The following is a 46157-nucleotide window of genomic DNA, read 5'->3' as shown; positions in this document are numbered from 1 at the left end:
CGGGCGGTCCCGGCAATGATCTTTATGCCGCAGCGGGTCATGCACAATAAGTTCAACAGCTAATTGGTACACAGCCTTTTTTGTGCCTGTGGCTGCGCGCTGATGTTTCGCCAGCGAGGTTAAGCGCACTGGGTTGGGTTCATCAGCCGTTATCGCTGCCGCCCATAGCTGTATTTATTCGTATTCGCTGAATTTTTTATTACCAGTTCGTTACCGTAATGCCGTTATAGCAGGCACCGCACGAAGCGGGGGCGGTGGGATCATTCCGCCACCAATCTGGTCAGACCTGAGCGGTGAAAACAGAGCGTTGAACTGGTAAAAAAGATTGCTTACCGATTGTTACGACTGAACCCCTTTGCAAACACAGAGCGAGTGTCTGACTGCGGTTCAAAAAGCCGCCTTTTACGCCCTTAGTGAGAAACTTAACTATCAGTTTTAACTCAGGATAATTTGTTAAATGGTTTTCTTATGCGAACGACTTAGTTAAAGTGTCAAAATGTTTCAGGAGTGTTAAAGATGATACGGTTTCGTTTCATTGATCCGCCACAGTGACATTTTAATATCCGAACAGACTCGAAACTAAACGTGCTGCGGTGATCAAGGAGGAACACATGCGTGCTCAATCACTACTCGTACTGATGCTGATGACAATGCCGGTTGATGCCGCGTTGTATCGCTGGGTAGATGAAAATGGCAAGGTCCACTATTCCGACAAAAAGCCATCTAAAAAACAAAAGTCAGATCAGTTGGAGATGCGCCGCAGTGGCTTGGTGTTGAAAGACGGCAAGCGCAGCCCAGCGGCCGATAACGCCGTTACCACTCTAACGGTGGAACCATCGGAGAAGCGGAAAGAGTTTCAAGTCATCAAAACCCGCACCATCCCGCAGCCTGAAGATAAATTGGATGCGGCAGCACTGGCGGCCAAAAAAGCCAAAGAGTTACGATTAGCAGCAGATAAAGCCGAAGCAGAAGCCAAACTGCACGCGGACGCCAAAGCGAAGGCGGAAGCCGAAGCGCAAGCCATTGTTGCCGCCAAAGCGAAAGCCGAAGCCGAGGCAAAAGCAAAGGCCGAAGCGGAAGCGCAGGCCATTGCTGCCGCGAAAGCAGAGCAGGAAGCTCAAGCCTTAGCGGCGCAACAAGCCAAAGAACAAGAGCAAGCACGGTTATTGGCGGCGCAAGCGCAGGCGGCGAAAGAGTTAGCCGCCAAACAGCAGGCAGAAAAAGAGCAAGCCGAACAACAGCGAGCGGCGCAGGAACAAGCAGAGAAAGAGGCGCAAGCGCAGCGTTTGGCGGCAGTAAAGGCCGAAGCGGAACGCAAAGCAACCGAGGAATTAAAACAGGCACGGGTAGAGATGTTAGAGCTGCTGCGTCGTGCCCAAGAGGCGGAAGCCAAGGCATTAGAAGCGGCGCGGATCGCCACGGAAAAACTGGCGCAAGCGGAACGGGAACGGGAACTGGCCGTGCAAGCGGGCAAGAAACTGGCTCCACCACCGGTACGTGAGCTGAAGCCGCAACCTGAGCCTCAGCCGCAACAGCCTGTTGCCGTTGCCAATAAAGTGGTACCGGCTGCCGCCAAGCCAGTGCTGCAACCGGCCGCGAAACCGGCGGTAAGCAAACCGAAGGCACCGTCGTTTGTGGCCAAATCCAAGCCCAAACCGAAGCCAGAGAAAAAGATTAAAATGGTGGCAAAGAAGCTTAATAAACAAGCGCCTGAGCCCGATGATGGTCTGAACTGTAAGGTGGCATCGAACAACGCCAAAACATCACTGCAAAAGATGATTTCGGTGAACAACAAGAACTTTAAAAAAGGCTATTTGCCCAAGGCCAACTACACCAGCTTGAATCAAGCGTTGCATGAAATTGGCTGGCGCATTTCCGAGTCGGAATGTAAGCGTTCTCGGGATCAAGTGCGGGCGTTCTATCGCTGCATGGCCGATGACGTAAGCCACTTGTCTGAATGCGGTAAACAGCATAATTACGGCACCCTATAACGGCAATAAAAGCAGATAAAAGAAGGGCCAATAACGCAAGTTATTGGCCCTTTTTGTGGCAAAAATCTGGGGTCGCACCCGCTTGGGTTGAACGATTCGCTGGCTGTTCACTGGCCAGTTGGGCGTGTTGCATTGCTGGGGGCATCTAGGTTCTTAGCGCCTTTGAGTTTGCTCTTTGAATGCGATAAGGGGCGCACTCATGCGTGAACTAAGGCATGAACTTAGCTGTTAGTAGCCCGCCGCGTGACCATCTTTACGACTTTCAGATGCACCACGGTAAACCTGATTGGCCGCATCCCACTCAATCGCTTGATAGCCGCCGTAAGCGCCAAGGGATTCTTGCAGGGTGTGACCCTTCAACATCAGATCTCGCTTGGTTTGGTAAGGAAAGCCCGACTCTAAGCTCACCACGCCACCGCGGTTCATCACTTGGCCGGTGGGCTGGCTTGAACCGGTGTGCAAAATGCGCGGCGCATCACCGGCTTCTTGCAAATTCATGCCAAAGTCGATGAGGTTAATGATGATCTGGGCATGAGCCTGAGGCTGTGTTGCCCCGCCCATCACCCCAAACGACAACCACGGTTTGCCGTTTTTGGTGGCAAACGCAGGGATGATGGTATGAAACGGCCGCTTGCCCGGAGCGTAGCTGTTGGCTTGCCCTGGGGTTAGGCTAAACAGCTGGCCACGATCCTGCAGCACAAAGCCCAGCCCCGGCGGGGTCATGCCCGATCCCATGCCGCGGTAGTTGCTTTGGATCAGCGACACCATATTGCCAGCGGCGTCGGCGGTGGTCAGGTAGATGGTGTCGCCGTGAAGCAGGGCCGGGTTGCCTGCTGCCACCGCTGGCGCTGCCGTGGCACCAATGAGCTTGCGGCGCTTATCGGCGTAGTTGGCGGAGATCAGTTCGGTAACTGGAACGTCGGCAAAATCGGGATCGGCATAAAACTTGGCGCGATCGGCAAAGGCCAGCTTTTTGGCTTCAACAAAGGCATGCACGTAGTCGGCACTGGTGCGCCCCATCGCGGCTAAATCGTAGCCTTCCAGCATCTTCAGGATCTGCAGCGCGGCGATCCCTTGTCCCGGTGGTGGCAGCTCCCACACATCTATGCCGCGATAGTTAATGCTGACCGGGGTGATCCATTCACTGCGGTGCGCGGCTAAATCATGGTAGCTTAAGTAGCCGCCTTGCTCCTGCATGTACTTATCGATGCGTTGGGCAATTTCGCCCCGATAAAAGCCATCGCGGCCCTCTTTTGCCAGCAGTTTATAGCTGTAGGCTAAACCGGGGTTGCGAAATACCTCGCCCGCCTTCGGCATGTTGCCATCGGCCATAAAGGTTTCTTTAAAGCCTGGGTATTGGCCGATGCGCGCCACGCTTTTATCCAGATAAAAGGCGATAAGATCGGACACCACAAAGCCATTTTCAGCGTAATCGATGGCCGGCGCTAAGATCTTATCCATCGGCAGTTGGCCAAATTTTTGATGCAGTTCAAACCAGCCATCAACGGCTCCGGGCACGCTCACGGGCAGCGGCCCATAAGGTGGGATGTATTCAAGCCCCAGTCGCTCGAAATCCGCCAAGGTCAAACTTTTGGGGCTACGCCCCGAGGCATTTAACCCGTGCAGCTGCTGAGTGTTGGCATCCCAGACAATGGCAAACAGATCGCCGCCGATGCCGCAACCGGTTGGCTCTACCAGCCCTAAGGTGGCGTTGGCGGCAATGGCGGCATCAACCGCACTGCCACCGGCTTTGAGGATATCCAGTGCAACTTGGGTGGCTAAGGGTTGGCTGGTGGCGGCCATGCCGTGCTGAGCATACACCGGTGAACGCGAGGCAAACGGTGCGCCGGTTACCCGATCGAAGGCGTAACTGCTGCAGCTGAAGGTGCCAAGCAGCATGGCGAGGGCAAGACGATTTGGTTGCATAATTTCAATCCATTGAAGTAGCGATTAACCGACTCTAATCAAAGCGGCCGCAAACACAAAGAACTTCGACGAAAGAGGAGGCGTGCTGCGAAGCGTTTTTGTTGGGCTCTGCTTATGATGGAAACGAAAACGCCCTACTGGCAGCTTTATGGCGGCCGCTCCAAGTGGCGGTACATCGCGCCAGCCCATTAAGGTGGTTTGCGTTTTTGATGGCCGTCGCGGTCAGTACAGCTGCAGTAGGGCAGTGATCAGCATCGCCCACAAACAAAGGCAAGATAAGAAGTAAGCGCCAAAGCGCCAGATAACCACATTAACGGTTAAGTGTATTGCCGCTTGTAACGTGCGAAACAGCACAAAGCCCCACGCCAATAGCCACTGCGATTCATCCACCAGCTGTTGCTGCATCAGCAACAAGCACAGGGCGTAAAATAGGATCGGTAACTCAGACAGGTTGTTCAGTTGATGGGCGGGGGCATTGACGTCGGCGGGGATCAGTTGGTTGGTGTCGCTGGGGCTTTTCATCTGTTCGGCGCTGATGCGATTGGCTTGCATGTAGCGGATGCGGCGAATAAACATCACCAGCCATACCATCAAGGTCAGCAGCATCAACCCCAGCATTGGCGGCATTAATGAATAATCTGCGCTCATAATGGCTCCCTGTTAATAGCAAAGCGGCAAAGCACTAGGGGGCTCTGCCGCTGCTGGTCAGTTAACTGTCGGCGGCGATCTCTTTGGCCGGACGGGCAAAGTAAGCCTTGGTGAGCTTAAACACCACGGGGCTGAGCAGGATCAGCGCAATCAAGTTCGGAATGGCCATCATTGCGTTTAGGGTATCCGCCAGCAACCAAACAAAATCCAGCGATGCCACGGCGCCAACCGGTACTGCTAGAGTAAACAGCACTCGGAATGGGGTAACGGCACGATCGCCCACCAAGTACTGCACGCAACGTTCGCAGTAGAAACTCCAGCCCAAAATGGTGGTAAAGGCGAACACCGCCAAGGCGATGGCAACAATGTAGTTGCCCATTGGGATGGCAGTAGCGAAGGCGCTGGTGGTGAGATCCGAGCCGGTATCGCCGCTGGTCCATACGCCGGTTAGGATAATCGCTAAGCCGGTAATGGAACAAACAATCAGGGTGTCGATAAAGGTGCCCAGCATCGCAATCAAACCTTGGCGCACCGGATTGTTGGTTTGCGCCGAAGCGTGGGCAATGGGGGCGGAGCCTAAGCCTGCTTCGTTGGAAAAGACACCACGGGCGACACCAAAGCGGATGGCCGCCCAAACGGCGGCACCGGCGAAGCCACCTTGCGCAGCAACGGGGTTAAAGGCGCTTTCGATCACCAGGGCAATTGCTGCGGGGATCTCGCTGAAGTTTGCGGCCAGTACCGCTAAACCGGCGGTGATGTAAAACAGCGCCATCATTGGGACTAATTTACCGGCAACGGCAGCGATGCGCTTTACCCCACCAAGCAATACCGCGCCCACCATAACCATCAACACCAGCCCGGTGATGAGTGGATCAACCCCAAAATTGGTGTTTAAGGCTTGGGCAACAGAGTTGGATTGAGTGCCGTTACCAATGCCAAAACCGGCAATGGAGCCAAACAGCGCAAAGGCGGTTGCCAACCAAGCCCATTTGGCGGAGAGGCCATTTTTGATGTAGTACATTGGCCCCCCAGCAAATTCGCCGTTGGGGCGGGTTTCACGAAACTTTACGGCCAGCACCGCTTCGGCGTATTTGGTGGCCATGCCGACCAGTGCGGTACACCACATCCAAAACAGCGCCCCGGGGCCACCCATCGCAATGGCGGTGGCCACACCGGCGATGTTTCCGGTACCAATGGTGGCGGAGAGTGAGGTCATTAAGGCGTTAAAGGCGCTGATGTCGCCATCGCCTTTACTGTCGCGGCCTTTCCATAACAGCGAAAATCCCAATCCGAGTTTACGAATTGGGATCACTCGCAGCCCAAGGGTAAGGTAAAGACCAACGCCTAAGATCAGCGCCAGCATTGGCACGCCCCAGACTACGCCATTGATCGTCCCAACCCATTCGGTAAGCATCTCCATGCCGCAACTCCTGTTGTTGTTTTAGTAATGGTGATCTTTATCACACAAAAAACATCAGAGAAAGGGCAGAAACAGACTGCTAACCAAATGCTTAGCTTAAATCTGCGTGGATTTTTGCTGTTCAGCGGGGGAACAGGCAACCAGCATGTCGGCAAATTCACTGGCGGCGGGGCCCAGTTTTTCCGGCTCTGGGATCACCAGTGAGATTGGCACCACCGCGCCGCCAACGCTGGCTTGGGTTAATTCAATCAGTTCACCGGCATCAATGGCTGGTTGGGCAAGGTGATCGGGGATCCAGCAAAAGCCAACGCCACGGCGCAAAATTGCCATCGCTTCGTGAAAGTTAGAGAAGGTCCAGCGCTGCTCGGATTTTAACCAGCCCACCAGATCTTTATTGGCATCGGCGCCGGTATCGCGGATCACGATTTGCAGTTGTTGCGCCAGCAGGTTCTCGTCAATCTGCGTCTCTTGACTGAGGGGGTGATTTGGGGCGCACACCAGCAGCAACCGCACGATCCCCAACGGGATCCCACGGTAGCCTTTGGGTACGCGGCCGGTGATCACCAGATCGAATTGTCGGTTTTCGATGGCGGCGGTGCTGCCGCTAATGACGTTATCAATGAGCACCACGCGGCTGCCGCGACTCTTCGGGTAAAAATGGGAAAGGGCTTGGTATAAGGCTTCTGTGGGGTAGAGGATCTCACGGGAGACGTTGATCTCGGGCTCCCAGCCTTGTTCTAAGTTGTCTGCTAATGTTTCGAGCTGCTCGATGCCTTGGGTTAAAGCGCGAGAACGGCGCAGTAGCACTTCACCCTGTTTGGTTAATTGCGCTTTGCGTCCTTTCACTTCGAGCAGTTGCACCCCAAGCAGCTGTTGCAACTTGGCAACGGCATGATTCAACGACGACTGGCTTTTATTTAATGCGGCTGCTGCTTGGGAATAACCACCATGATCTACTACCGCTTGCAGGATCCGCCACTGCTCTATGGTTGTATTTGGTCGGTACATGTGGGGCAACCTTCGTTCGAATATATAGAAAGATATGGCCGTAATTATGGGCTTTTTGTTCTAACTGGTTCAATTAAAATGGCCGCATCTCTTCACAGAATTGGAACGCCGCCATGAAAACCTTACTTGTCGTTAACTCAAGTCCAAACCAACATAGCAGTACAACTCGTGAGTTGGCACAACATTACACCGATAGTTGGTTGGCACAGCACCCAACCGGGCAGGTTGTGCAACGTGATTTAGTGGAAACGCCACTGCAGCCGCTGGACAGCGATACCATTGCGGCGTTCTATACCACTGAGGATCAGCGCGATGAAGCGGCCAAGCAACGCATTGCGTTATCGGATCAATTGGTGGCGGAATTGGCTGCCGCCGATGACGTGGTGATTGCCGCACCGATGCATAACTTCTCGGTGCCGGGCTCGCTGAAACTGTGGATTGATTTGATCTGCCGTGTTGGGGTGACTTTCCGTTATGGCGAAGCGGGACCGATCGGGTTACTGCAAGGCAAGAAAGCCACGCTGATCACCTCCCGCGGTGGTCGTTACAGTGCCGGCAGCTATGGCGCGGCGTTAAACCATCAAGACACCATGTTAACGACCGTGTTGGGCTTTGTTGGCATTACCGAGGTCAATCACGTGACCGCAGAAGGGATGTCAGGCGAGAACACCGCTAAGGACGAGGCTAAGCTGCAGCTGTCCGCTCTGTTCAGCTAAGCCAGCGTTTAGGGTGTGCTTGAATCGGTTTTGGTTTTGGGATGCTAAGAGGGTTTGGTGTGCAAAACGCCAGCGCAAATGCGCTGGCGTTTTTGATGGGCTAGCGGCAATCGCCGTTTAGATTGAGGCAGAGTTACCGCCAAACCACTCTTTGGCTAGTTCTATGCGTTGCTCAACGCTGAAGCTTTGTTCGCCTAAGGCTTCGATCTTTTGTAACCGTGGCAGTAAGCCTTGGTTATTGGCGATCTGAATGGCCAGCCCGGGGCGGGCGTTGAGTTCGAGCAGCAACGGCCCCTGTTCGCTGTCGAGCACCATATCGGTGCCCAAATAACCCAGGCCAGACATTTCGTAACAGCCGGAAGCCAAGTGCAGCAGCCGCTCCCAATGCGGCACCTGCATCTGCAGCAGATCTTTGTCGGTATCGGGGTGGCGCTGCACGGGTAAGTCGTGTTGTACCGCTCGGATCGCCTGGCCGGTGGCGATGTCTACGCCCACACCCACGGCACCTTGGTGCAGATTGGCTTTGCCGTCCGATGCGGCAGTTGAGAGTCGCAACATGCCCATTACCGGAAACCCCTTAAAGATGATTAAGCGAATGTCGGGCACGCCTTCAAAGGAGTAGCCTTCAAACACCGGATCAAACTTAATCAGCGCTTCAATCACCGCCACGTCGTTTTTGCCGCCTAATGAGAACAGCCCGGCGAGAATGTTCGAGCAGTGCCGCGCCATCTCGCTGTGGCTGACTTCCTCGCCGGAGGGCTTAAAGTAGCGGCCATTGTCGACTTTGGTGATCACCAAAATTCCTTTGCCGCCACTGCCTTGGGCTGGTTTGATGCAAAAGCCGGATTGGCCTCGAACTCGCGCATTCACCTCGGCCACTTCGTGCTGCTCTTTGATGACCGAGATCAGATCTGGGGTATCGATTTTGGCGGTCAGCGCCAGCTGCTTGGTGATCAGCTTATCGTCTACCTGCTTATAGAGCTTGCGCGGGTTGTAGCGACCGATGTAATCGATGTTGCGCTGATTCATCCCCATGATGCCGCGTTGGCGCAGGGTAAAGGGGTTACAAAAGATCATCAGTCGTCTCGCGCCAGTGGCGCGAAACGGCGCAGTTCCAATAAACGGTAACCGGTGTATTGGCCCATCCATAGGATCAACGCCAAGATCACCAGATGCACCCCAAGGAAGTTGTATGCCCAGTGGCGCACCAGTTCGTTGTCCATCGCGAGGTAGGTGATCACCGCCACCAGCAGTGAGCCGCCGCCTTGCACCAACACTTCATGGGCGCCTTCCTCTTCCCACAATATCGACATCCGTTCAATGGTCCACGCCAAGATAATCATGGGGAAGAAGGTGATGGTTAAGCCTTCGGTTAAGCCTAGGTTGAACGCCAGCAAGGTAAATCCGGCGATGATCCCCAGCACGACAATCACCACCGCCGAGATGCGCGATATCAACAGCAGATTGAGGTTAGACAGGTAGGAACGGATCACTAAGCCACAGGCCACAATCAGCAAAAAGCCCAGTAACCCCGTCAACAGTTTGGTTTGGATAAACGCCAAGGCGATCAGCACCGGCATAAAGGTGCCAGAGGTTTTTAAGCCGATGATCACTCGTAAAAACACCACCACTAAGACGCCAATGGGGACAAGGAACAGGCCACGCAGCAGCGATTGTTCTTCCAGTGGCAGGTTGTACAGCGACAGGCCGTTGTCGCTCATCATGTCGATGGCGGTCGCAAGGGCTGGGCGAGTCTCTTCGATCATCGAAAAGCTGACTTTAGAGTTGTGGCCACCGCGCAGATCCAACACCGATTGACCGTAGCGTTGCCACAGCAGCAGGTTATCTGGCCGACCTTCCGCGCCGGTGCGCGGATCAAACAGCACCCAGTGTTGCTGATCCATCACTTCAACCATTGGCATCAGTTGCTGGCGACGGCGACCATCCTCTAACGATAATGCCATCACTTTTACTGCCGGCACGCCTTTGGTGTTGAGCAGGCGCACCATCAGATCGGCGTTGCTGTATTGGCCTTGCAACAGGCTGAGGTTTTGCTGGCTGGTGCCGGTGGCGATCAGCTGGGCCAGTTGGCGCGCAAACGAGATATTGCTGGCGCTTTTGCTGTGGGCTTCGTTGATCAGGGCATTGGCCGCCGGTTGCAGGTGGCTGTCCCAGGTGACATCGGCCACCGTTAACTGTTCGCGGCCATTAAGCGGTTGCTCGCCATTACTGGCTAAGTTGGCGGTGTAAAACAGCTCTTGCTGGCCACTGACTTGCCGCCGTGTCCAGATGGCACGGCGCTGTTGTTGTTGCTCCACCATGGATAAGCCGTAGCCATTAGAGGCGGCAGACTCCGACATTAAGGTGAAGTTAGGATCCTGTGGCAGAGCCAACGAAGCCTCAACGGCACCGCCGGCGTCAAAGCTTATGCGCGCTTCTACGGTCCACACGGTGGTGGCGGTGGCGGGCAGTAACGGGATCCCGTCGGCAACGTTGCGGTAGCCGGTATAACCCAGCCCGCTCAGTAGCAGTAATAAAATCAGCAAGTAAAACGGTTTGCGAGACACCTAATGGTCCTTATTGGCTTTGCACGTATTGTTTTGACACATCGACAACGGCAATGTCTTTGAAGAACTTTCGTCCCAGCAGCAAGGGGTATTCCATGTGGCTGCGGTTCGTCAGGTTTACTTCGGTCTCGCCGTTGTAAGTTCCTATCTGCAAACGCACTTTTATCACCGGACGGCGCTCGGTTTGATTTGCCGAGGCTTTTTTAATGGCAACAAAATGGTCCACCTTTGCTTCAAACTGAGTCGGGCTGGCCTCTTTGTTTGGCAATTCAAACTGCACCCAATCTTCGCCGTTGCGTTCAAACAGCACCGGCTTGAGGATCCCCATTGAGGTGCTGGCGGCACCAGTGTCAACCCGGGCATCAAACTGGCGATTGAAATCCGGCGCGGTCACTTTTTCGGCGGCACCAAAAACCATTTTGTCGGTGCTGCTGTTGATCACCACCGGTTCGCAAGTGGGGATCGATTCGGGTTGCGCCGGTTGCAGCTTCGCTAACTGGGCAGCCAACGCCGTTACTTGCTGCCGCAACTGTTGCTGTTGCTGTGCTTGTTGCTTGGCTTGCTGCGCCTGTTGTTGCTGTAACTGGCTGCTTAGTGCGTTGCTGTGAGTGTTCAGGGCAGCAGCAAGTTCGGTGGCGCTGAGTCCCGGTGCTGGGCTGGTGCTAACGCAGCCAGATAACATCAGGCTGGCGACCAAGGCGATCAAAAAACGGCGCATTGGTTTACTCCTCAGATACGGGCTTTTCAGCAAGGATAACGGCTCGTTTGGGCGCGGGGTGACCTTCAACGGTTTTGCTTGGATCATTGGGATCTAAGTAATCCGCCAGTGATTCGTTGGTCATCCAATCAGTGCGCCGTTGTTCATCAACGCTGGTGACGTCTTCGTCCACCAAGCGCACATTGATGAAACCACACTTACGCAACCACAGCATTAACGCCGCACTGGATGGCAGGTACCAAACGTTGTTCATCTTGCCGTAACGCTCGGCAGGGACCAACACCTGATTTTCATCGCCATCGATAACCAAAGTTTCTAATACTAACTCGCCGCCTGCTTTCAACTGGTCCCATAACTGGAACAGGTGATCGATGGGGCTGCGGCGGTGATACAGCACCCCCATGGAGAACACCGTATCGAAGGCGTGCAGTGGCGGCAGCTGCTGGATCCCAAGGGGCAGCAAGTGGATATCTTGTTGATCGCCACTGAGTTTACGCACCGCTTCAAATTGGGCCAAGAAGAGATCCGAAGGATCCACGCCAATCACTAATTCGGCGCCATCCCCGAGCATGCGCCACATGTGGTAGCCGCTGCCACAGCCCACATCCAGTACCGTGCGGTGCTTGAGTGGGCTGATGTGATCTTTTAAGCGTTCCCATTTCCAATCGCTGCGCCACTCGGTGTCGATGTGGATCCCATACAGATGGAATGGCCCTTTGCGCCACGGGTGCAAGATTTTCAGCAAGTTGTGCAGTTTTTTCTGCTCGCCTTCGCTGATCTCATCGCTGCCGCCAAAGGCCACTTGGCTGCTGATGTTGATCAATTGTGGCTGTCGGTTAGGCAGTTTATCCAGCACCTTTTGCCACTTGGGGAACTTGCCGTTTTTGTGGAATTTGTTCCACTGGGCCAGTTGGGATGGGGCGGTTTCAAGCCAGTGATTTAGCCGAGTACCGGCAATGCGTTTGTAGAAGTTACTGAAATCCATTATTTCACCGCGATCATTGAGGCGAAGCGGTAGCACTGGTACCACACTTCCGATTCGTCAAAACCGGCGGCACGAAAGCGCGCTTGGTGATCGGCCAAGGTGTCCGGCTTCATTACATTTTCTAGGGCATTACGCTTTTGGCTGATCTCCAGTTCGGAGTAGCCATTGCCACGCTTAAAGTCCAGATACAGGTCGTCCAGTAATTGGTGCATCCGTGGCTGGTCATAATTCAGTTTCTCTGACACCACCAACAAGCCACCGGGCTTCATGCCAGCGTAAATCTTATTGATTAACGCGCTGCGATCCTCGGGGGCCAAAAACTGCATGGTGAAGTTCAGCACCACCATCGAGGCGTCTTCAATCTCAACCTGACGGATATCGGCGCAGTGCAGTGCCACGGGCACCGCAGAGACAAACGCCTGCAGGTGTTCGCCTGCTCGGCGGATCATCGCCTCAGAGTTGTCGATGGCAACTATCTTTACAGAGTCTTGGTTGATGCCACGGCGCATCGCCACCGTGGCGGCGCCAAGGGAGCAGCCTAAGTCATAGACGTTACTGTTTGGCTGCACAAAACGGCGCGCCAATTGCGATAGCGTTGCGAGGATCTCACCATAGCCAGGGATGGAGCGGGAGATCATATCGGGGAAAACCGCAGCCACTTTGTCATCGAAGCGAAAATCGCTGATCTGCTGTGGTTGCGAAAAAATTTGGTCTTGCTTTGAGCTCATGACGGGTTCCTGCAGAGTAGGGCGCCGATTTTAGCGTTACGGCTACGACACGGGCAAGCACGAGCGGCCGTGATCACATTAGCTGGGCTAATTTTGTGCCGGATTTGTCGAATTGAGCCAAATTTTAGCTAACCAAAAGGGAGTTAAGCAGAAATGATCCGGCTTATGGGGTGGGGATTGATGTGGCTGGCGGCAACAGGGCAGAGCGTGGCGGCGACCGAAGGCGCCCATGCGCTGCCAAGGTACGGCGGTTGGCTGCTGGCGGCGCTGTTGGTTGGTGTGTGTGTGGTTTTGTGGCTGGCGTTACGGCGCAGCAAACAGAAGCGGCGGCAGTTACTGCGGATGATGGATAACGATCTGCGCCTTGATGCCATTACCGAATTACCCACCCGTGCCCCCTTTGATGACCGCCTTACGCTGGCGGTCAATCGTCATCAACGGCAGCAATCGCAGTTTGCGCTGCTGCACATTCGGATTGAACCCAGCAGCTTGTTTGAGCAAGACAGCGCCGACGATCTGTTGCAGCAACTGTGTGGCACTTGGCTGCAGTCGTTACGCCGCTCCGACACCTTGGCGCGTTGGGATCTCAACGAGTTTGTGGTGCTCTTAGAAAGCTTGGAACAAGTGGATGGGGCAACGGCGGTGGCACGCAACTTAATCAACCAAGGCGAAGAGTGCGCCAGCAAGCGGGCGGCAGCAACGGAACTGAACCTGCATATCGGCATTGCGATATTTCCCAATCACGGCGCTGACGGCATCAGTTTGCTGCAGGCGGCGACGGAATCCGGCTATAAAGCAGCCGAAAAGGGCAGCAGCGGTTATCAAGTGGCTTAAATTCGCGGCCAAAACGGTTGATTTGCCAGCAAAGACGTAACGGAATGATCTCTGTTACTTCTGCTTACTGTGCTTTTTCTCTATACTGCGCCATTGCCAAATTTTACTGTGGGGCTGACCTTTCGGCCTCACTTGATAACGCTTTTGAAATACAGGAACGACGATGCGCAGCCATTATTGTGGAAACGTCACAGCGGCCCAAGACGGCCAAGAAGTAACTTTAGTGGGTTGGGTAAACCGCGCTCGTAACATGGGTGGCGTGGTTTTCTTGGATCTGCGTGACCGTGAAGGGATCGTACAGGTAGTTTACGATCCCGATTTACCGGAAGCCTTTGCGACCGCGTCGAGCTTGCGTAGCGAGTTCTGTGTTCAGGTAAAAGGGTTGGTTCGTCTGCGCCCAGATAGCCAGATCAACAACAACATGAGCACCGGTGAAATCGAGATCTTGGGTAAAGAGTTGACCATCATCAACCGTGCCGAGCCTCTGCCAATCGATTTCAACACCGACGTATCTGAAGAGCAGCGTCTGAAGTACCGCTACTTGGATCTGCGTCGCCCAGAGATGACCGAGAAGCTGAAATTCCGCGCCAAGGTAACCTCTGAAGTGCGTCGTTTCTTGGATGACGCGGGCTTTATGGATGTGGAAACCCCAATCCTGACCGCGGCAACGCCTGAAGGCGCGCGCGATTACTTGGTGCCGAGCCGTACTCACAAAGGCCAGTTCTTTGCTTTGCCACAATCGCCACAGCTGTTTAAGCAGTTGCTGATGATGTCTGGCATGGATAAGTACTATCAGATCGTTAAGTGCTTCCGTGATGAAGACTTACGTGCCGATCGTCAGCCAGAATTTACTCAGATTGATATTGAAACCTCGTTCATGTCTGCTGAGCAGGTGATGGCGGAAACCGAAACCATGATCCGCACTCTGTTTAAGAAGATGCTGAACGTGGATCTGCCGCAATTCCCGCACATGACCTACGCCGAAGCGATGCGTCGCTTTGGCTCTGATAAGCCAGATCTGCGTAACCCGCTGGAACTGGTAGATGTTGCTGATTTGCTGAAAGACGTTGAATTCAAAGTATTCTCAGCGCCAGCGAACGATCCAGAAGGCCGTGTTGCGACCTTGCGTGTACCAGGCGGCGCTAAGCTGTCTCGTAAACAGATCGACGAATACACCAAATACGTTGGCATCTACGGTGCTAAAGGTTTGGCGTGGATGAAGATCAACGAAGCGGGCAAGGGCATCGAAGGCGTACAATCGCCAATCGCTAAGTTCCTGTCTGACGACATCGTTAACGCGTTGATTGAGCGTAACGGCGCTGAAGCGGGCGACATCATCTTGTTTGGTGCAGACTCCGACAAAGTAGTGACCGATGCCATGGGCGCGCTGCGTTTGAAGGCCGGTGAAGACTTTGAACTGCTGTCTGGCGATTGGGCCCCACTGTGGGTGGTTGACTTCCCGATGTTTGAAAAAGCAGACGGTCGTTACTACGCCTTGCACCATCCGTTTACCGCCCCAACCAACATGACGCCAGCTGAGCTGGAAGCCAACCCAGATACCGCACTGTCTGATGCCTACGATATGGTATTGAACGGCTGTGAGCTCGGTGGTGGTTCGGTACGTATCCACCAAGCGGATATGCAGGCAGCGGCGTTCCGCGTGCTGGGCATTTCCGATGAAGAAGCACAAGAGAAGTTTGGCTTCTTGTTGGACGCATTGAAGTACGGCACCCCACCTCACGCGGGTTTGGCGTTTGGCTTGGATCGTCTGATCATGCTGATGCTGGGTGCAGACTCTATCCGTGAAGTGATGGCGTTCCCGAAAACCACCACTGCGGCGTGTCCGTTAACCAACGCTCCGGGCACCGCGAACGCCGAGCAACTGGTTGAGCTGGGCATTCAGCACATTCCACAGCAAGACAAAGACGCCTAAGCGTTTCTTGTTGGGAGTTCTCCCACGCTGAAGAAAACCCAGCCACCGGCTGGGTTTTTTTATTCGTTTTTGGGTAGATTAGCGCCATCACGTCTTTCTTTTATTTAGTCATTACAGGCAGATCTTTAGCAACATGAGCATCATTTTAGGCATCGATCCTGGCTCGCGAATTACCGGTTACGGCGTCATTCAATTTGATGGGCGCAAGCCGGTTTACCTTGGCAGCGGCTGCATCCGCTTACCGGATGAAGAACTGCCGCAGCGGTTAAAGGTGGTTTACGACGGAGTGAGCGAACTGATTAAGCAGTTTCAGCCAACCGAGTTTGCCATCGAACGGGTATTTATGGGGCGCAACGCCGATTCGGCTTTAAAGCTGGGGCAAGCCCGTGGCGTAGCCATTGTGGCGGCGATGAATCAAAGCCTGCCAGTGGCGGAATACTCGCCCACGCAAATTAAGCAAGCCACGGTGGGCAGCGGCGGGGCGAAAAAGGAACAGGTGCAACACATGGTGGCCGCCATGTTGAAACTGCCGGGCATTCCGCAAGCGGATGCGGCGGATGCGCTGGCGATTGCGATCACCCACGCCAACATGCAACGCGGCTTGGTGGCGCTGGCGGGCAAGTCCACTGCTCGGGTGGGTGGCCGCTACCGTTAAGGGCCGAATCAGCCGTTTTCGGCGGTTAAGGTTCGTTTTTGTTGATACATCTTGCGATCGGCTCGTTCAAGCAGCGCATCAATATTGTGCTGCGCTGCTGGCGCTATCGCCGTGGTACCAGCGCAAAATTGCAGTGGGTAGGGCAGCGTGCGGCTTTGATTAAATTGCCGCACCGTTGCGTATAAGCGGTTAAGCGCCCGCCGCGATTCAGCTTCTGTGGTGTTGGCGGTTAAAATAACAAATTCATCGCCGCCCAATCGAGCCACCACATCGCTGCTGCGACAATGCTGCTGTAATAACGAGGCAAATGCTCGTAGGGCATTATCGCCTTCACAGTGGCCAAATTTATCGTTGATCTCTTTGAATTGGTTTAAATCGATAAACGTTAGTGTGCAGGGTTGCTGGGCACGACAAGATAAGCTCAACACCTGCTGCGCCAACCCTAAAAAACCACGTCGATTGGGCAACTGGGTAAGCTCGTCCATGGTTGCCATTTGCATCACGATCAACTCTTGCTGCACACAACTGGCCAAGTCTTGCAGGATCTGCTGCTGTTTGGCACCAAAGCGACGCGGCTTGTGATCAATCACGCAGAGGGTGCCAAGCAAGGTGCCGTCGGGGTAGGCGATGGGGCAGCCAGCGTAAAAGATCACATGGGGCTCGCCGTTCACCAGTGGATTATCAGCAAAGCGCGGATCTCGGCTGGCATCGTTAATAATGAACAGTTTGTCGTGCAAAATAGAGTGGCCACAAAACGAAAAATCACGATGAGTTTCATTGGCCTCTAAACCCACCTTAGATTTAAACCACTGCCGGTTTGCGTCCACCAGCGAGATCAAGGCGATTGGCATGTTAAACACCTGATGCGCTAAGCGGGTATAGCGATCGAACCGAGCTTCGGCGGGGGTATCTAGGATCCCAAGGGATTGCAGATTGGCCAAGCGAACCAACTCATTGCTTGGTAGAAGTGGCTTTTGCATAGTGAGCATCCTTACTCGATATCCATTTCTAGTGGATAACTATAGACAATTTAACAAGTTAATCTTAATTACTGCGACGTAGCTGACAACCGAGCACGGGTGGCTACCGCGGCGATTGTGGGCTGAGGTGCCGTTTGCTCCCATGTCTGTGGGGTAAAGGGTGACGGCAACCGGAAAAACCGTTAGTATCGCAACCACTGTAAATATGAACAGTGGTTGGCAACGCCACTGCGCTGGGCAAGTGATTAGGAGAGGCAACCCGTGATTGGACGTTTACGAGGACAATTGGTTGAGAAAACCGCACCAGAGGTGGTGATTGAGTGCGCTGGTGTTGGCTACGAAGTACAGATGCCAATGACCTGTTTCTACAACCTGCCAGAGGTCGGCGCCGAAATTACCGTGGTGATCCACTTTGTGGTGCGTGAAGACGCGCAGCTGCTGTATGGCTTTAACAGCAAAGAGGAGCGTGCGCTGTTCCGCGAACTGATTAAGACCAACGGGGTTGGCCCGAAGATGGCACTGGCGATCATGTCGGGCATGTCAGCGGAACAGTTTGTGGATGCGGTGCAGGCGGAAAACGTGGTTGGCTTAACTAAGATCCCTGGTGTTGGCAAGAAAACCGCCGAGCGTTTGGTGGTTGAGATGCGCGATCGCTTGAAAAACTTCAGTGCACCGCTGTTGACCCCATACGCCGATCGCCTTGCAGGCAACGCCCAAGACAACCCGTTCACGACCCAACCGGATCCAGAAGAAGACGCCATCGCAGCCTTGGTTGCGCTGGGTTACAAAGCGGCGGCAGCCACCAAAGTGGTGGCCAAGGTAGCCGCACCGGGGTTAAGCTCGGAACAGATTATTAAAGACGCGCTTAAAGCGATGCTGTAAGCGTTGGCGTCTCTAGCAAGGCAGACAGATGATTGAAGCAGATCGCCTGGTGGCGGCACCGGTAGAAAGCCGGGAAGAGGAAGTGATCGACCGTGCCATGCGGCCGAAAATGCTGGGGGATTATACCGGCCAAGCGGAAGCGAAAGGGCAGTTGGATATCTTTATCCAAGCGGCACGCTTACGGGGTGAAGCCTTGGATCATCTGTTGATCTTTGGCCCGCCGGGGCTGGGTAAAACCACCCTTGCAAACATTGTGGCAAACGAGATGGGGGTTAGCATTAAATCCACCTCGGGGCCGGTGCTGGAAAAAGCCGGCGATTTGGCGGCTATGCTGACCAACCTAGAAGCCCACGATGTGCTGTTTATTGATGAGATCCATCGTCTTAGCCCCGTGGTTGAGGAGATCCTCTATTCGGCGATGGAAGATTACCAGCTTGATATCATGATTGGCGAAGGCCCAGCCGCTCGGTCGATTAAGCTGGATCTGCCGCCGTTTACTCTGGTGGGCGCCACCACCCGTGCCGGCGCATTAACCGCGCCATTACGGGCGCGTTTTGGCATTCCGCTGCGGTTAGAGTTTTACAACGTTAAGGATCTCACCACCATTGTTGGCCGCAGTGCCGAACAGCTGAATTTGGATATTGATGCAAACGGCGCGATTGAAATCGCCCGTCGCAGCCGTGGCACCCCGCGGATCGCCAATCGATTGTTACGCCGTGTGCGTGATTTCGCCGAAGTAAAATACGACGGTCGCATTACCGAAGAGGTGGCCGCTGGCGCTTTGAATCTACTTGATGTGGATAAAGAGGGCTTTGATTATCTTGACCGCAAGTTGCTGACCACCATTATCGATAAGTTTAACGGTGGCCCTGTCGGGTTAGAAAACTTAGCCGCCGCGATTGGTGAAGAGCGTGAAACCATCGAAGATGTGCTGGAGCCATTTTTGATCCAGCAAGGTTTTTTGCAGCGTACGCCCCGTGGCCGTATCGTGTCTGATCGCACCTATCTGCACTTTGGCTTAACCAAACCAGAATAAGGTGTAACTTGTCAGCCAAATTAACGGTCTGCTTATGCAGGCCGTTGTGCTATTTAGCGCACGAAATACGCGAATTAAGAACAAGCCTAAGGAGTAAGACTGAGCATGGCGATCAACAATCGAGTGTGGCGCGGGTTAAAAGAGCTGAGCCTATGGGCGTTGGTGCTTTTGCTTGGGCTGTGGCTTGGCGGCTGGGCCCGAGGGTTAATGATGTCAGCCCCGCTGGCGGGAGTGCCCGCCGTGACCTTGCCGCAATTGGCGCAACCCGATCATAATCCAACACCGCTGTTGCAGTCGCAAACCCAACTGCTGTATCTGTTCGCGCCTTGGTGCCACATCTGTAAAGTTACTTTCCCGCAGTTGCAATCGTGGCAGCAGCAAGGCTTTCGGGTAACTCCGGTTGCTTTGGATTATCAAAGCATTGGCGAGATCAGCGAATTTGTTGGGCAGTTTGAGCCCGCGCCAACGGGGGTGTTAGTGGGGGATCGGGTATTGCAGCAACAGTTGGGGTTGGTGGCGTTTCCCACCTACTTAATTGTCGATGGCAGTGGCACGGTGTTGTCTAAGCGGGTGGGGTATATGCCGGAATGGGCGTTGTCACTTTATCTGCGTTACTACGGGGTCTAAAGGCTGCAACAAAGCGATGTTGCAGCGCGGGTGGCTCATTCCTATGGGAAGGCGTGTTATTTAGTTAGCGGTCGATAAGCAACGATATTCACAACCCCTTTGCCTTTAAATTTGGTCATTTCAAAGTCGCTATTTAAGGTGGCGATGATGTCCGGCAGCTTTGTTTCCCCGTAAGAGCGAGGATCGAAGTCGGGCTTGAGCCGTTTTACAAAACTGCCGGCGGCGGCGATGTTGGCCCAGCCTTCGTCGTCTTGGTATTTTTTCCAAGCTTGCTTAAGCAATGGGATCAGCTCGGCCGTTTCACTGATGTTTTGCGTTTCTGGGGTGCTAGGGGCGCGGTTGGCATCAAACTTCGCTTTGGGTTTGGTCTCTTCTTGGGCGAGGTTTTCGGTAAAGATGAAATCATCACAGGCGTTTCGAAACGAGATTGGGGTTTTCTTTTCCCCTACCCCAAACACAAAGATCTCCGATTCGCGCAGTCGTGACGCCAGTTTGGTGAAATCGCTGTCGCTTGAAACCAACGCAAACGCATCGAACTTGTCAGAATACAACAGATCCATGGCATCGATGATCATCGAGGCATCGGTGGAGTTTTTACCGGTGGTGTAGGCAAATTGCTGGATCGGTTGGATCGCCAGCTCGTTCAAACTCTGCTTCCAGTTTTTTAAGTATTCAGATGACCAGTCACCGTAGGCGCGTTTGATCACCACATGCCCGTGGGCTGATATCTCATCAATAATGGCTTTCACTTTTGAATATTGGGCATTATCAGCATCGATAAGAACCGCAATTTTCTTATGATCATCTAAATCTTTCATGCAATACCTTTGAGGAGCGCTGCCGTAAATTTATTACCGTAGTTGTTCAGGCCACACTGCCGTATTTACGCTGCTACTTCAATGCGTTTGCGCGGTTGTTACGCTTGATGTGTTGTTATTCGTACCCCACTAACGTGGATGACGGCCGCGACCATGCTCGGGAACGGTGCGATATCAAGGGTCGATTGATTTAATCGCCGGTTAGCGGGAAATCCGTTGCCCCAGTGGCGCTGATTTTCGGTAAGCTATAGCCCTATATTGTGATCCGCAGCTAAGGCCCCAATGCAATCGGTTTTGATCCTTGTTGACGTACAAAACGTCTATTACACCACGCGCCAAGCCTTTGGTTGCCACTTTGATTACAACCAATTTTGGGCGCAGGCCACCGCCAATCGGCAAGTGGTGAATGCGTTTGCCTATGCCACCGACGGTGGCGATGAAAAACAGCGCCAGTTTCAAAACATTTTGCGTGGCATCGGCTTTGAGGTGAAATTAAAACCTTACATCCGCCGTGCCGATGGCAGTGCCAAGGGCGACTGGGATGTGGGCATCACCATTGACGCGCTGGAATACGGCCGTGATGTGGATGTGGTTATCTTGCTGTCTGGCGACGGTGATTTTGCCATCTTGGCACACCACTTACGGGATAAATATGGGGTGGAAGTGGAGGTGTATGGGGTGGCGGAATTAACAGCCAAGGCGCTCGTGGACTCGGCCAACCGTTACGTGGCGGTGGATGACCCCTTATTACTGCGGCGCTGATGCAACAATGCGGCAATTTAATTGCAAAAAAGGAGCCAATCGGCTCCTTTTTTATTACCCATTAACTCACTTGGCGAACGGGGGCGATGTAATCTCGCCACGCCTGTTGATACATCAGGCTTGATTGCTGCCTCAGTTTGCTGATCCTAGCGTTATCAAACTCCGTTAACGGACTGCTGCTGCGTTCAATGTGTTGGATCTGCTGGTAGATGTCATGTTCTGGGCCATTTTTAATGGCGGCGATTTCGGTTAAGTGGATCTGCACTTCGGCCAGGTGGCCAGAGTAGGGCAGTCGCACCACTAAGTTCATGTCGCGGTAACCGTTGGCTTTCGGGGTTGCGAAGCGATTCTTTACCCGAATGACCTCAACTTCTTTGCTGATTTGTCGGTAAGCGCGAACCACTCCGTCAATGTCGTCGGCCACTAAAGAGCTGCGGGCCAAATCGGTTAAGCGGCTCACATCGCCACCTAAATCAGCCGTGAGTTTCGCTTGCGCGCGTTGTTCCGATTTTACCGCTGGGATCAACGCTTGGGTAGCAGACAAATAGGCGCTTTTTTGGGTTAGCATCGCCAATTCAGTTTGGGCTTGCTGCGCTTGTTGATGCAATTGGTCGAAGTCGGCCAGCGCTTGCTTTGGCTGGTAGGTTTGGTAAGAGCTGATGGACTCAAGCACGTTGCCTTGGTGGAAGCGGCGCTGCTCGGCAACGCTGTCGTCGCCTCGTGCTTGTTGTTCAAATTGGGATTGAGAGGCCAGTGGTGCGGAGGTTTGCCCCACCATTAACAGCATCGCTAATGCTGTCTTTAAATACTTTCTCATTTCGACTCCTTTGCCGAACACTAGAGTAAAAATAATGGGGTTCGGCTTAGGGCCTTTCAAGGGCGATAAGTGTAAAGCTTTGTCAGCAGAGTGGCATCGCGCACAAATTGCACGGAATGGGGGCGTGAAACCGGCATTAACCCCTGAAATGGCTCTGGTTGACTAGGCTTAGCAGTGACAGTCTGGCTAACACGAGGGAGCGTAAAGTGGCCGAAAATATACTGATCGTTGAAGACCAACCGGAAGTGGTTAAAGTTCTGCGTTATCTGCTGAATAGGATCCCTGAACTGTCGGCTAAGTTTTGTCTTAACATGCAGCAAGCAAATCAATGTGCCGATACCTTATTGGGGCAGTACAAAGCGTTGCTGGTGGAATACAAATCACTGGATAACCCACAGCAGCTGCTTAATAGTGGCTTGCCAACCATTGTGTTTTTAGAGCAAGACTTGCCAGAAGTGCGTAAGCAGTTGCTCAGTGATGGTGCGGTGGATGTGATCGTAAAAGAGGGCTTACAGTCCTATCAATTTGCGCTGTCGTTGATGCTGCGCTTGCTGAATAACCCCAGCCACAGAGTCTTAGTCGTGGACGATTCCGCCACCATTCGGCGGATGATGTGCAACTTGCTGTTGCGGCATCGCTACCAAATTTGCGAAGCCGAAGATGGCGAGCAGGCACTGGCGCAAGTGGGCGAATACCCCGACATCAGCTTAGTGATCACCGATTATCAGATGCCGAACATGGATGGCATTACGTTGGTGCAGCAATTGCGTAAGCAGTTTGATGAAGATCAGTTGTGCGTGATTGGCTTATCCAGCGCCAATGATCCTTATTTGTCATCCAATTTCATCAAAAATGGCGCCAACGACTTTTTGCACAAGCCGTTTGTGAATGACGAGTTTTACTGCCGCATTCACCAAAGCATTGAGCGCATCGAGCGAGTGAACTTGATCCGAGATATGGCCGAGAAAGACGTGCTTACTGGGTTGTATAACCGCCGCTACTTTTTTGATCACGGCAATGACATATACCAAGAGGCCAAAGCCAAGCAGCATCCGCTGTCGGTGGCGGTGGTGGATGTGGATTTCTTTAAAAAGGTTAACGACACCTACGGCCACAATGTAGGTGATGAGGTGTTACAGGCGCTGGCCAACACGTTAAAGGCGGGTTTAGATCGATTCTTGTTGGCCAGAACGGGCGGGGAAGAGTTCTTTATTGTGATGGAAGGAATGGATGCGGCTCAAGCGGAGCTGTTGGTTGATACCATTCGCCACAACATGGCTTTGGCGCCGGTTAATACCAGCGCCGGTGACATCAGAGTGACCTTTAGCGCTGGGGTAACCGATGTGATGCAGGACAACCTTACGCAAGCGTTGGCGGTGGCGGATCAACTGTTGTACGACGCCAAAGAGTTAGGCCGTAATCAGGTGGTGCGCTCTGGCTGCTTCGACATGAGCTGAGCGCTGTTGGTGTCAGCATCGTAGCTGCTGGTGTGGATCGGAGTTCGATTAAACAGCTCCATATTGACATGAATATCACCACCTCCATTTGAGGTGGTGTTTTTGTGGCTGTGGTTGTGGCTGTGGCTGCGAGCTGGGGCAGACACGACCGCTCTGTCGGACGGTTGATTGAATTGATAGGTGTCGATGATCTGCTGCAACTGAATGGAGCGATCGGTCATCTTTTCGCTTAACACCAAGGTACTGTCGGTTTGCTCCACCAGATCGTCGCCAATCTCAGTGATGGTGTGCAGGCGCTGGTTGATGTCGTTCACCACCGCATTTTGTTGGCCCGCAGCAGTGGCGATCTCGGTGTTGGATTGGGAGATCCGGCTGATGTCGCTGCTGACGGTTTCTAAGCTCGTTGCTGCAGTTTGCGCCTGTTCGGCACAGAAGGTTGCAAATTTTTTGCTGTCACTGATGGCCAAGGTGGCTTCGTTGGATTCGCTTTGGAAGCGATCCACAATGCTGTGGATCTGTTCAACCGAATTTTGGGTGCGCGAAGCCAGCGAGCGCACTTCGTCGGCCACCACCGCAAAACCGCGGCCTTGCTCACCGGCTCGCGCGGCTTCAATCGCCGCATTGAGCGCCAGCAGATTGGTTTTATCCGCAATTTCGCGGATCACATTCAAAATCTTATTAATTTCGGTGCTTTGTTCCGCCAGTTGGTTGACCACGCTGTTGGTTTGATTTACCCGCAATTCCAACTCGTTGATGTTGTTGCTTACTTCCCGCAGTTCGTTGCGGCCTTCTTGCAAACGTTGATCGGTGGCGACCATGTTGTCGGCGGTGTTGTTGGCGGTTTCAGCGATCTCGTTGATGCTGGCGGCCAGCTCGGTGGTTGCGCTGGCGATGCTTTGGGTTTGGGCGTTCTGCTGGTGAATTTTGCCGCGGTTGTAGTTGATGTTCTCTTTCAAGGTAACGGCTTTGTCATCAATGGTGGCGGCGGTGCCTGCAAGGCCATTAAGCAATTCTAAGCTTTGCTGTTGCAGTTTGCGGGTGTTGGCGGCTAATTCGCCTAATTCATCCTGTTGTTCAAGGGGCAATTGCTGGGTTAAATCGCGCTTAGCCAGCTTGCGGATAAACCAGTTAAGGCTTTTTATCTTATTCACAATTAAGTGGTTAGAGATGTAAATGCCTGCGGGAATGGCCAACAAGAACACCAAGCCTAAGGTGATGGCCGAAATCAACACCGATTGTTTGGCATTATTCGAGATGGTATTCACCTTCGCCATATTGCCTCGTTGCAGCTCATCCAATGTGGCGACCACCCCTTCGCTCAGTGCTTTGGCCATGGGGGCGGTCACCTGATCGATGGTGCCAATATCAAAACCGTTGGTCATGGCACTGCGGTACTGTTCGCTGATCTTATTGTGTTGCTCTAAAAATGTGGACAGCTGGCTGGCGATCAAGGGGTGAGACTGGGCTACCTGTTGCTGCAGTTGGGTCATCTGTAGCCGCACTTTCTGTTCGTATTCGGCCACCACCCCCAGTTGCGCTTGGGCGCTGGCGATGTCGGTGCTGTGGATCAACAGCGCATTCCAGGCCCCAACCTGATTGGTGATGTTGCCGTTGATGCTGATCAGCTGATCTCGATAGGAGACTTCGCTATTGAGAAAATCTTGATAGGTCTGCACCAGTGTCGATTGCCGCTGCAAGGCGGTAACGGCACCAACCAGCATTAAAAACAGGATGCTTAATGTGGCCAGTACCTGTTTTTTGGTGATGGATAAATTGTTCAACCATGTCATGACGTGACCATCCTTGGTGACTGCACAGAAAAGAGCTGTGCAGTAAACATAGTTAAGGCATGAGTCAGTAGGGTAAAAGCACGAGGAAAAACAAAAAGGAGGCCGTAGCCTCCTTTGATGAGTCGATGACTGGGCGCAGAGAGCCGCGCCGGATCCGGTTAACGGAACATTAATTCAGCTACGTGGTGGTATTGCTCGGCAAAATGCACCTCAATCCCCGCTTTAACGTAATCCGGCAGCTCTTCGAAATCGTTGCGGTTGGCTTCCGGCAAGATCACCGCGTTGATTTTCTGCCGTTTGGCGGCGATGATCTTTTCACGAATGCCGCCCACAGGCATCACTTGGCCACTGAGGCTCAGCTCGCCAGTCATCGCCATTCCCGCCCTTGGGGCTTTATCCAGCGCTAAAGACAACAGTGCGGTGGCCATGGTTACCCCAGCACTTGGGCCATCTTTTGGGGTTGCGCCATCGGGCACATGCAGGTGGATAAAGGCTTTATCGTAGAAGCTAGGATCGGCGCCAAACTGAGCCAAACACCCACTGATGTAGTTGTGGGCAATGCCAGCGGACTCTTTCATTACGTCGCCCAACTGGCCAGACAGCTTTAAGGTTCGGCTTTGGTTGTGCACCACGCGGGCTTCCACGGGCAAGGTGGCGCCGCCCATGGAGGTCCACGCCAAACCGGTGACGATCCCTTTACCGGCCAACACCTCTTCGTTTTTAAAGCGTGGCATCCCCAGCATTGGTTCAATGTCTTTGATGCCGATGCTCAGCTTCTCGGTTTCGGTTTCCAGCAGTTTCACCACCGATTTACGCACCAGTTTGGCCAGCTGTTTTTCAAGTGCACGCACCCCAGCTTCACGGGCGTAACCTTCAATCACAACGCGCAGGGCTGGTTCGCTGATCCTCAGTTGCGAACGCTTCAAACCGGCTTTTTTCAGCTGGCGTGGCCACAGGTGATGTTTGGCAATGGCGAGTTTTTCTTCTGCCAGATAGCCAGACAGATGGATCACGTCCATCCGGTCCAGCAGCGGCCCTGGAATGCTGTCGAGGGTGTTGGCGGTACACACAAACAGGGCTTTGGACAGATCCAGGCGCAGATCCAAGTAGTGATCAAGAAACTCGACGTTTTGCTCGGGATCGAGGGTTTCCAGCAGCGCCGAGGCGGGATCGCCTTGGTAGCTTTTGCCCATTTTGTCGATCTCATCGAGCATGATCACTGGGTTCATCACCTCGGATTCTTTCAGGGATTGCACCAGCTTGCCTGGCATGGCACCGATGTAAGTGCGGCGATGGCCTTTGATCTCGGCTTCATCACGCATGCCGCCAACACTGAAACGATAAAACGGACGACCTAAACAGGCGGCAATGGATTTACCAATCGAGGTTTTACCGACCCCAGGTGGCCCCACCAGCAAAATGATGGAACCGCCGATCTCGCCTTTATAAGATCCCACCGCCAGAAATTCCAGAATGCGTTCTTTGACATCGTCTAAGCCGTTGTGGTGCTTATCCAATACCTTGCGCGCCTTGGCGAGCTCGATGCTGTCTTGGCTGAATACGCCCCAAGGTACGTGGCTCAGCCAATCAAGGTAGCTGCGAGTTACCGCGTACTCTGGCGAACCGGTTTCCAGCACCGCCAGTTTTTGGATCTCTTCATCAAACCGCTTTTGTACTGCGTCCGGCAGGATTTTGCCTTCAATGCGTTGACGAAACTCGTCGACGTCGGCGGTTTTATCGTCTTTGGATACGCCCAGTTCCCGCTGGATAACTTTCAGCTGTTCCCGCAGGAAAAATTCGCGCTCGCGCTTCTCCAGCTTTTTATTCACTTCACGGGAGATCTCAGAGTGCACCTTGGCCGCATCCAGCTCTTTTTTCAGCAGCGCCAACACTTTCTGCATGCGGGGCAGCAGGCTGACGGTGTCGAGCACATCTTGCAGCTCGGCAGTGGAGGCGGTGGTGATGGCGGCGCCAAAATCGGTCAGTGGTGACGGTTCGCTTGGGCCAAAACGTTCAAGGTATTGCTTTAACTCTTCGGAGTAGAGCGGATTGAGCGGGATCAGCTCTTTCAGCGCCTTGATGATGGCGATGGCGTAGGCTTTGATCTCTTTGCTTTCGAGATGCTCCTCAATCGGGTAGCTGATCTCGGCTAAATAAGGCTGCTCTTTGGTTATCCAGCGCAGCACATGGGCGCGATCGACCCCTTCGGCCACAAATTGAAATTGACCATCTTCGGTGGGATCAATCTGGTGCACCCGCACCACACAACCGGTTTGGGCGAGCTGTTCGAGATCCAAATCACCGTTTGCGGCATTGGGCTGGCTGGTGTGGAACAGCACCATCAATTTGTGCTCACTGTCTTCCACCGCTTTTAAGGTGGATTCCCACTCGCCACCTTTCACCGCAATGGGCATCACTTGGGCTGGAAAAAATGGGCGATTTTGCAGTGGCATCACCGGCAGCACGTCTGGCTTGGTGGTTGCGGGCACCAGCTCGGTGCCGTTGTCGTCATCTGGTTGCGCTTCGTTGCCATTGGCATCGAGCGAAATATTCCAGTTGGCGTTGAATTCGTTGATGGTGTGGTTGCTCATGAATACGGCCGATGCAGAAAAATAACTGCAGTTGATATGGGGGCAAGGACATTAAAACCAAGGGCAAAGGTTGGAAAATTTGAGTTGCTTCGCCAATTTCAGTTAAAGGCGGTATTAGGTAAGGGGTTGCGCTGATCAGGCATCGCATTTTGATGGCTATTGATTCACTGCCGATTCGTAATAACCCTAGCTGCAATAGGGGCTACAGCCCGAACTGGTCGAACGTCATAGGCAAACTGTGCGTTCGCTCACGAATGTCTTGGAACAGACTGAGGGGATCGCTTTTTACTGGGTATCCTTGCCGCCATTGTCTGCAGGATGTGGACCCGCTCCGAGCAACATTAACTCTTTTTCCCACCGGGAGCAGTGGGCACAGTGGTTGGAATTATGATCAAACTAACTCTCGACGAACAAGTGTTGCACGCGCCTGCGGGTGTGCGGTTGTTGGACTGGGCACGCGAGCAGGGCGCTAACATCCCTTCATTGTGTGGCGCCAATAACACTGACAACAAAACCCCATGCGATCTGTGCGTGGTGGAGATTGATGGCGAGATTGTTCGCAGCTGCGAATACCAGATCAGCGACTCTGTGACAGTGGTGAGCCATTCCGAGGCGTTAACCCAGCGCCGCCAACAGGCACTGACCAATATCCTGTCGGATCACCATGCAGACTGTGAAGCCCCCTGTAAGACCGCGTGTCCTGCGGCGGTGGACATTCAATCTTATCTGTTTCACATCGCCCAAGGCGATGAGATCAAAGCCAACGAAATTGTGAAACAAAGCCTGCCGATGCCGTTGTCGGTTGGGCGAGTGTGTCCCGCATTTTGTGAAAGCGAATGCCGCCGCAACTTGGTGGATGAATCCTTGGCCATTCGCCAATTAAAGCGCCACGCTGCCGATATTGATTTAAACGGCGAGCAACCCCATCTGGCTGAGATTAAGCCCAGCAATGGCAAACGCATCGCCATTATTGGCGCGGGCCCTGCGGGCTTGTCTGCAGGCTACTTCTTAAGCCACGAAGGCTGTGACGTTGATGTGTTTGAAGCGATGCCAGAGGCCGGTGGTTGGTTGCGCTATGGCATCCCAGAATACCGCCTACCAAAAGCCACCCTCGCAAAAGAAGTGGAGCTGATGTGCCGTGCGGGCATGAAGGTGCACACCAATAAGGCGCTGGGGCGCGACATCGACTTGGCGCAGCTGCAGCAGCAATACGATGGTGTGTGTTTGGCCATTGGCGCGCAGCAAGCGGTAAACATGGAATATCAAGGTTCAGATCTTGATGGGGTGTTGCTTGGGGTGGATTACCTCAAAGCGTTCTCTGCGGGTGAAGCGGTGCAGGTTGGTAAAAAGGTTGCCGTGGTTGGCGGCGGCAATACCGCCATCGATTGCGCCCGTACCGCGCTGCGCCAAGGGGCTGACGTAACCATTATCTACCGCCGTACCAAGGCAGACATGCCGGCCGAGGATTACGAAATCCACGAAGCGGAAGTCGAAGGGATCGACTTCCTGTTTATGTCGGTGCCAGTAGAGAACGTTGCCGATGCACAAGGCCGCGTGCATAAAGTCAAAGTGGAAGCCCTGCAGCTGGGCGAACCCGACGCGTCGGGGCGTCGTCGTCCTGAGCCAACAGGAGAGTTCAGCTGGCACGAGTTTGATACGGTGATCCCTGCGGTCAGCCAAAAGCCAGACACCAGCGCCTTGGGGGACAGCATCGCCTTAACCCGCTGGAACACCGCGGATGCGTCTGACAGCACCTTCCACAGTGGCAGTAATATCTTTTCGATTGGCGATTTCCGTTTAGGGCCAGCAACCGCGGTAGAAGCGATTGGCGAAGGCCGCCGCTGCGCCGAGGTGATGCTGAGGTTTGTTCAGCAGGGCGAACTGGCTGTTGCCGAACCAGAATTTAATTCTCGTAAAGCCGAGCGTTTAAAAGACGTAGAGCAGCGCTATTACGGCGAGATCCCGTTTGCGGCTCGTTTAAAGATGCCCGAGCTGAACGTACAGGCGCGTACTAGCACCTTTGGTGAAGTGGAAACCGGTTTTGATCGAGACCAAGCGATTGCCGAAGCCGCCCGCTGTTTGGCCTGTGGCTGTCAAAAAAGCCAAAGCTGTGATCTGCGGGATTACGCCACCGAGTACCGCATCAGCGACGACGATTTAGCCAAGGATCACTACAGCAAATACGCGGTGGATGACTCCTCGCCCTTTATCCGCTTTGACGCCAACCGCTGCATTGGCTGTGGCCAGTGCGTGCAGGCCTGTAAAGACGAAGGGGTGCACAATGTGCTGGATCTGACCGCCAGCGGCGATCGCTGTAAAGTGAAGATCGGCAACGGCGAGCTGTTGTCGGCATCGGATTGCGTGCAGTGTGGTGCCTGTGTACAGGCTTGTCCGGTGGGCGCCATTACCGAAAAGAACGTGCATCAGCATGGCGCGGCAGACAACTACAAAAAAGTGAACACCATCTGCACCTACTGTGGTGTGGGCTGTGGCATCACCATGCATGTGGATGAAGCCAAAAACCAAGTGGTGAAAGTGAGCGGCATTGAAGGCTCTCCGGTGAACGAAGGCATGCTGTGCGTGAAAGGCCGTTTTGGGTTTGATTTTGTTAACTCCGAGCAGCGTTTAACCCAACCGTTGATCCGCAGCAACGGCGTGCTGCAACCCGCCTCGTGGGACGATGCCATTAGCCTGATCGCCAAGAAATTTACCGAGATCATGCGCCAGCGTGGCAACCACACCTTGGCCGGTTTGTCGTCAGCCAAAACCACCAACGAAGATAACTTCCTGTTCCAGAAGTTTGTTCGTACCGTGTTTGGCAACAACAACGTCGATCACTGCGCCCGTTTGTGCCACGCCACCACCGTAACGGGGTTAGAGCCGGCGCTGGGCAGTGGTTCGATGACCAACGACATTCCCAGCATTAAAGAATCGGATCTGGTGGTGATCATCGGCTCTGATACGGCCTCGTCGCACCCGGTTATTGCGTCACACATTCGCCGTGCCACCAGTAACGGCAGCGCCAAATTGGTGGTGGTGGATCCGCGGAAAGTGGACATGGCGTTCCACAGCGATCTGTATTTACAGCAGCGGCCAGGCACCGATGTGATGCTGCTGAACGCCATTGCTCAAATCATCATTGAGAACGGCTGGCAGGATCAAACCTTCATTGAACAGCGCACCGAAGATTACCAAGCGCTGCACGATGAAGTGATGCGACTGGAATACCGCTTAGAAAATGCCGCGGCGGTCAGTGGGGTGCCCGCCCAGCAGATCAGCGATCTGGCTAAGCTTATCGCCACTTCAACGAAAACCGCGTTTTACTACGCCATGGGCATCACCCAGCACAGTTTTGGTACCAATAACGTGCGGGCCATTGCCAACCTGCAGCTGCTGACGGGCAACGTGGGCAAGGTTGGCGCGGGGATCAACCCACTGCGTGGCCAAAGTAACGTGCAGGGCGCCTGTGACATGGGCGCACTGCCAAACTACTTGCCGGGTTACCAAAAACTGCCAAGCACCGATGTAGTGGATCGTTTTGAGCACCACTGGGGGGTGCGCATTGCCAATGAACCGGGCTTGAAGCTCACCGAGATGATGCACGCCATTACCTCGGGCCAGCTGCATGGGTTGTACATCATGGGGGAGAACCCAGTGCTGTCGGATCCGGATCAAGAGCACGTACTCAAAGGCTTAAAGGCGTTGGACTTCTTAGTGGTGCAGGACATCTTTATGACCGAAACCGCGCAGCTGGCGGATGTGGTGTTACCGGCGTTCTCGTTTGCCGAGAAACAGGGGCACTTCACCAATACCGAACGTCGGGTTCAGCGTTTGCGTCCGGCGATCAGTGCGCCGGGGCAAGCGCGTCCAGATTGGTCGATCATCCAAGGGATCGCCAACGCCATGGGCGCGGGCTGGGATTACCGCAGCGAGCAGCAGATCACGGCTGAAATCAACCGCGTAACCCCAAGCTACGGCGGCATTACCTGGGAGCGTACTGAAACCGAGTCGTTGCAGTGGCCATGCCCACACAATAACCATCCGGGCACCGCCATTCTGCACGAAAGCACCTTCATCAAGATGGAGAAAGCCCGTTTTGCCGCGGTGCCGTATCGCTTATCTGCAGAGTTGCCTAACCCAGACTACCCATTAACGCTAACCACGGGGCGGCAGTTGGCGCAGTTCCATACCGGCACCATGACGCGTAAAACGGCGGGCATGGATGAGCTGGCCAAGCCAATGGTGATGATCTCGGTGTTTGATGCGGAACGCATGGGCATTGAAAACTCACAGATGCTGAAAGTGTCGACTCGTCGGGGCTCGTTGCAAGTGCCGGCGTTTGTGACCAAGCGGATGCGGCCAGGGGTGTTGTTTATGCCATTCCACTTTGCAGAAGCCGCAGCGAACGTGCTGACCAACGCTGCCTTGGATCCGGTGGCGAAGATCCCAGAGTTCAAAGTGTGTGCGGTGAAAGTCGAAGCCGCTTAACGGCACCGGCCTGAACGAAGAAATGCCTGCCTAAGCCTTGGTTTAGCGCAGGCATTTTTGTATGCGACAGTGATTACACTGTGGCGGTCGGCAACGACACGGTGCAGTGGTATGCTAATTCAATGCGTACACAAGGGAGTGTTTTAGTGAAAAGCAGTTTGTTGAAAGCGGTTGCCATTATGGCCGCCTGGGCGATGCCCGTGTCGGCGGCGATCTACTCGGCGCCGCAAGATGGAAGCCGTTTGATTGGCTTTCCAATGGAGCATCGAGTGGAGGTTGGGCAAACCCTTGATGAGATCGCGCAGCAATACAACATGGGGTTCTTAGCGCTGGTGGCCGCCAACCCCGATGCCGATCCGTTATTGCCTGCCCCAGGCAGCATCATTAAATTGCCATCGCAAATGCTGTTGCCGGATGTGCCGCGCAAAGGCGTAGTGGTCAATCTGGCCGAGCTGAGATTGTATTACTTTGATAATGCCCGCCAACGGGTGCATGTGTTTCCGATCGGCATTGGTGTGGTTGGGCGGGAAACCCCAATCGGTGCAACTCGGGTGAGCCAAAAACGCAAAGATCCCACTTGGACGCCAACCCAAACCACCCGCAAAAAGTGGTTAGAGGAAAATGGCGAAGCGTTGCCACCGGTGGTGCCCGCAGGGCCAGATAATCCGCTGGGTCATCGTGCTTTGCGGTTAGGCTTTGGTAATGGCGAATACCTTATCCACGGTACCAACCAAGAGTTTGGTATTGGCATGCGGGTGAGTGCCGGTTGCATGCGTTTGCGCTACGACGACATCGAAACGCTGTTTGATATGGTGCGTGTGGGCGAGCCGGTGCGAGTGATTAACGAAGCGGTTAAGGTGGCGCAGGAGCGCGATCAATGGCTGATTGAAGTGCACGAACCGTTGTCGTCGGATGTCGAGCTTAGCCGTGATGAAAAACAGCTGCAATTTTCTAAAGTGGTTGAAGCGCAGTTACAGCGCGCCAACGCAGATCCGCTGCACTTAGAGCAGGCGCTGCAATCCCAGTTAGGGTTGCCGTTACGACTGCATTAATTCCCGATATCAGCGCAACAAAAAAGGCTCCCGAAGGAGCCTTTTTTTTGCATTAGCTTAACTTACTTTTTACGGTAGTTAGTTGCCATTGCATCGATGCGGCTGTTAGCGCGAGCCGCTTCATCTTGTGCGTCCATCGCTGCGTTCTTAGCCGCTTTGATGTCAGAGCCCATTTTGTCGTGATCTGCACGCAGAGAACCGATTTGAGTAGACAGGGTGTCAACTTTGTTGCTCAAAGATGAAACCTGCGCTTCCAGATCTGCAGTGTTAGCACAACCGAACAGCATGGTGCTCATGGCCAAACCAGCCAGCAATTTAATTTTCATATCATCTCCTTAATATGGGGTGCGATATCGCCAGAGAGCGAATCTTTAATTCCAAAAGCGCGTCATTTCCCAGCGATTGGTGTTTTAATGCGCTAGGCAAAGATTGGCATATTCGCCAAGGGTTTGCGAGAAAAATGTGTATTTTTGGTAAGTTACGATTATATCGCAGTATTTTTAAACACTGACGGAATGAGCATAGTGCGTATTAGTTATGTCCAGCCGCAGAATGTGATGTTTTTTATGGGATCACAAACAACGCAACCGCGACACAGTGGCAACTGGCACCCGCTAATACAAATAGATGCCAGATGGCGTGAAAGTAAGGTTTGGACTTTACGGCATAAAAGATGGTGCCAACGCTGTAGCAAACCCCACCAATCAACAGCAGATTGAAACCGCCACTGGGCAACACCGCCAATAACTTCCAAATCACAAAGATGCTGGACCAACCCATGGCCAGATAAGTGGCTAACGCCAACCGTTTATAGCGGTTGATGAACAGGGCTTTAAATAGCACCCCGGCGATCGCCAATACCCAAATTATCGCCAACAGCAGCTTGGCGCTGGGATCGTTTAAGGCGATCAACATAAAGGGGGTATAGCTGCCAGCAATCAGCAGGTAAATGGCGCCATGATCCACTCGCTTTAAAATCGCCTTGACCCGAGGCACTGGAATGCTGTGGTACAAGGTGGAACTGAGGAACATCAACACTAAGGTGGCGCCATAGACACTGATCGCAGCGATTTCAGCCCCATTGAGTACTGGGATCCCTTTGGTCAACATTAAGGTTAAGCCAACGATGGCGGCGGCGACCCCTAACCCGTGGGTGACGGCGTTCGCGATCTCTTCACCAACGCTGTAGTTTGCAGTACTCATCTTTATACCTATCTGATTAGACCAGTATAGGGTAGCGCCCCAAGTTTGAGCGCACAAGTGTTAGCTCAAATTAAGGTGTTCCCCTCGCTCAATGCCATAGACGCAGACATTTGTGCCTTTCACCACGGCATTACGCCAAAATCGTTCGCCTAATTTTAGCGCGACCTGTTTCGATGCGGTGTTTTCTGGGTGGATCAGGCTGATAACCTGCTGCTGTGGGGTATGGTTAAACGCCCAATCCAGTGCCGCTTTGGCGCCTTCGCTGGCGTAGCCTTGCCGTTGATGGGCGCGGGCAATGGTCCAACCTAATTCAAAACCGGGCCAACCTTCCGGTTCAAAAAAACCGATGCGGCCTATCATCGCTTGGGTTTGTTTCAATTCTACTGCCCAGTGGCCAAAGCCCTTTAACTGCCAATGGCCAGCCAGCATCGCCATGTGACGCCAAGCATCGGCGCGTTCAAGCACGGTCCCGCCAAGATAACGCATCACTAATGGATCGGCGCACAAGGCGGCGTATTCGTCAAAATCCTGCGGTTGCCATTGGCGCAGGCGCAGGCGATCGGTTCCAAGTTCTTGCATCAGTACGCCTTAATGGATTAAGGAGGGAAGGGCACTTAGCGCAGCAGCATGTGCACGATTTGGTGGGCCGACAGCACTGTTAAACTGCCGTTGGGGTAACCGGCGCCGGTATCGAGCCAGACTCGATTGCCGTGGCCACGAAACATCGGTAATGGCGTATGGCCCATGACTAAGGCATCAATGCCGGCGATAGGGGCAGGGTATTTGCCACGATCAAGGCCGCGCAGGGTTGAACGCGACCACAGGCATTTGGCGAGTTGGTGTTCATCTAAATTGGCGCTGTTTTCGCTAAACTGCTGCCAATCATCGAAGGGAAAATCCGCGTGGATCATCGCCATGGTGAGTTTTTCAGATGGGATGGTTATCTCCATCGCGATGGGAAGATCGTTAAGCTGGGGTTGAAAGCGTTCCGCGATCTGCTGCTGCTCTGTGTTCGACAGGGCTTGAAACCAGCCGCCGCCAGCACTAAACCACAACTCTCGGCTTTGTACATCGCCACTTAACGCAGCCAGCATCATCGCTTCGTGATTACCACGCACGGCGTGAAACCACGGTTTTTCTAGCAGCTCTAAGCAGCGTAGGCTGTGCTCGCCACGATCAATCAAATCGCCAACGCTGTAGAGTTGATCGCCGTTGTCTGCATTGAAGCCAACATGGGCTAAGGAGCGCATAAGTTGATGATATTCGCCATGAATGTCACCCACAAAGAATGCGGTACCGTTACATTGGTGTGTTTTAATGATTTTCTTACTCATAATGCAAGGCTATACCACTACGTAGAGATTGGGCTCAGGTAAGATTGCTTTCGGCGGTTTTATTTGCCGCAAGCGGCCTAGTTAGTGAACGGCCTAATTCCCCATATTAGACCTTAATTTGTTTGTAATTTTAAATGCTTAGATGCAATCGGATTGTTTAGGAAGTTAAATTAAGATGAAATCAACCCTGACCTTGGCATTATTGCCTTTGTTGCTGGCACCGCTGGTGCATGCCCAACCACAGGCGGAAGTAAAAAACGTTATTTATATGGTGGGTGATGGCATGGGGCCCGCTTACCTGACGGCATACCGTTACTATCTTGCTGGGGCGCCCGGCAGTAAAGTGACGCCAACGGTGTTTGATCAGTTACTGGTTGGCAGCGCCAGTACCTACCCCGATGACGACACTTGGGTCACCGATTCTGCCGCCGCCGCCACGGCACTGGCCGCCGGAGTTAAATCCTTTAATGGGGCCATTGGGGTCGATGCCGATAAAAAGTCGCTGCCAAGCTTATTGGTGGCAGCCAAGCAAGCGGGCAAAACCACCGGGGTGGTATCCACCTCGCAAATTAACCACGCTACCCCTGCCAGTTTTGTTGCCCACCATGAATCCCGCCGCGCCTATCAACCCATCGCTGAGCAGATGGGGAGTGCTTTGAAAGCGAAAGAGATCGATTTGATGTTTGGTGGCGGGCAGAGCTTTTTTGATGCTGCCGCCATTGATGCTTTGAGTGACAGCGGTGCCAGCATCGCCACCGATTGGCAGCAACTTGGGCAGTTACAGCAGCTGCCAGCAGTGGCGTTGCTGGCGGATGTGGCGTTGCCCTTTGCCATTGATGCCAAGCGGAACGATCGCTTAGCGTTAATGACAACCAAAGCCTTGGCGTTAGCCGAGCAAGACCGTGACGGGTTTTCTGTGTTGATTGAGGGCAGCTTGATTGATTGGTGTGGCCATTCAAATGACATTGCCTGTGCGATGGCGGAAATGGATGACTTTGCTAACGCCATTACCGTAGCCAAAGAGTACGTGGATCAACACCCAAATACTCTGTTGGTGGTGACCGCTGATCACTCGACCGGTGGCTTAACCTTAGGCGCCGCTGGGGAATATCAATGGTTGCCAATGGAGATCCGTAAGGTGCACGCCAGTGCAGATGTGATTGCCAAAGCGTTCGTTGCGGCCAAGCGCAACCAAGAGACTTACCAACAGGTGTGGCGTTCAATGGTGGATTTTGACCTAACCGAACAACAGCTGCATGCATTACTGGCGTTTGCCGACGATGCACATTGGCCGCGGGTTAGCTACATTGGCAATATTGTCGCCACTCGCAGTTATACCGGCTGGACTACCGGTGGGCATACCGCTGTGGATGTGCCGGTGATGGCTTACGGCGCCGGCGCTGAACAATTCATCGGCATGCAAGACAACACCGATCTGCCGAAGAAGATCATGCAATTGCTGCAAATAGATTAACGGTTGTTACCGTGGTGGTGCTGTTGTGGCTAAATAGCATCACCACGTTCAATAATTCAACCAATTTAACCCAGTTTTAGAACGCTTTATTTTTCTTAATTTTTTGGCAATTTTTCGCAGATCAAGCTTGATCTTTCAAAGCGGTGATCCCGCCCGAATAACCCAACTTTTGCCAATGCAGACACCAATCCTCTTAGGCTATAGTCGCCCCTGTCGTGAGAGCTAGGTCACACCGTTAGCACCTCTAACGGAACGAAGTCAATCCTATATTGTTTGATTTTGATCTAAGTTTCTTCCCCAGTTATCTCTATGTTGATACTAGATGTGGTGCCTTTTCCCCTACTGGCGCCAAGATATAGTGTTCTAATCAAGTTGTTGTCAGGAGTAGTGAATGATGCCAGTTGTTATCAAGCGGGACGGAACCCGTTTGCCCTTTGACAGTGCCCGGATCACCCAAGCGGTGATGCGCGCCGCCAAGGCGATCCACTGTGAAGACCAGGTTTATGCGGTGCAATTAGCCTCTGCGGTAACCGAACAATTGGCTATCCATGAAGAAGTGCACATCGACTTAATTCAGCAGGCGGTTGAGATCCAGCTGATGGAAGGGCCGCACAAAGATCTGGCTCGCGCCTACATTGAATATCGTCATGACCGTGACGTTGCGCGGGAAAAAAGCAGCCACTTGAATCGTGAGATTCGCGGTTTGGTTGAGCAAAGCAACAACGACTTGTTGAACGAAAACGCCAACAAAGACGCCAAGGTGATCCCAACCCAGCGAGATCTGCTCGCGGGCATTGTGGCCAAGCATTACGCCTGTCGTCATATTCTGCCAAGAGAAGTGGTGCAAGCCCACGAACGCGGTGAAATCCATTACCACGATCTGGATTACGCGCCATTCTTCCCGATGTTTAACTGCATGTTGATTGATCTGAATGGCATGCTGACCGGCGGCTTTAAGATGGGCAACGCCGAGATCGACACTCCCAAGTCGATCTCGACCGCCACGGCGGTTACCGCGCAGATCATCGCTCAGGTGGCCTCCCACATCTACGGCGGCACCACCATCAACCGCATTGATGAGATCTTATCGCCGTACGTACAGGCCAGCTATCAAAAGCACCTGCAAGTTGCGCAAGAGTGGCAGATCCCCGATGCCCAAGGTTTTGCCAACACCCGCACCGAAAAAGAGTGTTTTGATGCATTCCAATCGTTGGAATACGAAGTAAACACCTTACACACCGCCAATGGCCAAACGCCGTTTGTCACCTTAGGGTTTGGTTTAGGCACCAGCTGGGAAGCGCGGTTGATTCAGCAATCCATTTTGAAAAACCGCATCGCCGGTTTGGGCAAAAACCGTAAAACCGCGGTGTTCCCTAAATTGGTGTTTGCCATTAAAGATGGCCACAACCTGAAGCCAAACGACGCCAATTACGACATCAAGCAGCTGGCACTTGAGTGTGCTTCTAAGCGGATGTACCCCGACATTCTTAACTACGACAAAGTGGTTGAGGTAACCGGTTCGTTTAAGAACCCGATGGGTTGTCGTTCTTTCCTGGGTACCCACGAAGAAAACGGTGAGCTGATCCACGATGGCCGCAACAACTTAGGCGTGGTGTCGCTCAACTTGCCGCGCATCGCCATTGAAGCGGAAGGGGATCTGACCCGCTTCTATCAGATCTTGGAACAACGTTTGCAGGTAAGCCGTAAGGCACTGATGACCCGCATTGAGCGTTTGCAAGGGGTGAAAGCCAAGGTGGCGCCAATCCTGTACCAAGAAGGGGCTTGTGGTGTGCGCTTGCAACCCGAAGACGACATCTCTGAGATCTTCAAAGATGGCCGTGCTTCCATCTCTTTAGGCTACATCGGCCTGCATGAAACCGTGAACGCGCTGTTTAATAATCAGCAGCATGTGTACGACAACGAACAGCTGCGCCAGCACGCTTTGGATATTGTTCGTCACCTGCGTACCACGGTAGAGCAGTGGAAAGAGGAAACCGGTTACGCCTTTAGCCTGTACTCAACCCCAAGTGAAAACCTGTGTACCCGTTTTTGTAAAATTGATGCCAAAGCCTTTGGTGTGGTGGAAGGGGTAACCGACAAGGGTTACTACACCAACAGTTTTCACTTAGACGTAGAAAAAACGGTAAACCCGTACGATAAGATCGATTTTGAGATGCCGTACCCAGAGATCACCTCTGGTGGCTTCATCAGTTACGGCGAATACCCCAACATGCAGCACAACATCGAAGCGCTGGAAGACGTATGGAACTACGCCTACGACAAAGTGCCTTATTACGGTACGAATACGCCGATTGATGAGTGCTATGAATGTGGCCACACCGGCGAATTTGAGTGCACCAGCAAAGGCTTTACTTGCCCGAACTGTGGCAACAACGAACCCACCAAAGTGTCGGTAACTCGTCGGGTTTGCGGTTATTTGGGCAGCCCCGATGCACGCCCATTTAACTCTGGTAAGCAAGAAGAAGTGAAACGCCGAGTTAAACACCTGTAATCCCCTTGGTCACACAGGCATGCCGTCGGCGTTCGCGCAGGCGGCATTGTTGTTTTATTAAGGCCATTGTGGCAAACGGTTACTTGAGGCATAAGTTGTGAATTATCACCAATATTACCCCGTTGATGTTGTGAATGGCCCAGGCACTCGCTGCACCTTATTTGTGTCCGGTTGCGTGCATCAGTGCCGAGGCTGCTATAACCAATCCACGTTAAACCCAAGCAGTGGCCATCAATTTGATCAGGCGCTGGCGGATAAGATCATTGCTGATCTAACCGATCCGCGGATCAAACGTCGGGGCTTATCGCTCTCTGGCGGGGATCCATTACATCCGGCCAACGTGACCGAAATCTTAGCGCTGGTTCAGCGAGTACGAGCCGAAGCGCCGGGCAAAGACATTTGGTTGTGGACGGGTTACACCCGCGCCGAACTGTCACCATTGCAACTGCAGGTGGTTGATCAGCTGGATGTGTTGATTGACGGTAAGTTCGAACAAACGCTTAAAGACGTGAACTTAAAGTGGCGCGGTAGCAGCAACCAAGTGGTGCATTACCTGCGTTAATGGCTTGCTGGCAACGTGCTGCCCCTTCGCGCGGCCTAAGTGAAGACTTAGGCCGTTTTTGTTGGCCAGATCTGGCCTTGTGCTGTCATCAAGCGGTCACAACAAAGGCTTTCATTGAACGGAATTGGCGCGGTAGCATGCACTGAGACACAGAGGGAACACCATGAAATCAGTTTTGGTCGCCGGAGCCACCGGCGCAGTAGGCCGCCAGTTGATTAACCAACTGCTGGCCAGCTCGAACGTCACGACGGTACATGTACTTAGCCGCCGCGCCACGCAATGGCAGTCGCACCCGCAGGTAATCGAGCATATTTTACCGTTAGCGCACATCAGCAAGCTGCAAGTGGCTAACGGGGTTGATGCGGTTTTTTGCTGCTTAGGCACCACCATCAAGCAAGCCGGCAGCAAAGCCGCTTTTACCGCCGTGGATCTGGACGCGGTGCTCAGTTTGGGTTTATGGGCGGTGCAGCAGCAAGTGGCGCAGTTTCATGTGATCAGCAGTTTGGGGGTGTCGCCCAAATCCCGCGGTTTCTATTTGCAAACCAAACAACAGATGGAGCAACGGCTCCAGCAGATTGGCTTAAAGGGGTTATGTATCTACCGACCCTCCATGCTGTTGGCGCAACGGGATGAGTTTCGACTGGGGGAGTTTATTGGTGGGCTGGCAATGCGCGCGCTGGCTTGGTTGCCCGGTGCCGATGCTTGGCGGCCAGTACGAGTTGAGCAAGTGGCCACGGCGTTGCTCGCCCAAGCCAGCAATGGCATCAGTGGCACCAAGGTGATTGATTCGGCACAGATCCAACTGGCTCAGCACCCGCATTACCAACAACAAGCGGAGTGTTCTTGAATCTTGCTTAAGCAAAACTCAGTTTAAAACCCAAACCAGTCCGAAGCGGCGGTCACGGCGCGCCGCGAACAGCCTAACCACTATTTTAACGCGGCGTGAGGATGGCTGATCAAGCTGACTGAAATGACTCCGGGAATGGTGTGCAACGCTTCAACACCGGGCAGCTGACCATCGCCTTCAAGGGTGATAACCAATTGGCCATCGCCACTTTCGGCGTGGATCTCGGCACCTTCAATGGAATGGAGGTATTGCAACACCGTGTCCCGCTGATCGGGCTGCAACTGCAAGACCAAGCTAGTGACGTGGTATTCCATAGGGCTCTCCCAAAGTGTCGTCACCCGTTAGTGTAGGAGAGAACCACAATTATTTTATGGGTATTTAACCGATAAATGCTGCCGTTGCGGCTGGTGTGGGCTGAGAGGATGGCAGCAAAGCAACGGAGCCGTGAAGCTCCGTTGCGGTAGGGGTTAGATGCAGCGCGCAGGCTTAGGCAAACCGGCGATCTTAGTGGCTTGTTTTGCTGGACCTTTTGGAAACAACTTATACAGGTATTTGCTGTTGCCTTTGTCTTCACCCAACTTTTGGCCAATGGCCTTAACCAGCACGCGGATGGCGGGGCTGGTGTTAAATTCCAGGTAAAAATCGCGCACAAAGTTAACCACTTCCCAATGGGCACTGGTTAATTCGATGTTTTCCTCTGCGGCCAATTGTGGAGCCATCTCGGCGCACCACTGGCTGCTATCAAGCAGGTAGCCTTGTTTATCGGTTGCGATCTCATCGCCATTAAAAATCATTGTTTCACCATGATACTTGTTGCTGGGTGTCCAACGTCAGTTGCACAAATTCGGGGTAGCTGATTAAAGTTGCCGTTAATTGAGGCGGCAATGACAAACCGCGGGCGGCGACATCGTCCTGCAGAACATACAGTGGGTATTGAGTCAGCTGTGCGGTAAAGCGCGGCTGCTGAGCCATGAGCACGGCATCTTGTAATAGCAGCACAGGATCGCTTGGCTGACGATAGCGCAGTTGCTGTTGCAGTGCTTCAGGGTTACTGCAGGGCTGACTTAAGGTATGTAGGGTGGTCAAAACGTCAGCACCTCTTTGCTTTGGCTTAATAATGCCGCGATCTGCTGTGGGGTTTGCTCACGGACGGGCAGCAGCAGTTGCTCGGCGCTGATGCTGCGTTCTTGCAGCGATTGCTGGCACACCACGATGGTCTCAACGTCGTACATCGGCAGGGCTTTAAAGGTCACAACGTGATTTTTGCTGTCGAGCCGTTGTGGCTGTTGTTGCTGCAGCAATTGATAGATCCCATCACCCACAAATACGGCGGCAGAAACCACATCGTAGCTGGCATTGAGTAAGAGTAGATCCAGGCCTTCACGTCCGGCGCTATTGCCGTGAGGAGGCTGCTGAAATAACACCGTTAATTGAATTGGATCAGCCAAATTGCACCACCCGATCAGCGTTCGCTGCTGCCGTTACGTATTCGCCTAAGCCACCAAGGCTGAACCACGGCACAATATTGCCATTGGGGAGATCCAGATCGGCAGCGGCTTCGTCATCCAGTACGCCACGGCGTAGCGCAGCAGAGACACAACACACGAGGGATACCTGCTGTTGTGCCAGCTGCTGCCATTGCTGACTGATGGCAAACTCGTCACTGGCGGGGGAAAGTAAAGACGAGGCGTTATGGATCCCATCTTGATAAAAGAACACTTGGGTAAGCGTGTGCCCGGCGGTTAATGCCGCTTGGCAAAAGCGCAACGCCGTATAGGCGTGTTGATTGCCATAGGCTGGGCCATTAACAAACACGACAAATTGACTCATGAGTTTCCGATTTCTGTTCGACAGGCGTAAAAAAGGCCCCGTTAGGGGCCTTATTGTAACCGATTCAAATCGGCTCGATAAGCCTTAGCTTAATCGTCGCCGCCCATGCCTAGCAGGCTCAGCAAGCTAACGAAGATGTTGTACAGCGACACAAACAGAGTAACGGTTGCGCTGATGTAGTTGCGCTCGCCGCCGTGAATGATGGCACTGGTTTGCATCAAGATGGCACCAGAGGAGAACAGGATGAACATGCCGCTCATTGCCATGCTCAGCGCAGGGATGTTGAGGAACAGGTTGGCGATAAACATCGCGATGATCACCCAGAAGCCTGCTTGCATCATGCCGCCCATGAACGACATGTCTTTGCCGGTCATCAGCACGTAAGCAGACAAACCAAAGAACACCATAGCGGTGCCACCAAAGGCCATTATGATCACGTCACCCATGCCTGCACCTAAGTACATGGCCAGAATCGGACCCAAGGTGTAGCCCATGAAGCCGGTTAGGGCAAAGACAGCAGGAATACCAGCGCTGCTGTTTTGGGTTTTATGAACCAAGAACAGCAAGCCGTAGAAACCGACTAAGGTGATGATCAGGCCAGGATGAGGCCAACCGAAAGCCATTGCTGCGCCAGCGACAGCGGCTGCAAACAAAAGCGTCATCGACAACAACATGTAGGTGTTGCGTAGTACGCGGTTGATTTCGACCCCTTGGGTCTGGGCCGTTTCAAAACGACGGGTTTCCATAAATGGCTGCTCCTTTAATTAGCGCATTGGTGTGAACACTGGTTTAGATTATCGTATTTTGCATTAGTTGCACCAACAATCGAGTTGTTACTAATCATTTTAGTGTGGAACGGGGTCACTACGGTGTGATTTGCCTATTTGTGCAGCAAACGGTGTAAAATCATTGGATTGGTGCTTTACAGAGCCTAGGTGACTCTCTATAGTGCGAATCCGCCGGAGGGATGGCAGAGTGGTCGAATGCACCGGTCTTGAAAACCGGCAGGGGTTAATAGCTCCTCTAGGGTTCAAATCCCTATCCCTCCGCCATATTTCGAAAAGGCTTCCCAAACGGGAAGCCTTTTTCGTATCTGCGCCAAAATGTGTTGTAGGGGTAGGGTGCATGAGCCCTAGCTTAGGGGTCGCAAGGAGCGGAGCGAGTGACGCCGGAGGCACGACGGCGAGTGGCTAGGCCAGACTTGAATGCTCCCAGACCCATATATAAAGAAGGCTCACCAAGTGGTGAGCCTTTTTTCTTTCGGGGCGCCGTTACTGACGAAATACGACAACGTCAACGGCTTGTGCAGAGCGTAAGCGTTAACCCTACTGGCAAGGCACCATCTCAACCACTGGTAATGTGGTCGCATCGCCGGGGGTATAGCGCACATAACAGCTTTGGGTGGCAATGGTATTGCTGCCATCGTCGTTTACATTGTCTGGGAAGGTGAACGCCACGCTGGTTGCCATGCCAGTGATCCCAGCCGCTGGAACAAAGTCGGTTTGTGGATCGTCAATCGCACCAAGGTTTTCAACTAGGCTGAACCAGGTTGCGGGCATATTGGCCGGATAGCCGAAGTTAAACATGCACGTCTCACACCAATTCCCTACGGTCGTTGGGTGGGTCCAAGAGGTGACCGCTGTCTGCTCGTGCAATCCTAATGTGGTCAATTTGGCCTTGCTGATCTGCATGGCACTTTTGACGCTGCCTTCAAGGCCTTTTAGCGCGGCATTTTTTGCATCGGTACTTAAGTTGATGAACTTTGGTGCAGCAACGGCTGCGAGTACACCAAGAATCACGATAACGACAACCAACTCGATTAGGGTAAAACCGCGATGAATCGAGCGTTGATGTGATGATGGGTTCATGAAGGTTCCGGTAATTGTCTTAAGTGTAAGTATTTTCGGTGTTGTATGAAAAAGACTCAAATGCAGTGGTGGAAACTGTGAGGGAAGTAGCAAAGCGATCTACGGTCTTGTCGCTGTTTGTAGGGCATTCATCTAAGTTAAAGCGAAAATGTTGTTAGTTACTTCATGGTTATAGTTTGCTTGTTGCAAAATTGTTCACTAATCACTTATTTATTAGTCACTTAAGAAAAATGGTGCTTTACAGCATCATCGAGATTCTTATATAGTTAGCGGCCTCGGAGGGATGGCAGAGTGGTCGAATGCACCGGTCTTGAAAACCGGCAGGGGTTAATAGCTCCTCTAGGGTTCAAATCCCTATCCCTCCGCCATATTTAACGTTTCGTGTGGTTAGATGGCCGAGTGGCTGAAGGCGCGCCCCTGCTAAGGGCGTATATCGTAAGGTATCGAGGGTTCGAATCCCTCTCTGACCGCCATACACATAGAAGGCTCACCGGTAACGGTGGGCCTTTTGTGTCTCTGCCGTTTGGGATCCGTCTCTGTCAGCGATCTTCGGCTGTTTTCAACAAGGCTGAAATAGAGATCCGTTGTTCTGTTATTGATGAGTCGATGAGCGGTTAACGGCAAAGCGTCTTATTTCCCCATTAAAATCGCAACCGATGGCAAAGTGAGCGTAACGGTGCTAATTCTTGTGCGGTTGAACGCTCGGCACTTTACATAGGTAAATCAAACCTCTATAAAGTACACCCAACGGAGGGATGGCAGAGTGGTCGAATGCACCGGTCTTGAAAACCGGCAGGGGTTAATAGCTCCTCTAGGGTTCAAATCCCTATCCCTCCGCCATATTTTAACGTTTCGTGTGGTTAGATGGCCGAGTGGCTGAAGGCGCGCCCCTGCTAAGGGCGTATATCGTAAGGTATCGAGGGTTCGAATCCCTCTCTGACCGCCATACATGAAAAGGGCTCACCAATTGGTGAGCCCTTTTTGTTTTCTAAAAGGGGCTGTGAAAGGCAAGCTGTCCGCCGCAGAACGGCCATGAGCTCAGCCAAGAGTTTATCCCTTTGAATGCCACGATACTGAGTCTCAGCTGCGTGAAGGATA

42 protein-coding genes and 5 tRNA genes (1 of these 47 only partly in view) are annotated in these 46157 nt (G+C 53.2%); 21 read left to right on the top strand and 26 right to left on the bottom strand.

Features of this window, described 5'->3' with window-relative positions; all coding sequences use genetic code 11:
• Nucleotides 1–611: 611 nt before the first annotated feature.
• The gene (locus Q0796_RS10925) at nt 612–1991 is read left to right on the top strand and encodes a DUF4124 domain-containing protein (protein ID WP_298442922.1); all 1380 of its coding nucleotides are present in this window, start codon (nt 612–614) and stop codon (nt 1989–1991) included.
• 228 nt (nt 1992–2219) lie between these two features.
• Here Q0796_RS10925 and ggt read toward each other — a convergent pair whose 3' ends face one another.
• The 4 genes from ggt to Q0796_RS10905 form a co-directional block, all read right to left on the bottom strand.
• Nucleotides 2220–3890 carry a gamma-glutamyltransferase gene (ggt, locus tag Q0796_RS10920; protein WP_298442932.1) on the bottom strand — a complete coding sequence of 557 codons (1671 nt, stop codon included), beginning with the start codon at nt 3888–3890 and terminating at the stop codon, nt 2220–2222.
• A gap of 249 nt (nt 3891–4139) precedes the next feature.
• Nucleotides 4140–4565, bottom strand: coding sequence for an MAPEG family protein (locus Q0796_RS10915; protein ID WP_298442919.1), 426 nt, complete (start codon nt 4563–4565; stop codon nt 4140–4142).
• A 61-nt stretch (nt 4566–4626) separates the two neighbouring features.
• Nucleotides 4627–5985: a sodium:alanine symporter family protein gene (locus Q0796_RS10910; protein WP_298442916.1), complete on the bottom strand. Its 1359-nt coding sequence runs from the start codon at nt 5983–5985 to the stop codon at nt 4627–4629.
• A gap of 96 nt (nt 5986–6081) precedes the next feature.
• The gene (locus Q0796_RS10905) at nt 6082–6993 is read right to left on the bottom strand and encodes a LysR family transcriptional regulator (RefSeq protein WP_298442913.1); all 912 of its coding nucleotides are present in this window, start codon (nt 6991–6993) and stop codon (nt 6082–6084) included.
• Nucleotides 6994–7106: 113 nt separating this feature from the next.
• Between Q0796_RS10905 and Q0796_RS10900 the strand changes: the two genes are divergently transcribed.
• Nucleotides 7107–7709: an NAD(P)H-dependent oxidoreductase gene (locus tag Q0796_RS10900; protein ID WP_298442910.1), complete on the top strand. Its 603-nt coding sequence runs from the start codon at nt 7107–7109 to the stop codon at nt 7707–7709.
• Between the two features lie 117 nt (nt 7710–7826).
• Here Q0796_RS10900 and Q0796_RS10895 read toward each other — a convergent pair whose 3' ends face one another.
• From Q0796_RS10895 to cmoA, 5 genes are read right to left on the bottom strand one after another with little or no spacing between them, the layout of a single operon-like run.
• Entirely contained in the window at nt 7827–8786 is a 960-nt protein-coding gene (locus Q0796_RS10895) for an alpha-L-glutamate ligase-like protein (protein WP_298442907.1), read from the bottom strand.
• The gene (locus tag Q0796_RS10890; protein ID WP_298442904.1) at nt 8786–10276 is read right to left on the bottom strand and encodes an inactive transglutaminase family protein; all 1491 of its coding nucleotides are present in this window, start codon (nt 10274–10276) and stop codon (nt 8786–8788) included. The genes Q0796_RS10895 and Q0796_RS10890 overlap by 1 nt, the downstream gene beginning before the upstream one ends.
• A 10-nt stretch (nt 10277–10286) precedes the next feature.
• Nucleotides 10287–10994, bottom strand: a complete 708-nt coding sequence (locus tag Q0796_RS10885; protein ID WP_298442901.1) for a RimK/LysX family protein — start codon at nt 10992–10994, stop codon at nt 10287–10289.
• A gap of 4 nt (nt 10995–10998) precedes the next feature.
• Nucleotides 10999–11982 carry a tRNA 5-methoxyuridine(34)/uridine 5-oxyacetic acid(34) synthase CmoB gene (gene cmoB, locus Q0796_RS10880; RefSeq protein ID WP_298442931.1) on the bottom strand — a complete coding sequence of 328 codons (984 nt, stop codon included), beginning with the start codon at nt 11980–11982 and terminating at the stop codon, nt 10999–11001.
• Nucleotides 11979–12707 (bottom strand): carboxy-S-adenosyl-L-methionine synthase CmoA, encoded by a 729-nt coding sequence (cmoA, locus tag Q0796_RS10875; RefSeq protein WP_298442898.1) that lies wholly within the window; start codon nt 12705–12707, stop codon nt 11979–11981. The genes cmoB and cmoA overlap by 4 nt, the downstream gene beginning before the upstream one ends.
• A gap of 153 nt (nt 12708–12860) precedes the next feature.
• On the opposite strand from cmoA, the gene Q0796_RS10870 reads away from it, so the two are divergent.
• The 3 genes from Q0796_RS10870 to ruvC all read left to right on the top strand — a co-directional run bounded on the left by Q0796_RS10870 (nt 12861) and on the right by ruvC (nt 16129).
• Nucleotides 12861–13541, top strand: a complete 681-nt coding sequence (locus Q0796_RS10870; RefSeq protein WP_298442894.1) for a diguanylate cyclase — start codon at nt 12861–12863, stop codon at nt 13539–13541.
• Between the two features lie 163 nt (nt 13542–13704).
• Nucleotides 13705–15474: an aspartate--tRNA ligase gene (aspS, locus tag Q0796_RS10865; RefSeq protein WP_298442892.1), complete on the top strand. Its 1770-nt coding sequence runs from the start codon at nt 13705–13707 to the stop codon at nt 15472–15474.
• A 133-nt stretch (nt 15475–15607) separates the two neighbouring features.
• Entirely contained in the window at nt 15608–16129 is a 522-nt protein-coding gene (gene ruvC, locus Q0796_RS10860) for a crossover junction endodeoxyribonuclease RuvC (protein ID WP_298442889.1), read from the top strand.
• A gap of 8 nt (nt 16130–16137) precedes the next feature.
• Here the strand turns inward: ruvC and Q0796_RS10855 are convergent, their stop codons facing one another.
• Complete coding sequence (locus Q0796_RS10855) at nt 16138–17109, bottom strand: sensor domain-containing diguanylate cyclase (protein WP_298442885.1); 972 nt, start codon at nt 17107–17109, stop codon at nt 16138–16140.
• Between the two features lie 261 nt (nt 17110–17370).
• Here Q0796_RS10855 and ruvA point away from each other — a divergent pair, with 261 nt between their 5' ends.
• From ruvA to Q0796_RS10840, 3 genes are all read left to right on the top strand, one after another.
• Nucleotides 17371–17991 (top strand): Holliday junction branch migration protein RuvA, encoded by a 621-nt coding sequence (gene ruvA / locus Q0796_RS10850; RefSeq protein WP_298442883.1) that lies wholly within the window; start codon nt 17371–17373, stop codon nt 17989–17991.
• A gap of 28 nt (nt 17992–18019) precedes the next feature.
• Nucleotides 18020–19027, top strand: coding sequence for a Holliday junction branch migration DNA helicase RuvB (gene ruvB, locus Q0796_RS10845; RefSeq protein ID WP_298442881.1), 1008 nt, complete (start codon nt 18020–18022; stop codon nt 19025–19027).
• A gap of 105 nt (nt 19028–19132) precedes the next feature.
• The gene (locus Q0796_RS10840; RefSeq protein WP_298442878.1) at nt 19133–19654 is read left to right on the top strand and encodes a TlpA disulfide reductase family protein; all 522 of its coding nucleotides are present in this window, start codon (nt 19133–19135) and stop codon (nt 19652–19654) included.
• Nucleotides 19655–19710: 56 nt separating this feature from the next.
• On the opposite strand, the gene Q0796_RS10835 is transcribed toward Q0796_RS10840, so the two are convergent.
• On the bottom strand, nt 19711–20472 hold the full coding sequence (locus tag Q0796_RS10835) for an NYN domain-containing protein (RefSeq protein WP_298442876.1): 762 nt from the start codon (nt 20470–20472) through the stop codon (nt 19711–19713).
• Nucleotides 20473–20754: 282 nt separating this feature from the next.
• Between Q0796_RS10835 and Q0796_RS10830 the strand changes: the two genes are divergently transcribed.
• Complete coding sequence (locus tag Q0796_RS10830; RefSeq protein WP_298442873.1) at nt 20755–21234, top strand: NYN domain-containing protein; 480 nt, start codon at nt 20755–20757, stop codon at nt 21232–21234.
• A gap of 61 nt (nt 21235–21295) precedes the next feature.
• Here the strand turns inward: Q0796_RS10830 and Q0796_RS10825 are convergent, their stop codons facing one another.
• Nucleotides 21296–22051, bottom strand: a complete 756-nt coding sequence (locus Q0796_RS10825; protein ID WP_298442869.1) for a RelA/SpoT domain-containing protein — start codon at nt 22049–22051, stop codon at nt 21296–21298.
• A gap of 206 nt (nt 22052–22257) precedes the next feature.
• Here Q0796_RS10825 and Q0796_RS10820 point away from each other — a divergent pair, with 206 nt between their 5' ends.
• On the top strand, nt 22258–23508 hold the full coding sequence (locus Q0796_RS10820; RefSeq protein WP_298442866.1) for a diguanylate cyclase: 1251 nt from the start codon (nt 22258–22260) through the stop codon (nt 23506–23508).
• On the opposite strand, the gene Q0796_RS10815 is transcribed toward Q0796_RS10820, so the two are convergent.
• Both Q0796_RS10815 and lon read right to left on the bottom strand, forming a co-directional pair.
• Nucleotides 23472–25298 (bottom strand): methyl-accepting chemotaxis protein, encoded by a 1827-nt coding sequence (locus tag Q0796_RS10815; RefSeq protein WP_298442863.1) that lies wholly within the window; start codon nt 25296–25298, stop codon nt 23472–23474. The two genes, Q0796_RS10820 and Q0796_RS10815, sit on opposite strands and share 37 nt — an antisense overlap.
• A 158-nt stretch (nt 25299–25456) precedes the next feature.
• Nucleotides 25457–27889, bottom strand: a complete 2433-nt coding sequence (gene lon, locus Q0796_RS10810) for an endopeptidase La (RefSeq protein WP_298442861.1) — start codon at nt 27887–27889, stop codon at nt 25457–25459.
• A 387-nt stretch (nt 27890–28276) separates the two neighbouring features.
• Here lon and fdhF point away from each other — a divergent pair, with 387 nt between their 5' ends.
• Nucleotides 28277–32377 carry a formate dehydrogenase subunit alpha gene (fdhF, locus tag Q0796_RS10805; RefSeq protein WP_298442857.1) on the top strand — a complete coding sequence of 1367 codons (4101 nt, stop codon included), beginning with the start codon at nt 28277–28279 and terminating at the stop codon, nt 32375–32377.
• Nucleotides 32378–32523: 146 nt separating this feature from the next.
• On the top strand, nt 32524–33429 hold the full coding sequence (locus Q0796_RS10800) for a L,D-transpeptidase family protein (protein ID WP_298442854.1): 906 nt from the start codon (nt 32524–32526) through the stop codon (nt 33427–33429).
• A 62-nt stretch (nt 33430–33491) separates the two neighbouring features.
• Here the strand turns inward: Q0796_RS10800 and Q0796_RS10795 are convergent, their stop codons facing one another.
• From Q0796_RS10795 to Q0796_RS10780, 4 genes are all read right to left on the bottom strand, one after another.
• Nucleotides 33492–33755: an Lpp/OprI family alanine-zipper lipoprotein gene (locus Q0796_RS10795; RefSeq protein ID WP_298442850.1), complete on the bottom strand. Its 264-nt coding sequence runs from the start codon at nt 33753–33755 to the stop codon at nt 33492–33494.
• A 238-nt stretch (nt 33756–33993) separates the two neighbouring features.
• Nucleotides 33994–34632, bottom strand: coding sequence for a hemolysin III family protein (locus Q0796_RS10790; RefSeq protein WP_298442847.1), 639 nt, complete (start codon nt 34630–34632; stop codon nt 33994–33996).
• 60 nt (nt 34633–34692) lie between these two features.
• A complete protein-coding gene (locus Q0796_RS10785; protein ID WP_298442844.1) occupies nt 34693–35211 on the bottom strand; it encodes a GNAT family N-acetyltransferase in 519 nt (172 codons plus the stop codon).
• Nucleotides 35212–35246: 35 nt separating this feature from the next.
• Nucleotides 35247–35966, bottom strand: coding sequence for a metallophosphoesterase (locus tag Q0796_RS10780; protein WP_298442841.1), 720 nt, complete (start codon nt 35964–35966; stop codon nt 35247–35249).
• A 175-nt stretch (nt 35967–36141) separates the two neighbouring features.
• Between Q0796_RS10780 and Q0796_RS10775 the strand changes: the two genes are divergently transcribed.
• From Q0796_RS10775 to Q0796_RS10760, 4 genes are all read left to right on the top strand, one after another.
• Nucleotides 36142–37440, top strand: coding sequence for an alkaline phosphatase (locus Q0796_RS10775; RefSeq protein WP_298442838.1), 1299 nt, complete (start codon nt 36142–36144; stop codon nt 37438–37440).
• A gap of 394 nt (nt 37441–37834) precedes the next feature.
• Entirely contained in the window at nt 37835–39952 is a 2118-nt protein-coding gene (gene nrdD, locus Q0796_RS10770; RefSeq protein ID WP_298442928.1) for an anaerobic ribonucleoside-triphosphate reductase, read from the top strand.
• A gap of 97 nt (nt 39953–40049) precedes the next feature.
• Nucleotides 40050–40514, top strand: a complete 465-nt coding sequence (nrdG, locus tag Q0796_RS10765) for an anaerobic ribonucleoside-triphosphate reductase-activating protein (protein ID WP_298442835.1) — start codon at nt 40050–40052, stop codon at nt 40512–40514.
• Between the two features lie 163 nt (nt 40515–40677).
• On the top strand, nt 40678–41361 hold the full coding sequence (locus tag Q0796_RS10760) for an NAD(P)H-binding protein (RefSeq protein ID WP_298442832.1): 684 nt from the start codon (nt 40678–40680) through the stop codon (nt 41359–41361).
• An 80-nt stretch (nt 41362–41441) separates the two neighbouring features.
• Here the strand turns inward: Q0796_RS10760 and Q0796_RS10755 are convergent, their stop codons facing one another.
• The 6 genes from Q0796_RS10755 to Q0796_RS10730 all read right to left on the bottom strand — a co-directional run bounded on the left by Q0796_RS10755 (nt 41442) and on the right by Q0796_RS10730 (nt 43937).
• On the bottom strand, nt 41442–41675 hold the full coding sequence (locus tag Q0796_RS10755) for a chaperone NapD (RefSeq protein ID WP_298442829.1): 234 nt from the start codon (nt 41673–41675) through the stop codon (nt 41442–41444).
• A gap of 153 nt (nt 41676–41828) precedes the next feature.
• Nucleotides 41829–42155, bottom strand: a complete 327-nt coding sequence (locus Q0796_RS10750; RefSeq protein ID WP_298442826.1) for a TusE/DsrC/DsvC family sulfur relay protein — start codon at nt 42153–42155, stop codon at nt 41829–41831.
• A 4-nt stretch (nt 42156–42159) separates the two neighbouring features.
• Nucleotides 42160–42447 (bottom strand): sulfurtransferase complex subunit TusB, encoded by a 288-nt coding sequence (gene tusB / locus Q0796_RS10745; RefSeq protein WP_298442823.1) that lies wholly within the window; start codon nt 42445–42447, stop codon nt 42160–42162.
• Nucleotides 42444–42809, bottom strand: coding sequence for a sulfurtransferase complex subunit TusC (gene tusC / locus Q0796_RS10740; RefSeq protein ID WP_298442820.1), 366 nt, complete (start codon nt 42807–42809; stop codon nt 42444–42446). The genes tusB and tusC overlap by 4 nt, the downstream gene beginning before the upstream one ends.
• On the bottom strand, nt 42802–43191 hold the full coding sequence (gene tusD / locus Q0796_RS10735; RefSeq protein ID WP_298442817.1) for a sulfurtransferase complex subunit TusD: 390 nt from the start codon (nt 43189–43191) through the stop codon (nt 42802–42804). The genes tusC and tusD overlap by 8 nt, the downstream gene beginning before the upstream one ends.
• 89 nt (nt 43192–43280) lie before the next feature.
• The gene (locus Q0796_RS10730; protein WP_298442815.1) at nt 43281–43937 is read right to left on the bottom strand and encodes a Bax inhibitor-1/YccA family protein; all 657 of its coding nucleotides are present in this window, start codon (nt 43935–43937) and stop codon (nt 43281–43283) included.
• 215 nt (nt 43938–44152) lie between these two features.
• Here Q0796_RS10730 and Q0796_RS10725 point away from each other — a divergent pair.
• Nucleotides 44153–44243: transfer RNA gene (locus Q0796_RS10725), tRNA-Ser, on the top strand.
• Nucleotides 44244–44516: 273 nt separating this feature from the next.
• Here Q0796_RS10725 and Q0796_RS10720 read toward each other — a convergent pair.
• A complete protein-coding gene (locus Q0796_RS10720; protein WP_298442812.1) occupies nt 44517–45119 on the bottom strand; it encodes a prepilin-type N-terminal cleavage/methylation domain-containing protein in 603 nt (200 codons plus the stop codon).
• Between the two features lie 217 nt (nt 45120–45336).
• Here Q0796_RS10720 and Q0796_RS10715 point away from each other — a divergent pair.
• The 4 genes from Q0796_RS10715 to Q0796_RS10700 all read left to right on the top strand — a co-directional run bounded on the left by Q0796_RS10715 (nt 45337) and on the right by Q0796_RS10700 (nt 46005).
• Nucleotides 45337–45427: transfer RNA gene (locus Q0796_RS10715), tRNA-Ser, on the top strand.
• 17 nt (nt 45428–45444) lie between these two features.
• Nucleotides 45445–45532, top strand: a tRNA-Ser gene (locus Q0796_RS10710).
• A 276-nt stretch (nt 45533–45808) separates the two neighbouring features.
• Nucleotides 45809–45899, top strand: a tRNA-Ser gene (locus tag Q0796_RS10705).
• 18 nt (nt 45900–45917) lie between these two features.
• Nucleotides 45918–46005: transfer RNA gene (locus Q0796_RS10700), tRNA-Ser, on the top strand.
• A gap of 134 nt (nt 46006–46139) precedes the next feature.
• Here Q0796_RS10700 and Q0796_RS10695 read toward each other — a convergent pair.
• A protein-coding gene (locus Q0796_RS10695; RefSeq protein WP_298442925.1) for a tail fiber protein crosses the window boundary here: on the bottom strand, nt 46140–46157 show its 3' end. Its footprint extends 606 nt past the window's final position; the window shows 18 of its 624 coding nt (coding positions 607–624); the start codon falls outside the window, past its right edge — the gene reads right to left on this strand; its stop codon occupies nt 46140–46142.

The sequence above is a fragment of the uncultured Ferrimonas sp. genome (assembly GCF_947489035.1).
Taxonomy (GTDB): Bacteria; Pseudomonadota; Gammaproteobacteria; order Enterobacterales; family Shewanellaceae; genus Ferrimonas.
The sequence above is the reverse complement of the archived record's forward strand: the minus strand, read 5'-3'. Positions and strand labels throughout refer to the sequence as shown.

Coding starts and splice junctions, on each gene's coding strand:
- Q0796_RS10925 (WP_298442922.1), top strand. CDS start 612: ATGCGTGCTCAATCACTACTCGTACTGATGCTGATGACAATGCCGGTT.
- ggt (WP_298442932.1), bottom strand. CDS start 3,890: ATGCTGCTTGGCACCTTCAGCTGCAGCAGTTACGCCTTCGATCGGGTA.
- Q0796_RS10915 (WP_298442919.1), bottom strand. CDS start 4,565: ATGAGCGCAGATTATTCATTAATGCCGCCAATGCTGGGGTTGATGCTG.
- Q0796_RS10910 (WP_298442916.1), bottom strand. CDS start 5,985: ATGGAGATGCTTACCGAATGGGTTGGGACGATCAATGGCGTAGTCTGG.
- Q0796_RS10905 (WP_298442913.1), bottom strand. CDS start 6,993: ATGTACCGACCAAATACAACCATAGAGCAGTGGCGGATCCTGCAAGCG.
- Q0796_RS10900 (WP_298442910.1), top strand. CDS start 7,107: ATGAAAACCTTACTTGTCGTTAACTCAAGTCCAAACCAACATAGCAGT.
- Q0796_RS10895 (WP_298442907.1), bottom strand. CDS start 8,786: ATGATCTTTTGTAACCCCTTTACCCTGCGCCAACGCGGCATCATGGGG.
- Q0796_RS10885 (WP_298442901.1), bottom strand. CDS start 10,994: ATGCGCCGTTTTTTGATCGCCTTGGTCGCCAGCCTGATGTTATCTGGC.
- cmoA (WP_298442898.1), bottom strand. CDS start 12,707: ATGAGCTCAAAGCAAGACCAAATTTTTTCGCAACCACAGCAGATCAGC.
- Q0796_RS10870 (WP_298442894.1), top strand. CDS start 12,861: ATGATCCGGCTTATGGGGTGGGGATTGATGTGGCTGGCGGCAACAGGG.
- aspS (WP_298442892.1), top strand. CDS start 13,705: ATGCGCAGCCATTATTGTGGAAACGTCACAGCGGCCCAAGACGGCCAA.
- ruvC (WP_298442889.1), top strand. CDS start 15,608: ATGAGCATCATTTTAGGCATCGATCCTGGCTCGCGAATTACCGGTTAC.
- Q0796_RS10855 (WP_298442885.1), bottom strand. CDS start 17,109: ATGCAAAAGCCACTTCTACCAAGCAATGAGTTGGTTCGCTTGGCCAAT.
- ruvB (WP_298442881.1), top strand. CDS start 18,020: ATGATTGAAGCAGATCGCCTGGTGGCGGCACCGGTAGAAAGCCGGGAA.
- Q0796_RS10840 (WP_298442878.1), top strand. CDS start 19,133: ATGGCGATCAACAATCGAGTGTGGCGCGGGTTAAAAGAGCTGAGCCTA.
- Q0796_RS10835 (WP_298442876.1), bottom strand. CDS start 20,472: ATGAAAGATTTAGATGATCATAAGAAAATTGCGGTTCTTATCGATGCT.
- Q0796_RS10830 (WP_298442873.1), top strand. CDS start 20,755: ATGCAATCGGTTTTGATCCTTGTTGACGTACAAAACGTCTATTACACC.
- Q0796_RS10825 (WP_298442869.1), bottom strand. CDS start 22,051: ATGAGAAAGTATTTAAAGACAGCATTAGCGATGCTGTTAATGGTGGGG.
- Q0796_RS10815 (WP_298442863.1), bottom strand. CDS start 25,298: ATGACATGGTTGAACAATTTATCCATCACCAAAAAACAGGTACTGGCC.
- lon (WP_298442861.1), bottom strand. CDS start 27,889: ATGAGCAACCACACCATCAACGAATTCAACGCCAACTGGAATATTTCG.
- fdhF (WP_298442857.1), top strand. CDS start 28,277: ATGATCAAACTAACTCTCGACGAACAAGTGTTGCACGCGCCTGCGGGT.
- Q0796_RS10795 (WP_298442850.1), bottom strand. CDS start 33,755: ATGAAAATTAAATTGCTGGCTGGTTTGGCCATGAGCACCATGCTGTTC.
- Q0796_RS10790 (WP_298442847.1), bottom strand. CDS start 34,632: ATGAGTACTGCAAACTACAGCGTTGGTGAAGAGATCGCGAACGCCGTC.
- Q0796_RS10785 (WP_298442844.1), bottom strand. CDS start 35,211: ATGCAAGAACTTGGAACCGATCGCCTGCGCCTGCGCCAATGGCAACCG.
- Q0796_RS10780 (WP_298442841.1), bottom strand. CDS start 35,966: ATGAGTAAGAAAATCATTAAAACACACCAATGTAACGGTACCGCATTC.
- Q0796_RS10775 (WP_298442838.1), top strand. CDS start 36,142: ATGAAATCAACCCTGACCTTGGCATTATTGCCTTTGTTGCTGGCACCG.
- nrdD (WP_298442928.1), top strand. CDS start 37,835: ATGCCAGTTGTTATCAAGCGGGACGGAACCCGTTTGCCCTTTGACAGT.
- Q0796_RS10760 (WP_298442832.1), top strand. CDS start 40,678: ATGAAATCAGTTTTGGTCGCCGGAGCCACCGGCGCAGTAGGCCGCCAG.
- Q0796_RS10755 (WP_298442829.1), bottom strand. CDS start 41,675: ATGGAATACCACGTCACTAGCTTGGTCTTGCAGTTGCAGCCCGATCAG.
- Q0796_RS10750 (WP_298442826.1), bottom strand. CDS start 42,155: ATGATTTTTAATGGCGATGAGATCGCAACCGATAAACAAGGCTACCTG.
- tusD (WP_298442817.1), bottom strand. CDS start 43,191: ATGAGTCAATTTGTCGTGTTTGTTAATGGCCCAGCCTATGGCAATCAA.
- Q0796_RS10730 (WP_298442815.1), bottom strand. CDS start 43,937: ATGGAAACCCGTCGTTTTGAAACGGCCCAGACCCAAGGGGTCGAAATC.